This window comes from Burkholderia sp. MSMB1835 (assembly GCF_001526365.1).
Lineage (GTDB): Bacteria > Pseudomonadota > Gammaproteobacteria > Burkholderiales > Burkholderiaceae > Burkholderia.
Map to the genome: position 1 here is coordinate 285357 of NZ_LOYP01000004.1, position 45930 is coordinate 331286.

The window sequence follows — 45930 nt, forward strand, 5'->3', positions numbered from 1 at the left end:
GAGCGCGTGCTGATCGGGCAGGTGATCCTGAATCTCGCGTTCAATGCGATCGAGGCGTTCGCCAGTTGCGAGCGCGTGCCGCGCACGCTGACGCTCGGCACCGCGAACGTGGCCGGTCACGCGGAGTTGCGGGCGATCGACAATGGCCCGGGCATCGAAGCCGGCGCGCACGACCGGCTGTTCGACGGCTTCTCGTCGTCGAAGGTCGGCGGCAACGGCATCGGGTTGTCGCTGTGCAAGAGCATCGTCGCGCGCCACGGCGGGCGGATCGCCGCGAGCCGGGCCGCGGGCGGCGGGCTCGACTGCCGCGTGACGCTGCCGCTCGCCGACGCGCCCGCCTAGCGGCTGCGTCGCATCACGGCGGGGCAGCGATGCGCGGCGCATGGTCAGCGCCCCAGCGCCCGCGCGGTCTGGCCGCCGATGCCGAAGTCCGTGTTCGGAATGTCCTTGACGATCACGCGCGTCGCGTGCAGCGGCGCGCCGAGCACGGTCGCGCCCGCGTCGGACAGCGCGGCGATCAGCGCGCGTTTCTGTTCGTCGGTGCGGCCGGCGATCAGGATCGCGACGATCACCGGCAGCGATGGCGGCGCGCCGTCCGCGGCGCTGCGGCCGCCGAGGCCGATATGCGTCGCGGGCAGCTCGGTGAGCAGCACGCGCACCGATTCGATCGGTGCGCCGATCGCGTCGACGGTCGCGTTGCTGAGTCGGGCGATCAGTTCGGCCTTGCGCGCGTCATCATGGCCGGCCGGCAGGAAAACTTCGAGTGTGGGCATGGTCGTCCGGATAGGTGAAGGTGACGGGCTCACCGTTGCGCGAGCGATGGCGAAGCGCTCGCCGCTGAAAGGTGAAGGTGACCGGTTCACCTTTGTGCGGGCGACGGCGAACCGCCGGCCGCTCACAGGTGACGGTGACCGGCTCACCGTTGCGTCGGCGACGGCGAACCGGCCGCGGCTTACAGCAGGAAGCCGATCGCGCTGAGCGCTTCGGTCGAATCGATCAGGCGCACGACTTTCTCGGCGATGCGCATCTCGCCGTCGGCATCGACGTGCAGCTTGTGCGCGACGTCGGCCGCGAACAGCGTCGCGACGCCGCGCTTGTACGCGACGACGACCTGCGCCGATTTCAGCTCGACGGTGTCGGCGCCGCTGCTTTCCAGCGTGAAGCGCGACACGGTGCGCACCGTGCGCGCCGCATCGGCGGCCGATGCCGAATAGCCGGACATCATCCGCTGCACGCGCTTCTCGCGCATGTCGCGGTCGTCGAACACGTAGTTCAGCGTCGCCGCGAAATCGGTCGTGTCGGGATCGATCGGCACCACGTAGTGGCCGGCCGGATCCCACAGGTCGAGCCACGCGCGGTAGTCGCGGCGGTCGAGCATCTCCGCTTCGCGCCACACGAATTCGACTGCACGGGCGAAGGTCTGCTCGGAGAAAAGGGCGTTGCGGTCGTCCATCATTGCTGCTCCATCATGTTGCGCCATTGCCGGTAGGCCTCGCGCATGCCGGTCTCGTCGGTCGCATGCGCGGTCTTTTCGCCGTTCGCGGCGGTCGTCTCGCGGTTCAGCCCGCGATTCACGAGGATCGGCACGTCGGGGCCCGCGTGGGCGCCGCGCTGCACACGCTCCCACGCTTCCGCATCGTCGGGGCTGCCGAAGCCGAACGGGCCCTGGAAGTGCTCGTGAATGCGCAGCCGCTCGCGGTTCGCTTCGTCGGGGCCGCCGTCCATCGCGAGCGCGACGTGGCGGATCTCGGTCTCGTGCGCGGAGATCGGCCGCAGCACGCGGAAGAACGCCATCGACAGCGCGAGGTTCGGGAACAGGTTCAGGTTGAAGCCGACGCCCATCAGCGAGCGCACGATGCGACGCACTTCGTCCGGCGCATGGCGCTCGGCGAGCGTCGCGGCGAGCGATGCGAAGCGTTCGGGCAGCGGCGCGCCGTCGTCCTCGTCGAGATCGATCAGCTCGGGCATCAGCACCGCGAGGCTGTGGCCGTTGCCGAGCGCGCGGCAGAACGCGTCCTCGCTCGTCATGAAGCTCGTGATCGCGGCGGCCGTCTCGTCGTCGATCGACTTCATCCACGACTTGTGCACGACCGGGAAGTGGTAGAGGTCGGTGGTGTTCTCGAGCTGGATCTTCCAGTTACCCTTGAACTTGAACTTGTGCTCGCCGTTCGCCTTGATCGGGTAGCCGGCGCCCTGTTTCATGAACAGGTCGATCCACGGCTTCGCGCCGCCGAGGAAATCCTCGAGCGGCTCGATCGCGTCGTTGAAGCTCGCGAACACCAGCCCCTGGTACACGCCGACGCGCAGCTTCACGAGCGGCAGGTCGGCTTTCTCGCACACGCCTTCGTAGCCGTCGCCGTACGGCAGCGCGCGCAGCGTGCCGTCGAGCGCATACGACCAGCTGTGATACGGGCACGTGAAGCCCTTCGCGTTGCCCTTGTGCGCTTCGCACACGGTCGCGCCGCGATGGCGGCAGCGGTTCTGCAGCACGTTGATGTCGCCGGTCTTGTCGCGCACGACGATCACCGGCTGGCGGCCGATCGTCGTCGTGACGAAGTCGCCCGGATTCGGCAGCTCGCTCTCGTGCGCGACCCAGATCCAGGTGCGGTAGAAGATGCGGTCGAGTTCGGCCTCGAACAGCGCGGGGTCGTGATACATCGCGGGCGCGATGCGGTCGGGCTGCGCGAGACCATGCAACGCGCGGGTGTCGATCGTCTGGTAGGGAATGTCGCTCATCGTCGTCGTGGGGAAAGAGTCGCGAGGAAGTGCAAGGCCCGATCGGGCGGACCTCGTGCGGCTGGCAGAACCAGTTTCGTCGTCGCGATTTCATCCGTCAAATTGATCTAAAAAAGGCAATCAAATAAGCCTTATGGATAATTAGGCGGGCGCGTCACGATTCGGCGTGCGCATGCATGTCATTCATGGGCGCCATTTTTGGCGGGAATTTGACCGCATCCGGCCACGCTCTTATCGTGATTCGGACGCAGTGAACAGATTCGATCGCGGACCTGCCGCCGGATACCGGACAGGCAGGACAACTGAACTTATTACCGGCTCCCCATGAACTCACCAGCGCCCCTGTCAGCGGTTACGTTGCCCGTTTCTCGCAGCACCAGTTCGGTCCGACGTGCGGTCGCGACCGCCGTGCTCGGACAGGCACTCGAATGGTACGACTTCTTCCTGTACGGGACGGCCGCCGCGCTGCTGTTCGGCAAGCTGTTCTTTCCGGTCGGCAGCGATCCGCTGACCGGCACGATCGCCGCGTTCGGCGGCTTCACGGTGGGCTTCGTCGCGCGTCCGATCGGCGGCCTGCTGTGCGGGCACATCGGCGATCGATACGGCCGCAAGACCGTGATGATGCTAACCATGTTGACGATGGGTGCGGCGACCGTCGGGATGGGGCTGTTGCCGACCTATCGCGAGATCGGCATCGCCGCGCCCGTTGCGCTCGTGCTGCTGCGCGTGCTGCAGGGGCTCGCGGCCGGCGGCGAATGGAGCGGCAGCATCCTGCTGATTCACGAGAACGCGCCGGTCGGCCGGCGCGGTGCGCTGGCCGCGTGGAGTCCGTGCGGCGCGGCGTTCGGCTTCGTGCTGTCGACCGCGGCGTTCCTGCTCGTGCAGCAGTTGCCGGCGGCGGACCTCGAACGCTGGGGCTGGCGCATCCCGTTCCTCGCGAGCGTCGTGCTGGTGGGGTTCGGCCTGTGGATGCGCCGTTCGATCGGCGAAAGCGCGGCGTTCGCCGAAGCGCGCTCGACGCAGCAGGCCAGCGCGACGCCGCTCGTCGACGTGTTGCGCGAATGCCCGCGCGAAGTGCTGACCGTATTCGGGTTGCGCTTCGGCGAAGGCGCGGTGTCGTACCTGTTCTTCGCATTCTCGCTCGCGTACGGCAAGTTCATCGGCCTCGACGCATCGTGGCTGCTGAGCGGGCTCGTGATATCGATGCTGCTGATGATCCCGGTGACGCTGCTCGCGGGCCGCCTGACCGACCGGGTCGGCCGCAAGCCCGTCTATCTGCTCGGCGCCGTCGCCGTGGTGCTGATCGCGTATCCGTATTTCACGCTGCTGCAGTCGCACACGTTCTCGCACGTGATCGTCGCGCTGATCCTGGCCAACAGCGTCGCGATCGGCATCCTCGAAGGCGCGCAGCCGGCGTTCATCAGCGAGCTGCTGCCGGTGCACCTGCGCTTTTCCGGGCTCGGCATCGGCCGCGAGATCGCGTCGGTCCTCGGCGGCGGACTGTCGCCGATGATCGCGACCGCGCTGCTCGCGCATTACCGCAGCGCGACGCCGATCGTCATCTATCTCGTGATCCTCGGCGCGATCACGGTCGTCGCGACCTGCATCGCGCCCGAAACCCATCCGAAGGCGATGCGCGATGCGGCCCGATCGCGCTGACCGCCGCCCGTCTTTGCTCCAGACCCTTCGTCCTTTCAGGAAGTCACCATGCAAGCCAATTCCGCCATCCGCGCCGTCGTGTCCGACGACGCGCCCGTTCCGTCGCAACCTGCCGACGGTGCACCGCTGCCGCTCGATGCGGTGATCGCCGAGGTCGAGCGCCGGCGCGACGAATTCGACCGGCTGTCGCACGTGCCGCGCGACGTGATCGCGATGATGAAGCGCGCGGGCATCTTTCGCGCCGGTACGCCGGCGCGCTTCGGCGGCGACGCGCTTCCGCCGCACGTATTCCTCGCGATGCTCGAACGGATCGCGATCGCCGACGGATCGGCCGCGTGGGTCGCGGCGTTCGGCTCGGCCAATACCTATCTCGCCGCGCTGCCGCTCGACACGCAGCGCACGATCTACGCGGACGGCCCCGACCAGGTGTTCGCGGGCGGGCTTTATCCGCTGCAACCGGCGCGGCGCGCGCCGGGCGGTTACCGCGTGACGGGCCGCTGGCGCTTCGCGAGCGGCTGCAAGGGCGCGGACTGGATCGGCGTCGGCATCGGCGGTGCGCCGGCCGACGGCGGCGCGCCGGGCAAGCCGTTCACGGCGGTGTTTCGGGCCGCCGACGTCGAGATCGTCGAGAACTGGCGCGTGGTCGGCATGCAGGGCACCGGCAGCCACGATCTCGCGCTGGACGACCGGTTCGTCGCCGAAGCGTGGACCTTCGTGCGCGGCGGCGAGCCGACCGTCGACGAGCCGTTGTACCGCTATCCGGCCGTCGCATACCAGGCGCAGGTGCACGCGGCCGTGAACGTCGGCATCGCGCGGGCCGCGCTCGACCTGCTCACCGCGATGTCGGGCGCGACGAAGACGACCACCGGCGCGCCGCGCCTCGCCGATCGCCCGTACTACCGCGAAGGGCTCGCGAAGGCCGAGGCCGACTGGCGCAGCGCGCGCGCGTTTTTCTACGAGACGGCGGAGGCGGCGTGGGCGTCGCTGGCCGCCGGCCAGCCGGTTTCGACGCAGCAGACGAACCTGTTGCGGCTGAGCGCGACACATGCCGCGCAGGTCTGCGCGAAGGTCGTGATGCACGCGTACCAGTTGGCGGGGACGGCCGCGATCTATCGAGAGAACCGTCTGCAGCAACTGGTGCGCGATTCGATCGTGGTCACGCAGCACGCGTTTCTCGGCGAAGCGACCTACGACGGCTCCGGCGCCGTGTTCGCCGGCATCGCACCCGTCACGCCGTATCCGTGATCGGCCGCCACCCCGATTCCTTGCAGCAGGAGCATGAGATGAACGATGCAACGATTCACGACGACGTCCGCCGGGATTTTCGCGAGGCGATGTCGCGCCTGCCGGCCGGCGTCAACGTCATTACCACCGACGGCACGCATGGCCGCTGGGGCATCACCGCGAGCGCCGTCTGCTCCGTGACTGACACGCCGCCGACGATGCTGGTGTGCATCAATCGCGGCAGCCGCGCGCACGACATCATGCGCGGCAACGGGCGCGTCGCGATCAACCTGTTGCCGTCCGCGTGCCAGGAAGTCGCGACGACGTTCGCCGGCATGACGCCGGCGCCGGGCGACGCACGCTTCGACGACACGCGCTGGCGGGACGGCAAGACCGGCGTGCCGGTGCTGGCCGACGCGAACGTCAGCCTCGAAGGGCGCATCGTCGACAGCAAGTCGGTCGGCTCGCATTCGGTGATGTTCGTCGAGGTCGACCACATCGCGCTGCATGCGGCCGCCGACGGGCTGATCTATTTCGGTCGCGCGTTCCATCGGCTCGCGCATCCGCTGGCCGCGCAGGCGGGGTGACGGATGGAAGTCTGCCTGTTTCTGATCGTCGATCGTGGCGACGCCGACAATGCGGACGGACCGCTACCCCGTATCGACGAGGCGGTGGCGGTGCTGCGTCGGGCGCCCGGTCTGACGCGGCTGGTCGTGCATCGGCCGGTCGCGGCGGCGGCCGACCACGCCGATCCCGTCGCCCGCCCGCCATCTCCCGCATGCGTGCTGCAAGGCTATTTCCGCGAACTCGACACGCTCGAAGCGATGCTCGCGCCGACGGGCGCCGCGCCCGCATGCGTGAGGCGATGGCAGGCGGCGGGGTGGCGTGTCGCGCAGCAGGCGATGGCCGTGCGCCGGATTCCGCTGCCCGGTGCCGGCGCGGCCGCAGTTGCGCGAAGCTGCACCTACCTCGTCAGCTACGAAGGTAACGCCGAGGACCCGAACGCGTGGCTGTCGCATTACCTCGATCGTCATCCGCCGCTGATGGCGCAATTGCCGGGCGTCCGCGCGATCGAGATCTACACGCGCGTCGATTACCGGAGCGCGCTGCCGGCGCCGCGTGCGGACGCGATGCAGCGCAACAAGGTCGTGTTCGACGATGTCGATGCCCTGGCGCGCGCGCTGGCGTCGCCGGTCCGCTTGCGGATGCGCGCCGATTTCGACGCGCTGCCGCCGTTCACAGGCGCCACGCCGCATTTCCCGATGGCCAGCGAAAGTTTTGAGATAACATCGGCCGAGTAGTCTGCGCCGCGTCGCGCGACCGCTCGCCGGTCGGGTCGACGCGCCCCCGCCGCGGCTCACGAGCGCCATGACCAAATCCCATCCGGTCGTTACCGACCTCAACCTGTTGCGGGTGTTCCTCGCGATCTCGGAACTGCGCAGCCTGACCGCGGCCGGCGAGCGGCTCGGGCTCACGCAGCCGGCCGTCAGCCATGCATTGCGGCGCCTGCGCAACCTGTTCGACGATCCGCTGTTCGTGCGAACGCCCGCCGGCATGGCGCCGACCGATGCCGCCCGCCAGTTGCATGGTCCGCTGACGCGCGCGTTCGGCATCATCGATCTCGCGGTGCAGCAGGTCGCGCATTTCGATCCGGCTACCGCGAGCCGCACGTTTCGCCTGTCGATGTCCGACATGTCGGAGTTCTATTTCCTGCCGCCGTTGCTCGCGAAACTCGCGCAAGCCGCGCCGGGCATTCGCGTCGACATCGCAAGCGCGGCGGTCGATGCCGTCGGCGCCGCGATGCGCAGCGGCGAGATCGATCTCGCGCTCGGCTACGTACCCGACCCGGGCCCCGGCTGCGTGAGCGAAACGCTGTTCTCCGACGAGCACGTGTGCATGGTGCGGGCCGGCCATCCGCTGCGCAAACGCGCGCCGACGCAGGAAGACCTGACCGCGCTGCGCTACGTCTATGCGAGCAGCAACGCGACCGGCCACCGGATGGTCGAGAAGTGGCTCGACGAGCTGCACGTCGAGCGCACCGTCGTGCTGCGCCTGCCGCATTTCATCGTCGCGCCGGAGATCGTGCAGCGCACCGATCTGGCGATCATCTTTCCGCGCAGCGTCGCCGAGCGTTTCAATCGCGGCCGCGCGTTCCGGATCTTTCCGCTGCCGTTCGTGCTGCCGCCGATCGAAATCCAGATGCACACGCACGTGCAGTTCGCGGCGGACCCGGGCATCGCATGGCTGCGCGGCGTGATCCACGAGATGTTCCATCGGCCGGAAGCGTGACGGCAAGACGCCAGGTGCGTGCATAAGAATCCGCTTCACTGATTTAGAATGCGTTCACGCATCAATTCGACGAATAGTGGAGGCGGTGATGACGTCGGTCGATCATCTCGATCTGAACCTGTTGCGCGTGTTCCAGGCGATCGTCGAGGAACGCAGCCTGACGAAGGCCGGCGAGCGGCTCGCGCTGTCGCAGCCGGCCGTCAGCTATTCGCTCGGCCGGCTGCGCACGCTGTTCGACGATCCGCTGTTCGTGCGGACGCGTTCGGGCATGCAGCCGACGCCGGTCGCGCTCGAACTCGCGGGCATCGTCGGCAAGGCGCTCGACATGGTGCGCGTCGCGTTGCGCTACGCGGAGCGCTTCGATCCGGCCACCAGCACGCGCACGTTCCGGCTGTCGTTGTCGGATGCGGGCGAGATGGCGTATCTGCCGGCGATCTGCCAGGCGCTGCGCGACCGTGCGCCGCGCGTGACGCTGAGCGTGCAGCCGTTGCCGGTGGAGGAGATCGAGGAAGCGCTGCGCGCGAGCCGGCTCGATTTCGCGATCGGCAACCTGCCGGAGCTGATGCCGCGCACGCGCCACCAGGTGCTGTTCGAGGAAACCTACGTATGCATGACGGGGCGCCGGCGCGGGCTGCCGACGGCGGCCGCGCTGAGCCTCGAGCAGTTCGTGCGCGCCGCGCACGTCAACGTGAAATCGGTCGAGCACAGCCACCACGCGCTCGACGATGCGTTGCGCGCGCAGGGCGTGGGCCGCAACATCGCGCTCGAGGTGCCGCACTTCGTCGCGTTGCCGAGCGTGCTGTCGGTCACCGATCTGTATGCGACGCTGCCGAAGCGGCTCGCGCAGATCCTGAACCGCGACAACGCATTCCGCCTGTACGAGCTGCCGGTCACGCTGCCGCCCGCGCCGGTGACGATGCACTGGCACGAGCACTTCCACGAGGACGAGGGCAACGCGTGGATGCGCGCGCTGCTCGCCGAGATCGTCGAGCGCTTCGACGAATGACGCTCGGGCGGGGCGCGACGGGCGGCCGATGGAGGTCGCCGGCGCCGGCCTGCACCGGTCTCCGGCGCATGGGTCGATCGCCAGGTCGGCGCCGCCGCATGTCGACGCACTCGGCGTATCAGAGATCGAGCACCAGCACGGCGGAACGCGCGCGCGACACGCAGCAGCAGATCACCGCATTGCTCGCGCGCTCGGCCTTGCTCAGGCAGTGGTCGCGGTGATCGGGCTCGCCGTCGACGACGGGCACCATGCAGGTGCCGCACACGCCTTCGCCGCATGACGTATCGACTTCGACGCCGATGCGCGCGAGCGCGTCGACGATCGACGTGTCGGGCGTCACGCGCACCGATTGCCCGCTGCGCCGCAGGCGCACTTCGAAGCCGTCGGCAGCGCCGGTGTCGGCTGCGGCGTGGCCCGTCTCCGCGGCGACGGGGTCCGCCGCGAAGCGTTCGAGATGGATCGCGTCGTCGGGAACGCGCGTGGCGGCCGCGGCGACGACCGCATCCATGAACGGCCCCGGGCCGCACGTATAGACATGTGCGTGCGCATCGATCGACGCGACGCAGCCGCGGAGCTCGGCCGCGAGCGCATCGGGCTCGACGCCGTAATGGAACGTCACGTGCGATGCGAACGGTTCGACCGACAGTTCGTCGACGAAGGCGGCGTGCTCGCGGCTGCGCGCGAAGTAATGCAACCGGTAGCGCGCGCCGCGCCGGTTCAGCGCGTACGCCATCGACAGCAGCGGCGTGATGCCGATGCCGGCCGCGACGAGCACGTGCTCGCTCGCGTCATCCGTCAGACGAAACAGGTTGCGCGGCGTGCCGATCGACAATTCGGCGCCGACGCGCACGTCGTCGTGCAGCGAACGCGAGCCGCCGCGCGAGCGCGTTTCCTTTTTCACCGCGAACAGATAACTGCCGCGCTCGTCGGGGTCGCCGCACAGCGAATATTGCCGCGTGATGCCGGACGGCGCGGTGACGTCGATATGGGCGCCCGGCTCGTACGCGTCGAACGGCTGGCCGTCAACGCGCGAGACCCGGAAACAGCGGATGTCCTGCGCCGCGTCGATCAGCGCGTCGATCCGGACCTGGTGGCGGTTCGCTTGCATGGGAAATTCCGTGGGGTAGAGGAAAGCGGCGCGGCAGCGCGCCGCGCCGTCATGCGATCGAGAATAGGGACGGGCATCGTATAAATCAAATCGATTAAAAAGCGATGCCTGAATCAGTGGGATGGATGATTCGTGGGCGCGCTCAGGTGCCCGGCGTGTCAGCGCACGGCGATCGCGTCGCCTGCGCCGGCCGCCTGCGGCGCCGCGGCCGACGCGTGACCGCGTTCGCGATCGAGGCTGCGGCGATAGTGGCGGCAGCCGACGGCGAGCAGCAGCGCGGCCAGCGTGGCCGCCGCGACGTTGACGATCGACATCGAATGGCCGACCGCGGCCGGCGCCCCGAACACGCGATCGGTGAACAGCGCGACGACCGTCGTGCCGATCCCGAGCGCGATCAGGTTCGACACGAGCAGGAACAGCGCGGAGATCTGCGCGCGCATCTGGTTCGGCGCGAGCGTCTGCATCGCGGCGGTCGACGTCGGCATCGGGAACGACGCGAAGAACATCGCGACGACCAGCATCGCGAGCGACGCCGGCAGGCTGTCGAGCTGCGTGAACAGCGTCGCGGGGATCGCCATGCAGGCGGCGCCGATCGCGCCGGCGCGCATCGGCGCATCGCCGCGGCCGCGCCGCAACAGCCAGTCGTTGAGCCAGCCGCCGCAGAACACGCCGGCCGTGTTGGCGGCGAGCAGCACGATGCCGAGCGTGTAGCCGGCTTCGACGGCCGTCATCCCGAAGCGGCGGATATAGAACGCAGGCGTCCAGCTCAGCAGGCAGTACAGCGTCATCGCGTAGAACGAGAAGCCGAGGTAGTGGCACGAGAAGGTCGCGCGGTGGGTACCGACGAAGCGCAGCGAATCGCGCATCGACACGCGCCGCACGGCGCCCGAGCGATCCTGCGCGAGCCCCTTGCGCTGAGGGTCGCGCACGGTCGCGGCGAACAGCAGCGCAACGAGGATCCCCGGCAGCCCGACGATCAGGAACGTGACCTGCCACGCATGCACCTGCCCGACGACCGGCAGCGTGAAGGCGCTCGCATGCTTGAGCAGCGCGATCACGTAACCGCCGATCAGGAACGCGATGCCGCCGCCGATGAACGAGCCGAGCGAATACACGGCGATCGCGCGTCCGAGCTTCTCCTTCGGGAAGTAGTCGGCGAGCATCGAATACGCGCTGGGCGACAGCGCGGCCTCGCCGACGCCGACGCCCATCCGCGCGACGAACATCTGCACGAAATGCTGGCTGAGCCCGCACGCGGCGGTGGCGACGCTCCACAGCGCGATGCCGAGCGAGATGATGCGCGGGCGCGCATAGCGGTCGGCGAGATACGCGACGGGCAGGCCCATCACCGCGTAGAACAGCGAAAACGCGAAGCCGTTGAGCAGGCTGAACTGCGTATCGGACAGGTGCAGGTCGCGCTTGATCGGTTCGATCATCAGCACGAGGACCTGGCGGTCGACGAACGAAAAGACGTACGCGAGCATGCAGATGACGACGACATACCATTCGTACGTATAGCGCTTGCCGTCGGCAGCGCGGGCCGTGGATGCGGACATGCGGGTTCTCCAGGAGCGGGCGGTGGAAAAGCGCGGCATCGGCCCGGCGGGCCGGGCGCCGTCGCGGCGCGAAAGCGTGCGGGTGACACGATCGGAGACGCAGCGTAGTCGGCCAAATTCGGCCGCCATAGCCGGAGTGACAGCCGCGCCACACGGACATTTACCGACCCGGATAAAGAAAACACCGAGGCCGTGCGCGCGGGCCGCCGCGCCGCGCGCGTGCGGCGGGGCGCCCGCGCTTCATGCGGCGCATCTATAAGCGTTATAGAGCGCATTGCGTCGACGTCCGAAATTGTCGTTCCTAGACTCGGCCCGTTTTTTATCGGCAGCGTTGGCCGTTCGCGGCGAACGCGCTTCACACCACGCGGCGCGAGGCCGACCGGCGCCGGCACTTCCACGGGACGACGAACATGAACCAACCGAACGGGCGGGCCGACCGGCTTGCCGTACCGCTTGCCGCGCTGCTCGCGTGCACGGCGCTGCCTGCCGTCGCGCAATCGAGCGTGACGCTCTACGGCCGCATCGACACCGCGATCGAATACGCGAACGCCGGGCCGAACCACGTGACGCGCATGGGCAGCGGCAACCTGTGGGCGTCGCAGTGGGGGCTGAAGGGTGTCGAGGATCTCGGCGGCGGCTACGCGACGATCTTCAAGCTCGAGGACGGTTTCAACGCGGCGAGCGGCGCACTGGCGAACGGTAGCGCGCTGTTCGGCCGCGAAGCGTGGGTCGGCATCACGGGGCCGTTCGGCGGCGTGCAGTTCGGCGAGCTCTACACGATCCTGCATACGACGCTCGTCACGTACAGCCTGCCCGGGCTCGGCGCGGGGCTCGCATGGGGCAACGCGACCAACAACTTCGTCGGGCCCGCGTTCCTGCGCGTGCGCAATTCGATGCGCTACACGTCGCCGCGCTACGCGGGCTTCATGCTGCGCGCGATGGCCGCGCGCGGCACGAATGGCGCGGCCGGGCAACCGGCGACGCTGGGCGACACGTACGGCGCGGGGCTCAACTACGTGCACGGCGGCCTGTCGGTCGACGTCGACTACATGCAGCAGAAGTTCAGCCCGGTCGCGTCGTCCACGCTCGGCGCCACGAGCACGGCCGCGAACGGCAACTACACGCTTGGTGCGATTTCGTACGACTTCAACGTCGTGAAGGTGGCCGCGCTGTACCTGCGTCATCGCGGCGGTCCCGATGTGGCGACCGCGATCGACAGCCAGAGCGCTTATCCGCACAGCGACATCATGGAACTCAGCGCGACGGTGCCGATCGGGCGCGCGTCGCTGCTGCTGAGCGTCGGCCATTACCGGAAGGTGGCCGACAGCGACGGCAACGCCGATTCGTACGGCATCCGCTTCGACTATCCGCTGTCGAAGCGCACGGTGCTGTACACGGGCGCCGCGATGGTGCGCAACGGCGCGCACGCACGCTTCGTCGTCAATGGCGCGGCGGGCGGCGGCGTCGCGGTGGCGAAACCGGGCGCGACCGCGAGCTCGCTCGTCGCGGGCATCCTCACGTCGTTCTGACCGTGTCGGCGAGCCCGCTTGCGCCGCTATGCGCACGCGGGCGGCTGCGGTGCGAGCCATGCGTCGAACGGTGCCTGCTCGCCGATATTGAACAGTTCCAGCAGCAGCGCACGCAGCCAGCGATGACCGGGATCCGCATCGAAGCGGCGATGCCAGTACGCGTTGACGGCCCATTCGCCGGCGCCGGCGATTTCGTACAGCACGCACGGCTGGCGTGCCGCGAACGTGATCGCGATCGTCTCCGGCAGGATCAGCGCGTAATCGCCGTCCCGCAGCAATGCCGGCACCACCATGAAATCGGGCAGCGCCGCGCGCACGCGCGGCATCAGTTCGTGCCGTTCGAGCAACTGCATCGATTGCGGATGCGACGTGACCGCGACGAAGCGCAGCGTGTCGGGCGCCGTGCCGTCGAGCACGAAATCGTCGGGCAACCCGGCGCGCTGCGCGGTGCGGCGCGGCATCAGCAGCACGCAGCGCTCGTGCAGCAGCGCGGTGCGCTGGAAGTGGCTCGACGCATCGGCGAAATGCCCGAGCGCGAAGTCGATGCGGCCCGATTCGAGCGCGACGTTGAGCTGGCATTCGTCGACGTGCAGCGTCTCGATCACTGCGCCCGGCGCGCGCCGGTCGAACGCGGCGAGCAGCGTCGGCAGGAATGCACTCGCCGCGAAATCGCTCATGTGCAGGCGAAACACGCGCTGCGTGCTGTCGGGCGCGAAGCGCGAGCCTTCGTCGAGCACGTCCTGCAGGATCGCGAGCGCCTTGTCGACCGAGATCGCGAGCCGTTGCGCACGCGGGGTCGGCTCGACGCCGATGCCGGTGCGCACGAACAGCGCGTCGCGAAACATCAGCCGCAGCCGGCCGAGCGCGTAGCTGACGGACGGCTGCGTGACGCCGAGCCGCAGCGCCGCGCGGCCGACGTGCCGCTCTTCATACACCGCGCGAAACGTCTTCAACAGGTTGAGATCGAGATCCTGCACGCGCAGGCCGTCGGATGCGTCCGCGTCGTGCGGCGCGGGATCGGAGCGGGCCGGCGCCCGGCCGGGGGCGGAGTGCGTCATCGTGCTTGCCTCGCGGTGACCGAAGGCGCGTGGCCGTAACGTCGCGCATACGCCTTCGCGAAATGGCCGAAGCCATGGATGCCGTGCGCGATCAGCACGTCGGTCACGCTGCGCGCGTCGCCGCGTTGCAGCGCCGCGTGCACGGCGGCGAGCCGACGCTCGCGCACGTACGCGGCCGGCGTGGTGTGCAGGAATGCGCGGAACGCATGCTGCAGCGTGCGCGGCGCGACCCCGGCGACGGCCGCCAGCGCGGCGAGCGCGAGCGGTTCGCCGAGGTGCGCATCGACGTGCGCGCAGGCGCGCCGCACGTAGGCGGGCAGCGGCGGCGTGCCGCGCAGCAGCGCGTCGCTGTACGCGTGCGGCAGGTGCGTGAGCAGCAGCGACATCAGCCACGCGGTGAGGTCGGCACCGAACGCCGGCGACGCCGCGCCGATGCCCGGCTGCGCGCCGAGCCGGCACAGGTACTCGAAGGTCGGCAGCACGAGCGCCGCGCCCATGCCCTTGCCGGCACGGCCGGCCGCGAGGTCGAATTGCAGCGGCCGCGTGAGCGTGGCCTGCAGCATGTCCTGCAACTTGCGTTCGAGCGCGCCGCGTTCGAGCCGCAGCACGAGATTGCGGCAATCGCGGCTCGTGCGCAGACGGCTCGCGAGCGCGGGCGACGACACGGTCAGCTCGCCGGGGCCGGCGCGCACGACGACGCTGCCGGCCTGCAACTCGCACGCGCCGGCGAGCGTCAGCCGGAACAGGAAGTGATCGGCGTCGTCGCCGAAATCGATGCGCGTTTCGCGGCCGTAGCAGAGTTCGAGCAGCGCGCCGTGATGCAGCGGCACCTCGTACAGCTCCGCATGAAACGGATCGCGGCCGGACGCGGCCATCCGGTGCGGCCCGAGCCGGTGCGCGACCGCGCGTTCGACTTCGTCGGGCGCCTGCAGCAGGCCGAGCCGGTTCGGCGCATGGCGGGAAAGGGCGATGTGCATGCGTGGACCTCATGGCGGATGCGGGGGCGCGGCGGTATGCGCAGCCTCGCGAATGCGTTGCGCGAACGGGCGCGTCGTTGCGCGTTTCGAAGCGACGCGGCGCGGGCGGCCGCGTAGTCTCGGACAAACTTGATCACCGGGAGAAGACGATGAAGGTATGTGTTCTGGGCGGCGGCCACGGCTGCCATGCGGCGGCCATCGACCTGCTCGAAAAAGGCCACGACGTGACATGGTGGCGGCGCGATCGCGAGCCGCATGCGCGGCTGCGCGCGCTTGGCGTGCTGAACGTCACCGACTATCGCGGCAAGCGCGCGGTGCCGCTCGGCGATGCGCCGGGCGCGATCCGCCCGACCGACGATCTCGCCGCCGCGCTGCATGGCGCACGGCTCGTCGTGGTGCCGCTGCCGGCCACGTCGCACGACGCGCTCGCCGCGCAGGTCGCGCCGCTGCTGGAGGACGGCCAGGTCGTGTTCCTGCCGCCCGGCACGTTCGGCAGCGCGGTGTTCGCGCGTGCGGCGGCCGACGCCGGCAACCGTTCGCGCGTCGCGTTCGCCGAAACGGGCACGCTGCCGTACCTGGTGCGCAAGCATGGCGACAACGATGTCGTGATCAGCGCGTACGCGACGCGCCTGCCGACCGGCGTATGGCCGGCGAACGCGGCCGGCTGGGCGTTCGACGTGCTGCGGGCGGGCTATCCGTCGGTCGAGCCGGTGGAGGATGCGTTGTCCGGTGCGCTGATGAACGCGGGCCCGGTGATTCACCCGCCGCTGATCCTGATGAACGCCGGGCCGCTCGAACACTTCGATGCGTGGGACATCCACAACGAAGGCACGCAGCCGTCGATTCGCCGCGTGACGAACGCGCTCGACGCCGAACGCGTCGCGGTGCGCGAAGCGCTCGGCTACCGCGCGCCGCATTTCCCGCTCGCCGATCACTATGCGACCGACGGCGACGAGTGGATGTACGGGCGCGGCGCGCACGGCAAGCTGACCGATAGCGGCGACTGGCGCGAGAAGATCGATCTGCGCACGCATCGCTACATGCTCGAAGACACCCGGCTCGGGCTGTCGTTCATCGTGTCGTGCGGGCGCTGGGCCGGCGTGCCGACGCCCGTCGCGCAGGGGCTGCTGAGCATCGCGAGTGCGGTCGCGGTGCGCGACCTGTATGCGGAAGGCCGCACGCTGGAGCGGCTCGGGCTCGCGGCGCTGTCGAAGGACGCGCTGCGCGCGCTGCTCGACGCGGGGTACGCGGCATGAAGGCGGCCGCCGATGTGACGCGCATCCACGTGCTCGGCGCGGGACGCATGGGGCAGGGCATCGCGCTCGTGTTCGCGTTCGCGGGCCTCGACGTGACGCTGATCGACTTCAGGCCGCGCGATGCGGCCGGCTTGCGCGCGTTCGACGAACGCACGCGCGGCGAGCTCGCCCGGCCCGTGCAGGCGCAGGTCGCACTGGGCCGCATCGATGCCGCGCAGGCCGACGCCGTCGTCGCGCGCATCGCGCTCGTGGCGCGCGACGGCGCGGCGGACGCGGTGCGCGACGCCGATATCGTGTTCGAAGCGCTGCCCGAAGTGCTCGATGCCAAGGCCGACGCGCTGCACTGGCTCGGCGAGCACGTCGATGCGCACGCAACGATTGCGTCGACCACGTCGACGTTCGTCGTCACCGAATTGCAGCGCCATGTCGCGCACCCGGCGCGGATGCTGAACGCGCACTGGCTGAATCCCGCGCTGCTGATGCCGCTCGTCGAGGTCAGCCGCAGCGATGCGACCGACCGAGCCGTCGTCGACGCGCTCGCGGCGCTGCTCGAACGCGTGGGCAAGAAGCCGGTGATCTGCGGGCCGGCGCCCGGCTATATCGTGCCGCGCATCCAGGCGCTCGCGATGAACGAGGCCGCGCGGATGGTCGAGGAGGGCGTGGCGAGCGCCGAGGACATCGACACGGCGATTCGCACCGGCTTCGGCCCGCGCTTCGCGGTGCTCGGGCTGCTCGAATTCATCGACTGGGGCGGCTGCGACATCCTGTACTACGCGTCGACGTACCTGGCCGGCGAGATCGGCCCGCGCTTCGCCCCGGCCGCGAGCGTCGTGCGCAACATGGAAGCCGGACGCGACGGCGTACGCACGGGCGCCGGCTTCCACGACTATGCGGCGGTCGACGTGCCGGCGTACATGCGGCAGCGGCTCGGCGAATTCGCGCGGCTGCTCGATCATCTCGGGCTGGCGCCGGCGTTCGACGGGGCGCGGCGCGACGCCGGGCGCTGAGCGTCGCGCGTTCATGCCGAATGGTCGCGCGAACCGTCGACGGGCGTGATGCGCGTCTCGCGCATCGCGCACAGCGTCGCGACGGTCACGAGGCCGAGCGCAACGAGGAACAGCGACACCGGCCACGATGCGTGATAGCGCGCGAGCAGCGCGGTCGCGATCAACGGCGACATCCCGCCCGCGAAGATCGACGCGACTTCGTGGCCGAGCGCGACGCCCGAGTAACGCACCTCGGTGCTGAACAGCTCGCCGACGAGCGCGGGCAGCGTACCGATCATCGCGCCGTGGCTCACCGCCGTGCCGACCGTCAGCGCGAGCCACACGAGCGGCGTCGCGCGCGTGTCGAGCAGCCAGAAGAACGGAAACGCGCACGCGACGAGGCTCAGCGCGCCGATCAGGTACACGGGCTTGCGGCCGATCCGGTCGGACAGGCGGCCCCATGCGAGCATCGCGCCCATCTCGACGATCATCGCGATCATCACGCCGGTCAGCATCGTGCCGTTCGGGATGCCGACGTATTTGCCGTAGACGAGCGAGAACGCGAGGAAGATGTACGCGCCGCCGTTCTCGGCCACACGCAGCCCCATCGCGAGCAGGATTTCCTTCGGATGGCGGCGGATGCACTCGACGATCGGCAAATGCGTGTGCGCGCCGCGCTTGCCGGCCTGCTCGAAGTCGCGGCTTTCCGGCAGATGGCGACGAATATAGATGCCGATCGCGAAGATCGCGACGCTCGCGAGGAACGGCAGCCGCCAGCCCCACGTGCGGAACATGTCGTCCGGCAGCGCCTGCGCGGCGAGAAACGCGGCCGACGACAGCACGAAGCCGCCGCCCACGCCGAGCTGGCTCCACGCTGCGTAATAGCCGCGCTGCTCGGGCGGCGCGTTCTCGCTGATCATCAGTACGCCGCCGCCCCATTCGCCGCCGGACGCGATGCCCTGCAGCAGGCGCAGCACGACGAGCGCGGCCGGCGCCCACAGGCCGACCTGCGCATAGGTCGGCAGCAGGCCGATCGCGAAGGTCGATGCGCCCATGATCAGCAGCGTCCACACGAGCGACGCCTTGCGCCCGTAGCGGTCGCCGACGTGGCCGAACACGATCCCGCCGAGCGGGCGCGCGACGAAGCCGAGCGCGAATGCCGCGAACGCGGCGAGGCTGCCCGCGAGCGGCGATGCGCCGGGCGGAAAGAACACGTGGCCGAATACCAGCGCCGCGGCGGTGCCGTATACGAAGAAGTCGTACCACTCCATCGCGTTGCCGGCGACGGAGGCGATGACGATCCGGCGCAGTTGCCGGTCGGCGAGCGGCCGGGCGGCGCTCGGGGATTGCACGGTGTCGGTCGGGTACATGGCGGGCTCTGATGGGGGGCGGGTGCGTGCCGTCTCGTGCGGCACTGCGGGCTAGTGTTGTCGGCCCGGCTCTCCCGGTCAAATCCACAGAAAAAGGGGAGTGTCATCACTCCCGCAAATGATGGTCGCGGCGTGCGTGGCCGTGCCCGTGCGCGCTGGCGCCCGTCACCGCTCGATCCGCCGGTTTCGGCGCGTGTCCCCGTTCGCCGGCGCGGATCGAGGGCGGCTTGCGTCATCCGGTCGACGAACCGAAGACGCCGCGGGGCGAAGTCGCGACTTGCCGAGCGATCGCATTGCCGCCAGCGACGTACCGCGAACGATGTCGTCCGGTGTGTCGCGCCCGTTCGCACCGAATGGCGTTTTTTGAGGGTTATACGGCCTTTGCGCCATTGACCTCCCGTTCCATACTTCACGTGGGCGATCAAGCCGGAGCCCGCGCGCAAACGCCATCGCGCGTCGCGTATTCGGCCCGATCGATCACGGACATGAAAAGGAACGGAAGATGAGGCTCGAGAACAAGTCGGTGTTGATCACCGGTGGCACCAGCGGCATCGGTCTCGCCACCGCGAAGCTGTTCATTGCGGAAGGTGCGCGCGTCGCGGTGACGGGGCGCGACGAGACCGTATTCGAGCGCGTGAAGGCAGCGCTCGGCGAGCAGGCGGTCGTGCTCAAGGGCGACGTGCGGTCGCTCGACGACATGCGCGCGATTGCCGCCGCGGTCAACGAGTCGTCCGGCGGTCTCGATGTCGTGTTCGCCAATGCCGGCTGGGCTTTCCCGTCCGCCGTCGACGACATCGACGACACGCTCTATGACGACATCATGGACGTCAACGTCAAGGGCGTGGTGTATACGCTGCAAGCGGCGCTGCCGTACTTGCGCGAAGGTTCGTCGGTGATCCTCAATACCTCGTTCGTCGCGCAGACCGGCAAGCACGGCATCTCGTTGACCGCGGCGGCGAAGGCCGCCGTGCGATCGCTGGCTCGCAGCTGGTCGTACGAGTTTCTCGACCGGAAAATCCGTTTCAACGCAATCGCGCCCGGCCCGATCGATACGCCGCTGCTCTCGAAGTGGGGCAAGCCCGACGAATGGGTGCGCGACCGCAAGGCCGAATTCACCGCAGCGATTCCGGCGGGCCGCATGGGCAAGGCCGACGATATCGCATACGCGGCGCTCTATCTCGCCAGCGACGAATCGTCGTACGTCGTCGGCACCGAGCTGGTGGTCGATGGCGGCGCGTCGCAGCTTTGAGTTTGCGCTTCGCGCTTCCCGCTTCCCGGGCCCGGCACGCGATCCCGGCTCATCCCCATCCCGATTTCACGTTCGCCACGCCGTTGGCCGTGGCGGTTATTTCATCCGGCCCGGCGAGGTTGCGCTCGCCGATGGGCCGAAGTGCAAGGAGCAATCATCTTGACCGACAGTAGCGATAACCATGCCTCTGCCAGGCAACTCACGCGAGCAGGCCGTTCGCGCCGCGATGTCCTGAAGTTCGGCAGCGCCGCCACGCTCGGCGCCGTGCTGGGCGGCGGCGCGTTGCTCGGGCACGCCACGCCTGCGCTGGCACGGACGGGCAGCGCAGGGCTGCTCGCGCCGAACGAGCCGTTCGAGATCCTGATCGTCAACTACGACGGCGGCACGTTGCTCGACTTCGCAGGCCCCAGCGAGATCTTCCACCGGCTGCCGAATACGAACGTTCGCTATGCGAGCCTCGACGGCGGCGACGTGACGCTCGAATTCGGCGTCGTGTACGGCAAGACCGAACGGCTGGCCGATATCGACAAGACCGACATGATTCTCGTGCCCGGCGGGTCCGATTTGTCGGCGCCGATGCGGCCGGCGTATCAGGCGCAGATCCGGCGGCTGGCGGAAAGCGCCAGACACGTGACGTCGGTGTGCAACGGCTCGCTCGTGCTCGCCGCGACGGGCATGCTCGACGGCAAGCGCAGCGCGTGCCACTGGGCCTTTCTCAACAAGCTGTCCGAGTATGGCGCGATTCCCGTTCCCGATCGCTTCGTCGAAGACGACGACGGCCGCTTCATGAGCGGCGGCGGCGTGACGGCGGGCATCGATTTCGCGCTGCGCGTGGCGGCGAAGCTGCGCGGCCGGCAGGCGGCCGAATACACGCAACTCGTCGTCGAATACGATCCCGATCCGCCGTTCCACTCCGGTCATCCGAGAGATGCGCGGCCCGAACTCGTCGCGATGGTCGACAAGAAGCTGCCCGGCGCATCGAAGGGGCTCGCACGCGTTCCCGGCGTTCGCTGACACGCGTGCGGGCCACGCGTGCGGATCGCCGCCTCTTCACTTCAAACCCGATTCGGAACTCACTCGATGCGACAGATTCATCTTCGTACTGCTGCGTTTGCAGCGTGCATGTCCTTTTTTGCATTCACGGCGCCGGCTGTCGCCGGTGGTGCGCAACGCCTGCCCGAAGCGGCCATCAAGGCCGAGAACGCGCGTTGGGCGGATGCCTTCGCGCGAGGCGACTACGACGCGATAGGTCGCCTCTATACCGACGACGGTACGCTGTTGCCGCCGGGAGGCGACAAAGTCACGGGCCGCCGCGCGATCGCCGAATACTTCACCAACGGGTATGCCGGATCGAAACCCGGCACCGTATCGTTCAGTAACGACGAGTTCTACGGTGACGACCGGGTCGTGACGGAGGTATCGGATGTGGAGGTTCGCGACGGTGACGGAAAGCTGAAGATCCGCGCCAAGCAGACGCTCGTCTTCCTGAAGCAGGGCGGCGCGTGGAAGCTGCATCGCGACATGTGGAACGCTTACCCGCCGGTCAAGGATTGACCGCGATCGATGTCGGGCCAATCGGCGCGTTGCGTAGCCACGCTACTCGCGCGCCAATCCTTCGTTAGCGAGACCTCAACCACGCAGCGCGCCGATCGGCAGTCGGTCGATCAGCGTGCCGCGTTCGACCTGCTCTCGCGTCGAACCGCTTGCGGCGGGTGTCCAAGCAGCTTGACGAACGCTCGGCGCATCCGTTCCGGATCGGTGAATCCCACCGCCAGCGCAATCTGCTCGATCGGTTCGCTGCCGCCCTGAAGGCGCAGCCTTGCTGCTTCGACGCGCAAACGCTCGACGGCCCTCGCCGGCGTTTCGCCGGTTTCCCGGCGAAACGCGCGCCCGAACTGCCGCACACTCAAGCTGGCGGCATCGGCGAGCCGCTCGACCGGCAACGCTTCGGCCAGATGTTCCCGGGCGAAATTCAGCGCGATGCGGATGCGATCCGATTCCGGCTCCATCCGCGACATCGCGGAGAATTGCGACTGCCCGCCGGGGCGCCGATACGGAACGACCAGCAGCCGCGAGACTTCGCGCGCGATCTCCGCGCTCATGTCCCGTTCGATCATCCCGAGCGCGAGGTCGATGCCGGACGCGATACCCGCCGACGTCCAGACATGACCATCGACGACGTAGATACTGTCGCCGTCCACCCGCGTGCGCGGGAAGCGCGCCTGCAATTGCGCGGCGTAGCGCCAGTGCGTCGCCGCTCTCAAGCCGTCCAGCGAACCGGTTTCCGCCAGCAGAAATGCACCCGTGCACACGCTGGCCACCCGCGACGCCTTGGCGGCCAGCTTGCTGGCGGCGGCGATATTGTCCGATGTCTGCATCGGCGCGATATCGCCGCCGACGAACACGACGGTGTCGAACGCGCGCCTGCCGATCGGCTTCGTGTCGATCGACAGGCCGGTATTGCCGGGAATCGGGCCGCCGGAGGGCGAGATGACGTGAAGATCGTAGGGCGTGTGGCCGGCGGCCGTGGCGACCTGATTGAAGGCCGACAACGGGCCGCCAAGATCGAGCGCGTCGTAGCCGCGGCAAACGAAGAATCCAATCCGATGCATGACGAAGCAATTGATCGATAACCCCGGAATGGCGGATTTTACGCGGAACCCTCGAATGGTGTCGTTTGGCGCGAAACGAGGGAAAAACGTCGTTTACGCCGTCACTGGTTGCCTGTATTCGTTTGCGCCGCGCTTACGCGATGCCGACGGGAGCGGACGGTCAGCGGCGGTAGATGAACTCCAGATCGGTCGATTCGCCGACCTTGAAATCGTACGTGCCGACACGCTTGAAGCCTGCCTTCTCGTAGAACGCGATGGCCTTCGCGTTGCCGGACCACACGCCCAGCCATACCGGGCCGGGGCGCGTCGCGGCGAGATACTGGAGCGCGGCGTCGAACAACGCCCGTCCGGCGCCGGTTCCCTGCGTGCCGCGTCGAAGATAGATCTGATGGATCTCGCCCGCACCGTCCGTCACGTCCGGGTGCGGAAGCTTGCACGGCCCCGCATGCGCGTATCCGACCAGCGTGCCGTCGTCGCCTTCCGCGACCCACGTCCGGCACTGCGGGTCGCCGAGCTGCTCGGCGATCGCTGCAACCGAGTACGTCCGGGCTTCGTACTCGGCCAGATCGTCCGGCGGATAGTCGATGCCGAACCCGTCCTGCAGAAAGGTTTCGCGAAACGTATCGCGCTTCAATTCGGCAAGCGGGACGGCATCCGCCAGTGTCGCAACGCGGATCAACATTGAGCCTCTCCAGGTTCGGTGTCGGGCCGACAGTTTATCCCGGACGAGCTCGGGCAGACGCGTCGTCTGCTAGCCCGCGACCGTCGCGGTCGGACGCACGACGATCTCGTTCACGTCGACATCGGCCGGCTGCGCGATCGCATACGCGATGGCCGCCGCGATCGCGTCGGGTTCGAGCGCGATGCTCCGGTATCGCGTCATCGCTTCGGCGGCGACCGGATCGGTAATCGTGTCGGCCAGCTCGGACGTGACGACACCCGGGCAGATGCTCGTGACGCGCAGCTTGTCGTTCTCCTGCCGCAAGCCGTCGGAGATCGCGCGTACCGCGTATTTCGTCGCGCAATAGACGGCGGCCGTCGGCGATACGCGCAATCCGCCGATCGACGACACGTTGACGATCTGGCCGAAACCCTGCCGATTCATCACCGGCAGGGCGGCCGCGATGCCGTACAGCACGCCCTTGATGTTGACGTCGACCATGCGGTCCCACTCGTCGACCTTCAGCGACGCCATCGGTGACAGCGGCATGACGCCCGCGTTGTTGACGATGACGTCGATCTGCCCGTACTCGGCGAGCGCGGCGTCGACGAAGGCGACGCTGTCGTCGCGCCGCGTGACGTCGAGCGCGCGCCAGGCCGCGGTGCCGCCCTCGGCGCGAATGTCGTCGGCGAGCGCGGCGAGGCGTTCGGTACGGCGTGCGCCGAGCATCAGGCGCGCGCCGCGCGCGCCCAGATAGCGGGCGGTGGCCTCGCCGATGCCGCTGCTCGCGCCGGTGATCAGGATCACTTTCCGTTCGATGTTGTGGCCGGTCATGTCCGTTCCTCGGTGGGAGATGAAGAACCGACAGCATCGCGCGGAAGCATGCGTGACCGTTATTCCGCAAGTCCGCATTTCTTGCACGATTCTCCGAGAATGCGTGGGGCACGATCCGGCGCACGGTCGCGCCAGCGGCTTCCCGATCCGGGAAACGCGCCGATTTTGCAGCGCAGCGAAAGACGGCGACGCTCCCGCGGCCGGGTCTCCGTAACCCGCCGGAACCCCGGCACGGCAATCATGCGGATGCCGATGGTTGACCGCCCGCGGACATGCTAGGATTTCCGACAAACAACTCCGGAGACTGCGATGCCGTTCATCTGCGAAAACGTCGAATGTCGTGCCGTGCTGGCTCGCGGGCAGGTCAGGCACCATCAGGAGGACGCGGGCTGGTGCTTCTACTGCCCCGACTGCAACGCCAGAAACGAGTTGATGAATATCGGCACGGTCAGCGGCCCTGTCGAGCTGGTTCAGCCGGAGCGGGCCAGCCCGCCGCACAAGGTCGTCGCGACGGCCCGGCCGCTGGACGACGGCCGATACGCGGCGCAATTGAGCGTCCAGCGGGCGCTCGCCGTGAAAGGCACCTACGCGGCCGAAGAGCACTGGGATCAGCTCGGCGTATTCGGCGACGCGCAGGAAGCCGTCGCGCATGCGAAGTCTTTCGCCACGGACCTGCTGCAGCGCGCGGCATAGTCGGCACTTTTCCGTGAATGAACCAGGGGCGTCGCGCGTTCAGCGCGCGACGCCCCTTTGCGTTTTCCGCGTACGTTCGTCGGTGGTCGATATCGAACGGGGCACATACTGCTTCGCGATCCGTCGATCCGTCGATCCGTCGATCCGTCGATCCGTCGATCCGTCGATCCGTCGATCCGTCGATCCGTGTCGTGCGGAATCAAGCTCCCGGGAAAGCCGTGCGCGGTCACACGGCCGGCGCTTGTGCCGTGCTGCGTGCCTGTTCGCGGGCCGCGACGAGCGCCTGGATCCGCTCGCGGTCGGCCGGCGTCGCCGGCGTGAAGATCACGAGGCTCAGGTCCGGGCGGCCGGTGACCGTGAACGCCGAATATTCGAACGCGATCCGGCCGGCCTGCGGATGGCGGATCTCCTTCGTGCCTTCGTGCTGCGAATGGATTGCGTGGTCGCGCCACATCGCATCGAATTCGGCGCTCGTCGCGCGCATCTCGTCGACGAACGCCTGCACGGCCTGCGTCGCGCCGCTGCGCGCGACGTCCGCACGAAATGCCCCGACCGCGAACCGCGCGATGCGCTCCCAGTTCGGCTGCACGGCGCGCACGCGTGCGTCGACGAAGATCAGCCGCAGGATGTTGCGCGCGGCCGGCGGCAGGGTCGCGTAGTCGGTCAGCGTCGCGGCCGCCGCGTCGTTCCACGCGACGACGTCCCACGTCGCCGTGCGGATGATCGCCGGGCTCGCGTCGAGCGAATCGAGCACGTGCTGCAGGCGCGGCGTCACGCTGGCCGGCGCGTGATAGCGCACCTCGGGCGGGTGGCCGACGCCGAGCAGGAACAGGTGCTCGCGCTCGGCGTCGTTGAGCATCAGCGCGCGGGCGAGCCGGTCGAGCACGTCGGCCGACGGCGCGCCGCCGCGCCCCTGTTCGAGCCACGTGTACCACGCGGCGCTCACGTGTGCGCGCTGCGCGACTTCCTCGCGCCGCAGGCCCGGCGTGCGCCGGCGCGTGGCCGGCAGCCCGAGCGCGGCCGGGTCGAGTTTCTCGCGGCGGTCCCGCAGGTACGCGCCGAGCAGGTTGTCGGGGGCGTCAGCCATATCCTGTTAGTTCGTTTACCGGTAAACCGTCACGACTTCACCGCGAGCGGCCATCCGCACATAGTAAGCCTCCATTTCATCCGGAGGTGCTGAACATGCGTGTCTTTGTTACGGGAGCATCGGGATTCGTCGGCTCGGCCGTCGTGGCCGAACTCGTGGCGGCCGGGCACTCGGTGCTCGGGCTCGCGCGGTCCGATGCGGCCGCGGCGTCGGTCGCCGCGGCCGGCGCCGACGTCCATCGCGGGTCGCTGGAGGATCTCGACAGCCTGACGCGCGGCGCCGAGGCCGCCGATGCGGTGATCCACACGGGATTCAATCACGACTTCTCGCGCTTCGCGCAGAACTGCGAACTCGATCGCCGCGCGATCGAGACGATCGGCGCGGCGCTCGCCGGCTCGGCGCGGCCGCTGGTCGTCACGTCGGGCCTCGCGCTCGTCGCGCCCGGCCGCGCGGCGACGGAGGACGATCCGCACGTGCCGGTGTCGGCGCGCTATCCGCGTGCGTCCGAAGCGACCGCGGTCGCGCTGGAAGCGCGCGGCGTGCACGCGTCGGTCGTCCGCCTGCCGCCGTCCGTGCATGGCGACGGCGATCACGCGTTCGTGCCGCGCCTGATCGCGTTCGCGCGGGAGAAGGGCGTATCGGCGTTCGTCGGCGACGGCGCGAACCGCTGGCCGGCCGTGCACCGGCTCGACGCGGCGCGTGTGTACCGGCTCGCGATCGAACGCGGCGCGGCCGGCGCGCGCTATCACGCGGTCGACGATACGGGCGTGCCGTTCCGCGAGATCGCCGAGGTAATCGGCCGGCGGCTGAACGTGCCGGTCGTCGCGAAGTCGGCGGCGGAAGCCGGCGAGCACTTCGGCTGGTTCGCGATGTTTGCGGGGATGGATGCGCCCGCAACCAGCGAGCGCACGCGGGCATCGCTCGGCTGGGCGCCGACGCAGCCGCGGCTGCTGGCCGATATCGACCGGCCGCGGTATTTCGAAAGCTGACGAGCGGCGCGCGCCGCTCGCCATGGGCGCGGCTCAGACCGTGACGACGATCTTGCCGACCTGCGCGCCGGCTTCCATGTAGCGGTGCGCGTCCGCGATGTCGGCGAACGCGAACGTGCGATCGATTCGCGGCTTCAGCGTGCCGGCCGCGAGCCCGTCGACAATGAAGCGCTTCGCGCGTTCGAGCCGTTGCGCGCTGCCGGTGATCTCGAACAGCTCGTAGCCGCGCAGCGTCAGGTGGCGCGCGAGCAGGTCCATCACCGGCACCGGGATGTCGCGCGTGTCGAGCGCGCCGTACTGGAAGAACGTGCCGTCGGTGGCCAGCGCGCGCAGCAGGTTCGCCGCGTCGGGGCCGCCGACCGGGTCGAACACGAGACGCGCGCCGATGCCGCCCGTGATTTCGGCCACCTGTTGCGGCAGGTCGGCGGGGCTGCCGACGATCACGTGCTGCGCGCCCGCATCGAGCAGCGCCCGACGCTTCGATTCGCCGCGCGTCAGCGCGATCGGCACCGCGCCGATCTGGTTCGCGACCTGGATCGCGGCCTGCCCGACGCTGCTCGACGCGGCGCCGACCAGCACCGCATCGCCGCGCTGGAGCCCGCCGAGTTCGATCAGCGCGCCGTAGGCCGTCACGAACATCATCCACGTCGCGGCCGCTTCCTCGAACGACAGGCTGTCCGGATGCCTGACCACCGCATGCGCGGGCACGTTGACCACCTCGCCGTACATCCCGTAGTCGGCGAACGAGAATGCGGGCACGACGCTCACCGCGTCGCCTTCGGCGAACGCCGTCACGTTGCGGCCGACCGCCGCGACCACGCCCGACGCCTCGTAGCCGAGCGACGCCGGAAAACGCGGCATGAACGTGTATTCGCCGCGGCGGAACATGACTTCCGCGCGATTGACGCCGATCGCCTTCACGCGTAGCTGGATGTCGTCGGGGCCCGGCGCGGGCACGTCGACGGTGTCGATCTGCAGGACGTCGGGGCCGCCGACGCGGTGGAAACGAACGATGCGGGCCATGGAGTGCTCCTTCGGTGAACGGGTGTCGATGAAGCAGCATCGTAGGCGGGCGCCCGCGCCGGATAAACGCGCGGCCCGATCATTGATTGTTATTTGACGAATAACAATCGGCGCAGACGGGCGTGAGGGCCGGCCGATGTTCGATGCACTACGCTGGTTGGGCAACCGGCATCGCGATACTCGGCGCATCGCCGTCTGCTGCGTCGAGTGCATCAAATGTCGTCATCGTTTCGTCGCGCGTGATGAAACGATTCGCGCCTGACGACATTGCGTCGGCGGCGTTCACCAGTGAATTGCTTTTTATCCTCGCCGTTCTATATTGATATCTGCTTCTGTCGACACGGAGAATAAAAAGGATGGCTAATCAATTGAGCGTGCTCGAAAAGTTTCAGGCCCATGCGGCGCGCGACGGGGATGCGCCGGCTGTGGTGTCGGCACACGCATGCGTGAATTATCGCGAGCTGGATCGCCGCAGCGACGCAGTGGCCAGCGCGTTGCGGGCGCGGGGCATCGGAAGCGGCAGTCTGGTCCCGATCGAGGCATCGCGGAACGCGGAATTCATCGTCGGCATCCTCGGCATCCTGAAGGCCGGCGCAACCTACGTGCCGATCGACGATCGTTATCCGGAAGCCCGCAAACGCCACATCCTGCAGCAATGCGATGCCGCGCTGGTATTGACGACACGTGCGTCGCCGCGCGGTGCGCCCGTGCCGTTCGCGAGCGTGGAGGAGTTGTCCGCGCGAAGGCCGGAGCCCGGCGCAACGTGCGCGACGCCACCCGCCAATGCGCGCGACAGCGCGATTTACGTGATCTTCACGTCCGGTTCCACCGGCGCACCGAAAGGCGTGATCGTCGAACACGCCGCGGTGACGGCACTCGTCGACTGGCACAACGCGCGCTTCGGGATGAATGCCGGCAGCCGCGCGACGTTGATGGCCGGCCTCGGATTCGATGTCTCGCAGTGGGAGATCTGGTCGACGCTGTGCGCGGGTGCGACGCTGTTCCTGCCGGACGATGAAATGCGGCTCGACGCCGATGCGCTGGTGGCGTTCCTTGTCCGTCACGGGATTACGCACACGTACGTGCCGACTGTGATGGTGGCCGACGTGGTCGGTGTCGGCCAGCTGGCGGGCCTGACACTGAAGTACTTGTTCACGGCCGGTGAAAAGCTGGATCCGGTCGATACCGACAGGGTCGATTACGCGGTGATCGATTACTACGGGCCGACCGAAGCGACGATCTTCGCGACGTATCACGTCGTTCCGAGCGCGACGCTCGGCCGTCCTGACTCGATCGGGCGGCCGGTCGGCGATACGGAGATCGTGATCCTGAACGACGCTGGGGAACCGGTGGCGGACGGCGACGTGGGCGAGATCTGCATCGGCGGGCCCGGTCTGGCGCGCGGCTATCTGGGCAATCCTGCGTTGACCCGCGAGAAATTCCGTTCGCACCCGCGGCAACCGGATCGGCTCGTCTATCACACCGGCGACCTCGGGCGCTGGCTGGACGACGGCGCGATCCAGTTCCTCGGGCGGCTGGACGATCAGGTCAAGATTCGCGGCAACCTGGTTGAGCTGAGCGAAGTTCAGGCCGCGCTCGTCCGATCCGGCGAGGTACGCAAGGCAGTGGTACTGGTATTGCCGAACGCCGCCGGCGCGGGGAAGGAACTCGTCGCGTTCGTCGTGCCGCGCGATCCGGTTGCGCCGCCCGAACGGGTGATCGAGGCGCTCAAGGCAAGCGTCCGCCGAGCGTTGCCCGATTACATGTGGCCCGTCGGTCACGTGCTGCTGGACGACATGCCGGTGACGGTGAACGGCAAAACCGATCGCGCCGCGCTCGAGCGTCGGTACCGCGACGCGCCGTGTGAGCGGCCGGAGCAGGAGTCGTACACCGCCGTCGAGCGGATCGTCGCGGATGCATTTGCCGCGTTGATCGGCCATGCGTCGTTTCACAAGACCGACCGATTCTTCGACATCGGCGGAAATTCGCTGCTGACCGCGAAACTCGCGAGGGCGCTGTCGGATGCGGCGGGGACGAAGATGCTGATCCGGGACGTCTACGAGCACCAGTCGGTGGAAGCGCTGGCTGGCGAGATCGAGCGGCGTGTCGCCACGACGGCGCTCGCGATCGAGCGCGAGCCGGTGTATGCGTTGGCGGACGACATTCGCGTGCCGGAACAGGCGGATTTCAGCGGGCCCTTCGATGACGCGCTGCTGGCGGATCCGCGCACGATTCTGCTGACGGGCGCCACGGGATTCGTCGGCGTCCATCTGCTGGCCGAGCTGCTCGCGACGACGTCGGCGGTGGTGCATTGCCTGGTGCGCGCGCCGGACGCGGCGGCGGGGTGGGCGCGGATCGACGAGAAACTGCGCGCGTACGACGTGGGCCTCGGGCCGGACGCACGATCGCGCATCCGTGTGTGGGCGGGCGACGTCACGCTGGCGCGTCTCGGCATGGACGCGCACGACTACGCGACGCTGGCTGACGAAATCGACGTTGTTTACCATTCCGCCAGCGCGGTCAATTTCATCCAGCCGTATTCGTACATGAAGAAGATCAACGTGGACGGCCTGACCGGCATGCTTGCATTTGCCGGTTACCGGCGAACCAAGGCGCTGATCCTGCTGTCGACGATCTCGGTGTACAGCTGGGGGCACCGCTTCACCGGCAAGACCGTGATGACCGAAGCGGACGATATCGACCAGAACCTGCCGGCGGTGCTCGAGGATATCGGCTATACGCGCAGCAAATGGGTGATGGAGAAAATGGCCGACCTGGCTGCGCAGCGCGGCCTGCCCCTGATGACCTTTCGGCTCGGCTATGCGACGTTTCACGGCGAGACCGGCGTGAGCGCGGACTATCAATGGTGGGGGCGGCTGGTGAAGACGTGCATCGCGCTCGGCACCGTGCCCGACCTGCACGATCTCCGTGAAGGACTCACGAGCGTGGACTACATGACGAAAGCGATCGCGCGGATTTCGCGTCAGCCGGCTGCGCTCGGGCGCAAGTTCAACCTGATCAATTCGCCCGGCACCGACATGACGCTGAAGGCATTCTTCTCGCGACTGGAACGCTACTTCGGCATGCGGTTTCGAGTCGTTCCGTACCGCGAATGGCTCAATGCGTGGAAGACGGATATCGATGCACCGCTCTATCCGCTGCTGAGCCTGTTCGACGACAACATTCGCGACGGCATGAGCACGGCCGAGCTGTATCAGAACAATTACGTCTGGGACTGCCGCAACGTGATCGAATTTCTCGAAGGCAGCGGCATCGAGCAGCCGGCGTTTTCGCGCGAGCAACTGGCGCGGTACCTGGAGCGCTCGATCGGTTACCCGGTCGCCGCTACGCCGAATAACGCCGCGCGAACAGCTCGGTCAGCCAGTCGATGAACGCGCGCACCTTGTCGGGCAGATGCGCGCGGTTCGGGTACAGCACCGATACCGGCTTCGGCACGGCCGGCACGCCGGGCAGCAGCTCGATCAACCGGCCCGCGTCGATGCTCGGCTGCAGCGCGGGCCGCAACGCATGCACGATGCCGAGGCCGGCGAGCCCGCACGACAGCAGCGCTTCCGAGTTGTCGGTGAGCAGGCTGCTCGCGAGTTTCACCGCGACGGTTTCGCCGTGCGGGCGGAACGTCCATTCGAGCACGCGGCGATTGCGGCCGGTGAAGAAGTTGACCGCGCGATGCGTACGCAGCTCGTCGAGCGTGCGCGGCAAGCCATGGCGTGCGATATAGGCCGGCGACGCGCACGTGGCCATGTGCACCGCGCCGACGGTGCGCGCGACCATGCTCGAATCCTTCAGCGTCCCGACCCGCACCACACAGTCGATGCCTTCGCCGATCAGGTCGGCCGGCTGGTCGCTCGTGCCGAGCACGAGTTCGATCTGCGGATAGCGTTGCTGGAAATCGGGCAGCGCCGGAATCACGACCGTCTTCGCGAGCGCGAGCGCGATGTCGATCCGCAGCCGGCCTTTCGGCACCGCACGTTGCCTGGGGAACGACGCGAATGCCTCGTCGATGCTGCCGAGCAGCTGCACGCAGCGCGCATGGAACGCTTCGCCCTCGGCCGTCACGCTGACGCGGCGCGTGCTGCGGTTCAGCAGCCGGACGCCGAGCGCCTGTTCGAGCTGCTGCACGGCTTTCGTGACGGCCGGCCGATGCAGTTGCAGCGCATCGGCGGCCTGCGTGAAGTTGCCGCGTTCGACGATCTGTACGTAGATCTGCATCGCTTGCAGGCGGTCCATGGCGTTCCCGGATGGCGTGGCGAGCGGCCATCTTCGCATACCGCCGGCGCGCGGTGCGCGGCCGCCCGCCTGCCGTGCGTCAGTCGACCGGATGCAGGTCCTGCAGCAGCGTCGGCACGAGCTCCGACACGGTCGGGTGGATATGCATCGCCCGGCTGATCGTCGTGTACGGCGCGCCGGCGGTCATCACGTCGAGCATGCCGTGCACCACTTCGTCGCCGGTCACGCCGAGGATCGACGCGCCGAGGATCGCGTGGCTGTCCGCGTCGACGATCACCTTCATGAAGCCCTGGCTTTCGCCTTTCTCGACCGCCCGGCCGACGCGCGTCATCGGACGCGTGCCGACCAGCAGCCGGCGGCCCGTCTGCTTCGCTTGCGCGAGCGTCATGCCGACGCGGCCGAGCGGCGGATCGATGTACATCGCGTAGGCCGCGATGCGGTCGGACACCCTGCGCGGGTCGTCGTCGAGCAGGTTGGCCGCGACGATCTCGTAGTCGTTGTACGCGGTGTGCGTGAATGCGCCGCGCCCGTTGCAGTCGCCGAGCGCCCAGATGCCGGGCACGTTGGTGCGCAACTGGTCGTCGACGGTGATGTAGCCGCGCGCGTCGGTGTCGACGCCCGCGCGGTCGAGCCCCAGATCGTCGGTGTTCGGCACGCGCCCGACCGCGAGCAGCAGATGCGAGCCCGCGACCTCGCGGCCGCCGCCCGCGCAGTCGAGCCCGACCACGATACCGTCGCCGTCGCGGCGCGCGCTCAGGCAGTTCGCGTCGAGCTGCACGTCGATCCCTTCGTTTTCGAGGATCTCGCGCACGGCCTGCGACACGTCCTCGTCCTCGCGTTGGACGAGGCGCGCGCCTTTCTCGACGATCGTGACCCGCGAGCCGAAGCGGCGGTACATCTGGCCGAATTCGAGGCCGACGTAGCTGCCGCCGACGATCACGAGATGGTCGGGCAGGAAGTCGACGTCCATCATCGTCGAGTTGGTCAGGTACGGCACCGAGTCGAGGCCCGGCATCGCGGGCACCTGCGCGCGTCCGCCGACGTTGATGAAGATGCGTTCGGCCTCGAGCAGTTCATCGCCCACGCGCACCGCGTTCGCGCGCTCGAATCGGGCATGACCCTGAAAGACGGTCGTGTTGTCGAGGCCGCGCACCCATTGCTCGACGCCGTGGTTCGAGCGGCCGGAGATCTGGTCCTTGCGGGCCTTCACCGCTTTCATGTCGACGGTGACGGGGCCGCCGATCGACACGCCGTACTCGCCGGCGCGCCGGGCGAGCTGCGCGGCGTACGCACTGGCAATCAGCGTCTTGGTCGGGATGCAGCCGGTGTTCACGCAGGTGCCGCCGAAGCGGCCGCGCTCGACGATCGCGACTTTCATGCCGGCGCCGGCGAGCCGCGCGGCGAGCGGCGGCCCGGCCTGGCCGGTGCCGATGACGATCGCATCGAAGTGTTGCGTCATGACGTCCTCCTGTGCGGGGGCAACGAGGAAAGGGGCAGGCGCAAGCCGCATGCCGTGCCGGCGATCGCCCACGGGCAACGAGCGCCTATGGTAGACCCGTTGGCCGGGCGTCGCGAGCGGCGCGCGCTCGACGCGCCGGATTGAAAAACGGCGCCGCCGCGGCGCGGGTGCGTACCGGGAGGCTAGGGTCTGTTTACATATGGAACGCGCATGCGTTGCCACGAGAACGGCCGCTCGCGAGGCGCGCGACGCCGCGAATACTGACGTATTCGCAAGGAACGCAACACGGCGAGCGGCCGTTCTCGTGGCAACCCCAAATTAAAAAATCATGTCACGGGAATGCCCGAAATCGCCCGTATGGCGGCGTCGTTCGTCGCTTGTTTGGCGCGGCCAAACGGCGCTCCTCACTCCTTGCCCTACGAGCGATTTCGGGCATTCGCATGTGCGTTCCATATGTAAACAGACCCTAGTCCTTGCGTTTCCATTGCCCGAACGACACCGGACGGTGCGCGTCGGCGCGCGTGACGGTGACGTGGTCGGGTTTGTCGTCGAGCGGAAACGATTCGGTGACGATCTGGCTCGAAAACAGCCAGCCGTGCGTGCGCGGGTCGTAGCGGAACGTGACGTAGTCGGTCCAGTGCTGCCCGCACGCGACGACATTCTGCACGGTGAAATAGCGGCCCTTCACCGAAAGGCCGTTGTCGGCCGCATCTTCAGGATCGAACGGATCGCACTGGCCGCCTTCGTTCGCGCGCAGCACGACCTGGTCGTTGCGCGTGGCGAGCCGGTAGGCATGGTCGGCCTGTTCCTCGTAGATCAGCAGCGGGCGCGGCGACGGCTGGTCGCGCGTATCGTCCGCGCGATGCACGACGACGAGAAAGCTGTGCCGCCCATTGTCGAGGCCGGGGCCGGCTTGCGCGAGCAGCGGCTGGTAGCCGGGCGGCAGTTGCGCGGCGATCGACGTCGGCAGGCCGTCGGCGCGGGCGCCGGGCGGAAGTGCGGCGAGGAGCGGGAACAACAGGGCGGAAAGGCGAAGAGCGCGCATGGCGGGCGGTCCGATCGAAAGGAGAAAAGGGGCGGTCGCGCGGCGTTACGAATCGCGCCAGGGAAACGCGGTGCCGCGTGTCGGATCGCCGGGCGCGTCGTCGTCGAATGGGAGGCCGACCGTCGGCCGCGCGACGTCCGCGCGAAAGATCGCCTCGACGGCGGCGGCATCGTGGGGATGGCGGGCGACGCGGATCTCGATCATGGGGCGGCGCGGAATGACGGGAAAGGGGCCAGCATAGCAGCGCACAGCCGCTTTCGGTCACGCGCGAAGCGTGCCAGAATCGACGGCCCCACCCGTCGGAAACGACACGCAGGCGCCGGCGCAGCGGCGTCGCTGACCAAGGAGACGTCGATGACCGCATCGGCTGCCGTACTCGCCATCCTGGCTGCGCTGTTTCTCGGCGCGATGATTCCGGGCCCGAGCTTCGTGCTGGTGGCCCGCAATTCGATCGGGCTGTCGCGTCGCGACGGGCTCGCCACCGCGCTCGGCATGGGCATCGGCGGCATCGTGTTCGGCGGCGTTGCGCTGGCCGGGCTCTACACGCTGCTGCAGGCCGTCGAATGGCTGTACGTGGGCCTCAAGCTGGCGGGCGGCGTTTACCTGATCTACATGGCGTCGAAGATCTGGCGCGGCGCCGATCGGCCGATCGCGATGGACGATCCGCGGGCGATGACGGGCGGCAGCGCGCGCAAGTCGTTCTGGACCGGCCTCACGACCCAGCTCAGCAACCCGAAGACGGCGATCTGGTACGGCAGCATCTTCGCGGCGCTGCTTCCGCAGCATCCGCCGCTGTGGTGTTACCTCGTGCTGCCGCCGCTCGTGTTCGCGGTCGAATTCGGCTGGTACACGCTCGTCGCGCTGTGCTTCTCGACGCGCCGGCCGCGCGAACTCTACCTGCGCGCGAAGAAATGGGTCGACCGCATCGCGGCCGGCGCGATCGCGCTGCTCGGGCTGCGGCTGATCCTGAATGCACCGAAAGCGGGGATCTGAGCGCTGCTTCATCGGCGCGTGGCAGCGGCCGGCCATGGCCGTCGCCGGGTAGCGGCGGGAACCGCCCGGGCCGCGCAGGTCGCTCGTCCGAACGCGCGCCGGCGTGTCGCGGACGCATCACGTCCCGATGGCGCGGCCGCCCACCATCCGCCGCCGAGCCCGTCTCCCGCCCGTTGTTGCCGCCCGCCGAGCCTTGCGCGACGGGCGTTCGCGCGGGGCGCACGGCGCGCCGAACCGGGCCACTTCCCCGATTCTGGCGGTCGACGGCCCGACGACGTGTAAACTGCTGCCTTTTTTGACGGTTTGCAGCATGGTGCAAGCATCTCCGCGCCCGGCGTTGAGCGGTCCGACGCTCGTCCGGCTGCTCGCGCGCCTGGCCGATGCCGACGTCGCGGAATCCCGGCAGACGCTGTCCGACCGGCTGAGCCAGTGGCTCGGCTGGACCGACGCGATCACGCTGTCGTCCGCGCTGAACGCGAGCCCGCCGGGCGTCGCGGCCGGCGTGCGCGGCTACGACGCCGAGCGCGACTGCGCGCGCGTGCGCCACGACCTCGCGCAGGCGATCACGGCCAGCGCCCGGCCGCGCGCGCGTCGGCGGCCGGGCGACCCGCCGCCGCCGGCCGCCGACACGGCCGATTTCGCGGACTTCCGCCAGCGTTATCTGACCCTGCAGCAGGACATGGAAACGGCGATCGGCCAGTTGCGCGGCCGCCTGCGGGTCGCGCTCGCCGCGCGCTCGTCCGGGATGGCGCGGCTCGCGACGCTCGACACGATCATGGAGCGCGTGCTCGGCGCGCGCGAGCGCAGCCTGCTGTCGGCCGTGCCCGCGCTGCTCGGCACGCGCTTCGCGCGGCTGCGCGAAGCGGAGCGGCAGGCGCTGGCCGACGCCGAATCCGCGGCCGCGACGGCCGCCGGTTCCGATACGCCCGACGCATCCGCGCCTGCCGCCGAAGGCACGGCGGCCGACACCGCGGCGGTCGCGGCGATCGTGCCCGGCGCATGGCTCGATACGTTTCGCGACGAGATGCAAAGCATCCTGCTTGCCGAACTCGAAGTCCGGTTTCAAACGGTAGACGGGCTGCTCGCGGCCCTTCGCACCTGCTAATCAACACGCTATGTCCAGAATTCGCCTTGATCTCGTTGTCTTCGTCGCCGGTCTGCTCGCAGTGGGCTGGATCGGCGCCGGCTATGTCGCGTCGAACCCGCTGGCGTCGGCCGTCACGCTGCTGATCGGCGCGTGCTACGTCGCCGGCGCATGGGAGTTGCTGCGCTACCGGCAGGCGACCGCCACGCTGTCGCACGCGGTCGCCGGCCTGACCGAGCCGCCCGCGAAACTCGACACGTGGCTCGATGCGTTGCATCCGGGCCTGCGCGGCGCGGTGCGCGCACGGGTCGAAGGCGCGCGCGTCGCGCTGCCGGGCCCGGCGCTCACGCCTTATCTCGTCGGCCTGCTGGTGCTGCTCGGCATGCTCGGCACCCTGCTCGGGATGGTCGTGACGCTGAAGGGCACGGGCGCCGCGCTCGAGAGCGCGACCGATCTCGACGCGATCCGCGCGTCGCTGATCGCGCCGGTGAAGGGGCTCGGGTTCGCGTTCGGCACGTCGATCGCCGGCGTGGCCACGTCCGCGATGCTCGGGCTGTTGTCCGCGCTCGTGCGCCGCGAGCGGATCGATGCGGCCCAGCAGCTCGATGCGAAGATCGCGACGACGTTGCGCGTGCATTCGTCCGCGCATCGGCGCGACGAATCGTTCCGGCTGCTGCAGCGCCAGGCCGACGTGATGCCGGTGCTGGTCGACCGGCTGCAGACGATGATGACGACGCTCGAGGCGCGCAGCGTCGCGCTGCACGATCGCCAGCTCGACAGTCAGCAGGCGTTTTTCGAGCGGACCGAGCGCGCGTACGCGGGCCTGGCGTCGAACGTCGGCGACGCGCTGAAGGAAAGCGCCGCCGAAAGCGCGCGCGTGGCCGGTGCGGCGCTGCAGCCGGTCGTCGCCGCGACGATGACGGGGCTCGCGCAGGAGATGGCCGCGCTGCGCGACACCGTGACGGGCGCGGTGCAGCGGCAGCTCGACGGGCTGACGGACGGCTTCGAGAAGACCGCCGGCAACGTGACGGCCGTGTGGAACCGCGCGATCGACGAACAGCGCCGCGCGAGCGATGCCGTCGCGCAGCAGTTGGAGACGACGCTCGGCCAGTTCGCCGACACGTTCGCGCAGCGTTCGTCGGATCTGCTCGACGGCGTCGCGACGCGCCTCGAATCGACCGAAGGCCGCCTGTCGGACGCATGGCGCGACGCGCTGTCGCGCCAGGAGCAGGCCGGCGAGACGCTGGCCGGCCAGCATGCGCGCGCGCTGGGCGAAGCCGCCGCGACGTTCGAACGCCATTCGGCCGCGACGCTCGCCGCGATGCGCGAGTCGCACGCGGGTTTGCAGACGCAACTGGCGGCGCGTGACGAAGAGCGCCTCGCTGCCTGGAACGATTCGCTCGCGGCGATGGCCGCGAAGCTCGGCGACGAATGGCAGCGTGCGGGCGCGCACAGCGCGGGCCGTCAGCAGGAAATTTGCGACGCTCTCGCGCAAACGACGCGCGACCTCGCCGCGCAGGCGTCGACGTTCGAGCAACGCTCGAACGATCTGCTGTCGACGATTCGCGAATCGCATACCGGCCTGCAATCGCAACTGGCTGCGCGCGACGAAGAACGCCTGTCGGCATGGAACGATTCGCTCGCGGCGATGGCCGCGAAGCTCGGCGAAGAATGGCAGCGCGCAGGCGTGCACAGCGCGGGCCGTCAGCAGGAAATCTGCGACGCCCTTGCACAAACGACGCGTGACCTCGCCGCACAGGCGTCGACGTTCGAACAACGCTCGAACGATCTGCTGTCGACGGTCCGCGAGTCGCATACCGGTCTGCAATCGCAACTGGCGGCGCGCGATGAGGAGCGTCTGTCGGCGTGGAACGATTCGCTGGCCGCGATGGCCGCGAAGCTTGGCGAAGAGTGGCAGCGCGCAGGCGTGCACAGTGCCGGCCGTCAGCAGGAAATCTGTGACGCCCTCGCGCAAACGACGCGCGACCTCGCCGCACAGGCGTCGACGTTCGAGCAACGCTCGAACGATCTGCTGTCGACGATCCGCGAGTCGCATACCGGTCTGCAATCGCAATTGGCCGCACGCGACGAAGAGCGCCTCACTGCCTGGAACGATTCGCTCGCCGCGATGGCTGCGAAGCTCGGCGAAGAATGGCAGCGTGCGGGCGTGCACAGCGCCGGCCGTCAGCAGGAAATCTGCGACGCCCTCGCGCAAACGACGCGCGATCTCGCCGCACAGGCGTCGACGTTCGAACAACGCTCGAACGATCTGCTGTCGACGATCCGCGAATCGCACACCGGCCTGCAATCGCAACTGGCCGCGCGCGACGAAGAGCGCCTCGCTGCCTGGAGCGATTCGCTCGCGACGATGGCGGCCGCGCTGCGCGACGAATGGGCGCAGACGAGCGCGCAGGCCGCGGCGCGCCAGCAGGACATTTGCGACACGCTGGCCCGCACCGCGAACGACATCACCGCGCAGGCGCAGGTTCACGCGAGCGACACGATCAACGAAATCTCGCGCCTCGTGCAGGCCGCGTCGGAGGCGCCGAAGGCCGCGGCCGACGTCGTCGCCGAGCTGCGCCAGCGCCTGTCCGACAGCATGGTGCGCGACACCGCGACGCTCGAGGAGCGCAGCCGCCTGCTCGCGACGCTGGAGACGCTGCTCGGCGCGGTCAACCACGCGTCGACCGAGCAGCGCGCCGCGATCGACGCGCTCGTCAGCACGTCGGCCGACCTGCTCGATCGCGTCGGCGCGCGCTTCAACGACACCGTCGACGCCGAGACGCGCAAGCTCGATTCGGTGGCCGCGCAGGTCACGGCCGGCGCCGTCGAGGTGGCGAGCCTCGGCGACGCGTTCGGGATGGCCGTGCAGGTGTTCGGCGAATCGAACGACAAGTTGCTGGCCCATCTGCAGCGCATCGAGGCCGCGCTCGAGAAATCGCTCGCGCGCAGCGACGAACAGCTCGAGTACTACGTCGCGCAGGCGCGCGAGGTGATCGACCTGAGCGTGATGTCGCAGAAGCAGATCGTCGAAGACCTGCAGCAGCTCGCCGGCCGGCGGGCACCCGTCGGAGCGTAACGCATGCACGACGAAATCGACGGCGGCGCGCAATCGGCGCCGGTGTGGCCCGCGTTCGCCGACCTGATGTCGGTGCTGCTCGGCGCGTTCGTGCTGATCCTCGTCGGCGTGATCGGCATGCAGCTTCAGCTCACGTCGAAGCTCGAGGAAGCGGTGCGTGCGCGCCAGCTCGAGGCGCAGCAGCGCAAGTCGCTCGAACAGGCCCTCGCCGGGCCGCTCGCGGCCGGCCGCGTGACGCTCGTGAACGGACGCATCGGCATCAGCGGCAACGTGCTGTTCGCGCTGAACTCCGACCAGTTGCAGCCCGCGGGCCGCGATCTGCTGAAGACGCTGGCCAGCCCGCTGGCCACCTACCTGAAGACGCGCGACGAGATCCTGATGGTCAGCGGCTTCGCCGACGACCAGCAGGTGCACGCCGGCAACCGCCTGTTCGCGGACAACTGGGAACTGTCGGCCAAACGCGCGTTGACGGTCACGCGCGCGCTGATCGATGCCGGCGTGCCGGCCTCGTCGGTGTTCGCGGCCGCGTTCGGTTCCGAACAGCCGGTCAGCTCGAATGCGGACGACGAAGGCCGCGCGAAGAACCGCCGCGTGGAAATCGCGCCGGTGCCGCGCAAGTCGGCGTCGAACGGAGGACAGGCGAAGTGACGGGCGATGCGACGCACGTGCGCGCGACGCTCGACGCATGGCGCGAGCAGGGTGCCGATCGGCTCGATCCCGTGCGCTTTCACCGGATCGACGCGCTCGAACGGCGCGCGGCCGTGCTCGACGGCGCCGCACGCGCGCTGGTCGATGCGCGGCTGGCGACGCTGATCGAAGGGTTCGCGGCGCTCGTCGCGCGCGGCAATGACGCCGACACCCCGCGCGAGACGGGGGAAGCCGCTGCGGATGCGCCCGCGCGCGGTGCGCTCGCTGCGCTCGTCGAAGGGCTCGCGCGCAATGCGCAGGCCGACCGGCGCGGGCTCGATCCCGAACTCGTCGACTACTTCCGCGCGACGTGGTCGAAAGTCCGCACGGAACAGCAATACCGGCAGTCGCTCGACCAGGTGCCGCGCAACGCGGGGCCGCTCAATTCGAACAGCCTCGTGCACCGCTCGCTCGCGACGATGCGCGAGCTGTCGCCAGACTACCTGCAGCAGTTCCTGTCGTACGTCGATGCGCTCGCATGGCTCGAGGATCTCGTCGGCGGCGGCGCGCAGCCCGAGAAGGAAGCGCCGCGCGCGAAAGCGGCCAAACCGGCGAGAAAGACGACGCGCGCGAAGGCGCGATAACGCCACGCCGCACGCGTTCGGCGTGTGGATCGCCTACCGGCCGGCGCTCGTGTCGTCGATCGCCGCGCGCAGCGCGTGCAATGCGTCGACGAGCGCCGACGCGAACGGCGGATGCGCGGCGATGCCCGCCGCATCGAGCCGGCTCCCGAGGATCGGCAGCGCGATCGATGCAGACTCGACGATGCGCGCCGACATCACCGACAGCGTTTCGCGCAGCGCCGCATCCGCATGCGTCGCGCGCGGCGACGCGTTCAACACGGCCACGGGCTTGTACACGACGGCCTCGCATCCCACGACCCAGTCCAGCGCGTTCTTCATCACGCCGGTGACGCCGTGCGCGTATTCCGGGCTGGCGATCAGCACGCCGTCGGCCGCGTTCAGGCGGTCGATCAGATCGCGCACCGCGGCGGGCGTCGGGTATTCGGTATCGGGATTGAACAGCGGGAATTCGCCGAGACGATCGAAGCGCGCGATGCGCATGCCGTGCGGGGCGACGCGCGCGGCTGCGTCGAGCAGCGCCGCGTTGTACGACTGCGCGCGCAGGCTGCCGCACAGCGCGACGATGTCGAGCGGGCGGGTGACGTCGGGTCGGGGGGCGATGGTCATCGAGGGGCGTTTCGATTGGCGGGTTGAGCCGGCGCATCGCGCGGGTTCGACGGATTATCGCATCGGCGGTCGAGCTGTATCGCTCATCCCGGCCGCCTGCGCGAATTCCCCGATGCCCCACCCGCGCCCGAGCAACAGCCGCCGCGTATGCAGCGCACCGTGCACGTCGTCGGCAACGGTTTCGCCGAGATAGCGCAGCGCGCGGCCTTCGACATCGACGAAGCCATGCCGGTAATCCTGCGCGAGCGCCGTCCACAACTGCGCGGCACCGACCGACTGGCGCGCGCCGCTGATCAGGCACAGGCCCGCGTCGAGCCCCCAGCGATACAGCGTCGTCGCGAGGCCCTTGCGTTGCGCCGAGCCGCGCAGCCGCGTATGCGGCGCGCGCAGGTAGCGGTCGGCGCGGCGCGGCAGTTCGGGCAGGCGGTTGAACACCGTATAGCCGGCGAGCTGGCGCGCGGCCGGATCCTCGACATACAGGAAGTATTCGCCGTCCGCTTCGCGGTGGCGGACGATCAGGCCCGAGCGGCCGAGCGCGACGGCCGGCAGCCCGTACAGGCGATGGCCCGGCTGGTGCAGGCGTTCATGAAGGGTGTCGAGTTCGTCGTCGATGTCGTGCTGGGAATGCTGTACGTCGATACGCATGGCAAAAGCCGCCCGTCCCGGGCGGTTCGGGAAAGAGGTTCATCGCAAAAGGGAACGGAAGCGGGTGCGGCCCCCGGGCTCGGCGAAGCGAGCCGGGGCCGCGAATCAGCTGGGGATGTGCTGGAAACCGGCGGCGATCGCGGCGAGGCCCGCGATGCAGAGTGCGAACAGGATCAGGACTTTGTGGATCACGCCTCTTTCCTCATGAATGCGCGGCGCCGGCAGGCGGCGTCGCGGAGACGGTGAGCGGCGGGCACGGCCCGCACGGCCGTCGCGCGGGGCGACGGTCGGGTGTCCGGCGACGGATCGTGCGCGGACGGCCAGCACCATACGTCACGCGCCGGAGCCGGGCAATCGGACCGACGGAGAAAGGCGACGAAAAGCGGAGAATCGCGGCGTTTCGCGACAATTGGCCGCATGGGGCGCGCGGAAGCGTTCGGCAGATGCACGCGAAAGCGCATCGCCGGGCGCTGGAGGCATGCGTGGAACGCGTCGTGGCGGGCGGGAAGTCCGCGACAGTAGGTCGACACCCGCGCGGGCGACGGGAGCCGCGCGGAGGCCGCCCCAGTCGCCCCGTCACACCGCCTGCCGCGCGCCGAACGCCTGCCTGATCCGCGCGAACAGCCCGTGCTGCGCGATCCATTCGGCATACGCGCGATAGTCGGGATCGCGCATCAGGTGACGCTCTTCCGTCTTCGCGCGCGTGTAGTAGATCAGGTTGACCGCGACGAGCCCCGCGCAGTGCATGAGCCCGACCTGCCAGCCGAGCGGCTCGACGAACGGCACCGACACCATCCAGTACGACAGGTTCTTCGTGATGTACGCCGGATGCTTCGTGAAGCGGTACGGGCCCGACGTGATGATCCCGCGGTTGGTGAGGTTCGAGAACCGCAGCCCGAACGAGATCGTGCACAGCGCGTAGGTCAGCAGCAGCAGGATGATCGTCGCGCCCCAGATCACGCGCAGCGTCGGCGCCGACAGCAGCCAGTTGTCCCAGAACACCGAGCCTTCGTAGCGGATGTAGTTGTTCGAGATCAGCGACCAGAACGGCTGATAGCAGATCAGCGCGGCCACCCAGCCGAGCGTCGTCGGCTCGACGGTGCGCACGTGGCTGTCGAGGATACGGAACGTGCACAGGTAGCCGACGGTGCCGAACATCAGGTCCATCGTGAACGACAGGTCGTACATGAACACGAAGGTCGCGATCGTCATCGGCGCATGCATCGCGTTCGCGAGCGACGCGCTCAGGTGATCGGCGTCCTTCGACAGGTAGACGGTCATCAGCGGCAGGAAGAACGCCTTCACGCCCCAGCCGGCCAGCATCTCGCGCACCGGCTTCCAGCTTGCGGGCTGCTCGCGGCGGAACAGGAAGCGGCCCCACAGCAGATACGCGTCGTCGGTCTCGCGCTGGTGGCGGTCCATCCACGCGAAGTAGAACGGCGCGGCGACGATCACGTACGGCGCGAGCGAGCGCAGCAGCGACCAGAACGGCAGGTAGAACGCGCCGTGGTATTCGGGCAGCAGCCAGTAGATCGCGCCGATACCCGCATAGACCGACGCGAGCGCGCCGAGCCGCGTCGCCACGCGCGCGATGCCGAGCGGCCGGACGGCCTGCCGCGACAGCCCCGCGCTCGGACGCAGATAGACGCGCGAGACGAAGAGTTCGTGCAGCGCGATCGTGCCGATGATCGCGAGGCTCGCGATGACCGCGCGGGTGGCCGCGTCGAGGGCCGGGTGGTCGCGCGTCACCCACAGCGCGAAGAGTCCGGCCGTGATGCCGAGCAGGCCGGCACGCAACGGCGTGGCGGAGCGGGGTGGGTGGTCCGGAGCAGCGACGACGCCGTCGAGCGTGGAGTTCATGGTCGGATCCTCGTTGAGGTGAGGGCCGGCGCCCCCGCTGGGCGGGTGACGCCGGCCGTCGGCCGGGCTGTTTATGGATGCGCGCCCGGCCATTGGCCTGTCGTTCTGATACGTGATGCGTTGCCGCTTACTTCTTGGTGCCGCCGCCCAGCAGACCGCCGAGCAGGTTGGTCACCGGCGACAGCAGGTTGCCGGTGCCGCCCGCGGCGGCGCCGCCCGTGCTGCCGGTCAGGCCGGTCACCACAGAGCCGCTGCCGCCCGGCGTCGTCACGGTGCCGGCTGCGCCGCCGGAGCCGACCGTGCCGGTGGCGCCGGCCGAGCCGGCCGGCGTTCCCAGCGCACCCGTGAGCGTGCCGACCGGGCCGCTCGTCAGCACCCCGCCGAGCGTGCCGGACAGGTTGCCGCCCGGCGTCGTGACGGTGCCGGTGAGGCTCGCGCCGAGCGGCGTCAGCGCGTTGACGAGATTGGTGACCGGCGCCAGCAGGCCGCCGAGGCCTGCGCCACCGGTGCCGCTGGTGCCGCCGGTCCCGCTCGTTCCGCCCGTGCCGCTGGTGCCGCCCGAACCGATGCCGCCGAGTGCGCCCGTCACCGTCCCGAGCAGGCCGGTGATCGGCGCGAGCGGGCCGCCGCTGGTGCCGCTCGTTCCGCTGGTGCCGCCCGAACCGCTCGAACTGCCGCCGCCGAGGCCACCCGTCAACGTGCCGAGCAGGCCCGTGATCGGGGCGAGCGGATTGCTGCCGCCCGTGCCGCTGCTGGAACTGCCCGCGTTGCCGGCGTTGACGAGGCCGCCCGTCGACGTCACCGTGTTGCCGAGTTGTCCCAGGACGCCGCCGAGGCTGGTGCCGACCGGGTTGTCGGTCGCGCCGCCGACCTTCGTGCCCGCGAGCGCGACGCCGTTGCCGAGCGTGCTCAGCAGGCCGCTGAGCGGCGCGCCGAGCAGCGTGACGCCACCGAGCGTCTGCGTGGCGCCCGGTGTCGTGACGCCGCCGGTCAGCGTATTCGTGATCGGGTTGATGACCTTGCCGAGCTGCGTTTCGAGCTGCTGGACCGGCGAGCTGTTCAGCGCCGTGTTCAGTGCCGATGCGGTCGAATTGACCGCGGTGCCGACCGTGTTGACGAGACTGCCGACCAGGGTCGTCGCCGGCGCGAGCGGCGACAGCGGGCCGGTGCCGAGGCTCGTCACCGCATTGCCGAGGTTGTTGACCGCACCGCCGGCGCCGGTCAGCAGGCCGGTGGTCGACGTCAGCGTCGGCCCGAGCGGGTTCGCCGACACGCCGATCGAACCGAGGCCGGCCGCGACGCCGTTGCCGAGCGATTGCACGCCGTTGCCGAGGCTGCCGACCGCGTTGCCGATGCTGGTGGCCGTGGTCGGGTTCGTGCCGGGAATCTGCACGCCGCCGATCTGACCGCCGCCGTTTACGACCGTCGTGCCGAGCGCCGTCACGAGGTTGCCGGATTTCTGCAGGACGTTGCCGAGGGGGGTGACGCCGGTGCCGGAGGTGCCCGAGGTGCCGGAAGTGCCCGACGTGCCTGAGGTACCGGAAGTGCCTGAGGTACCGGAAGTGCCCGACGTACCGGAGGTGCCCGAGGTACCGGAAGTGCCCGACGTACCGGAAGTGCCCGACGTGCCGGAGGTACCGGAGGTGCCTGAGGTACCGGAGGTGCCTGAGGTACCGGAGGTGCCTGAGGTACCGGAGGTGCCTGAGGTACCGGAGGTGCCTGAGGTACCGGAGGTGCC

The 45930-nt window shown here is 69.0% G+C and carries 44 protein-coding genes and 1 pseudogene (1 of these 45 cut by a window edge); 23 read left to right on the forward strand and 22 right to left on the reverse strand.

Translation table 11 applies throughout. The features are described 5' to 3' along the window. Nucleotides 1-342, forward strand: partial view of a sensor histidine kinase gene (locus tag WS96_RS03005; protein ID WP_059830535.1) — the 3' portion only. It extends 1212 nt beyond the left edge of the window; only the last 342 of its 1554 coding nucleotides appear in the window; its start codon lies beyond the left edge, outside the window; it ends in the stop codon at nucleotides 340-342. Nucleotides 343-386: 44 nt separating this feature from the next. On the opposite strand, the gene WS96_RS03010 is transcribed toward WS96_RS03005, so the two are convergent. The 3 genes from WS96_RS03010 to WS96_RS03020 all read right to left on the reverse strand — a co-directional run bounded on the left by WS96_RS03010 (nucleotide 387) and on the right by WS96_RS03020 (nucleotide 2736). Next, nucleotides 387-773, reverse strand: coding sequence for a tautomerase family protein (locus WS96_RS03010; RefSeq protein ID WP_059830537.1), 387 nt, complete (start codon nucleotides 771-773; stop codon nucleotides 387-389). Between the two features lie 179 nt (nucleotides 774-952). After that, nucleotides 953-1456 carry an aromatic-ring-hydroxylating dioxygenase subunit beta gene (locus tag WS96_RS03015; RefSeq protein WP_059830539.1) on the reverse strand — a complete coding sequence of 168 codons (504 nt, stop codon included), beginning with the start codon at nucleotides 1454-1456 and terminating at the stop codon, nucleotides 953-955. Then, entirely contained in the window at nucleotides 1453-2736 is a 1284-nt protein-coding gene (locus WS96_RS03020) for an aromatic ring-hydroxylating oxygenase subunit alpha (protein ID WP_059830541.1), read from the reverse strand. Before WS96_RS03020 ends, WS96_RS03015 begins: the two co-directional genes overlap by 4 nt. 324 nt (nucleotides 2737-3060) lie before the next feature. Here WS96_RS03020 and WS96_RS03025 point away from each other — a divergent pair, with 324 nt between their 5' ends. The 6 genes from WS96_RS03025 to WS96_RS03050 all read left to right on the forward strand — a co-directional run bounded on the left by WS96_RS03025 (nucleotide 3061) and on the right by WS96_RS03050 (nucleotide 8914). Further along, nucleotides 3061-4395: an MFS transporter gene (locus WS96_RS03025; RefSeq protein WP_059830544.1), complete on the forward strand. Its 1335-nt coding sequence runs from the start codon at nucleotides 3061-3063 to the stop codon at nucleotides 4393-4395. Nucleotides 4396-4443: 48 nt separating this feature from the next. Then, the gene (locus tag WS96_RS03030; protein WP_082720168.1) at nucleotides 4444-5640 is read left to right on the forward strand and encodes an acyl-CoA dehydrogenase family protein; all 1197 of its coding nucleotides are present in this window, start codon (nucleotides 4444-4446) and stop codon (nucleotides 5638-5640) included. Between the two features lie 38 nt (nucleotides 5641-5678). Next, nucleotides 5679-6206 carry a flavin reductase gene (locus WS96_RS03035; RefSeq protein ID WP_059830546.1) on the forward strand — a complete coding sequence of 176 codons (528 nt, stop codon included), beginning with the start codon at nucleotides 5679-5681 and terminating at the stop codon, nucleotides 6204-6206. Between the two features lie 3 nt (nucleotides 6207-6209). Beyond that, nucleotides 6210-6920 (forward strand): EthD family reductase, encoded by a 711-nt coding sequence (locus tag WS96_RS03040; protein ID WP_059830548.1) that lies wholly within the window; start codon nucleotides 6210-6212, stop codon nucleotides 6918-6920. Nucleotides 6921-6987: 67 nt separating this feature from the next. Continuing rightward, nucleotides 6988-7908, forward strand: coding sequence for a LysR family transcriptional regulator (locus WS96_RS03045; protein ID WP_059830550.1), 921 nt, complete (start codon nucleotides 6988-6990; stop codon nucleotides 7906-7908). Between the two features lie 88 nt (nucleotides 7909-7996). Next, complete coding sequence (locus WS96_RS03050; RefSeq protein ID WP_059795065.1) at nucleotides 7997-8914, forward strand: LysR family transcriptional regulator; 918 nt, start codon at nucleotides 7997-7999, stop codon at nucleotides 8912-8914. Nucleotides 8915-9032: 118 nt separating this feature from the next. Here the strand turns inward: WS96_RS03050 and WS96_RS03055 are convergent, their stop codons facing one another. After that, nucleotides 9033-10022, reverse strand: a complete 990-nt coding sequence (locus WS96_RS03055) for a PDR/VanB family oxidoreductase (protein ID WP_059830552.1) — start codon at nucleotides 10020-10022, stop codon at nucleotides 9033-9035. A 158-nt stretch (nucleotides 10023-10180) separates the two neighbouring features. Then, entirely contained in the window at nucleotides 10181-11578 is a 1398-nt protein-coding gene (locus WS96_RS03060) for a spinster family MFS transporter (protein ID WP_059830554.1), read from the reverse strand. Between the two features lie 410 nt (nucleotides 11579-11988). Here WS96_RS03060 and WS96_RS03065 point away from each other — a divergent pair, with 410 nt between their 5' ends. Continuing rightward, nucleotides 11989-13107, forward strand: coding sequence for a porin (locus tag WS96_RS03065; protein WP_059830556.1), 1119 nt, complete (start codon nucleotides 11989-11991; stop codon nucleotides 13105-13107). Nucleotides 13108-13133: 26 nt separating this feature from the next. On the opposite strand, the gene WS96_RS03070 is transcribed toward WS96_RS03065, so the two are convergent. Then, a complete protein-coding gene (locus WS96_RS03070; RefSeq protein ID WP_059830558.1) occupies nucleotides 13134-14165 on the reverse strand; it encodes a LysR family transcriptional regulator in 1032 nt (343 codons plus the stop codon). Beyond that, entirely contained in the window at nucleotides 14162-15142 is a 981-nt protein-coding gene (locus tag WS96_RS03075; protein WP_059830560.1) for an AraC family transcriptional regulator, read from the reverse strand. The genes WS96_RS03070 and WS96_RS03075 overlap by 4 nt, the downstream gene beginning before the upstream one ends. Nucleotides 15143-15291: 149 nt before the next feature. On the opposite strand from WS96_RS03075, the gene WS96_RS03080 reads away from it, so the two are divergent. Beyond that, nucleotides 15292-16398, forward strand: coding sequence for an NAD/NADP-dependent octopine/nopaline dehydrogenase family protein (locus tag WS96_RS03080; RefSeq protein WP_059830562.1), 1107 nt, complete (start codon nucleotides 15292-15294; stop codon nucleotides 16396-16398). Continuing rightward, a complete protein-coding gene (locus tag WS96_RS03085) occupies nucleotides 16395-17405 on the forward strand; it encodes a 3-hydroxybutyryl-CoA dehydrogenase (protein ID WP_059830564.1) in 1011 nt (336 codons plus the stop codon). Before WS96_RS03080 ends, WS96_RS03085 begins: the two co-directional genes overlap by 4 nt. Nucleotides 17406-17416: 11 nt before the next feature. On the opposite strand, the gene WS96_RS03090 is transcribed toward WS96_RS03085, so the two are convergent. Beyond that, entirely contained in the window at nucleotides 17417-18754 is a 1338-nt protein-coding gene (locus tag WS96_RS03090) for an MFS transporter (protein WP_059830565.1), read from the reverse strand. Between the two features lie 502 nt (nucleotides 18755-19256). On the opposite strand from WS96_RS03090, the gene WS96_RS03095 reads away from it, so the two are divergent. The 3 genes from WS96_RS03095 (at nucleotide 19257) to WS96_RS03105 (ending at nucleotide 21557) form a co-directional block, all read left to right on the forward strand. After that, entirely contained in the window at nucleotides 19257-20003 is a 747-nt protein-coding gene (locus WS96_RS03095) for an SDR family oxidoreductase (RefSeq protein WP_059830567.1), read from the forward strand. A 159-nt stretch (nucleotides 20004-20162) separates the two neighbouring features. After that, nucleotides 20163-21017: a DJ-1/PfpI family protein gene (locus WS96_RS03100; RefSeq protein ID WP_059830570.1), complete on the forward strand. Its 855-nt coding sequence runs from the start codon at nucleotides 20163-20165 to the stop codon at nucleotides 21015-21017. 66 nt (nucleotides 21018-21083) lie between these two features. After that, complete coding sequence (locus tag WS96_RS03105; protein WP_059830572.1) at nucleotides 21084-21557, forward strand: YybH family protein; 474 nt, start codon at nucleotides 21084-21086, stop codon at nucleotides 21555-21557. A gap of 110 nt (nucleotides 21558-21667) precedes the next feature. Here the strand turns inward: WS96_RS03105 and WS96_RS03110 are convergent, their stop codons facing one another. From WS96_RS03110 to WS96_RS03120, 3 genes are all read right to left on the reverse strand, one after another. After that, the gene (locus tag WS96_RS03110) at nucleotides 21668-22615 is read right to left on the reverse strand and encodes a GlxA family transcriptional regulator (protein ID WP_059830574.1); all 948 of its coding nucleotides are present in this window, start codon (nucleotides 22613-22615) and stop codon (nucleotides 21668-21670) included. A gap of 160 nt (nucleotides 22616-22775) precedes the next feature. Further along, nucleotides 22776-23297, reverse strand: coding sequence for a GNAT family N-acetyltransferase (locus tag WS96_RS03115; protein WP_034205426.1), 522 nt, complete (start codon nucleotides 23295-23297; stop codon nucleotides 22776-22778). A 69-nt stretch (nucleotides 23298-23366) separates the two neighbouring features. After that, on the reverse strand, nucleotides 23367-24110 hold the full coding sequence (locus WS96_RS03120; protein ID WP_059827907.1) for an SDR family oxidoreductase: 744 nt from the start codon (nucleotides 24108-24110) through the stop codon (nucleotides 23367-23369). 309 nt (nucleotides 24111-24419) lie between these two features. On the opposite strand from WS96_RS03120, the gene WS96_RS03125 reads away from it, so the two are divergent. Next, a complete protein-coding gene (locus WS96_RS03125; RefSeq protein ID WP_059784449.1) occupies nucleotides 24420-24803 on the forward strand; it encodes a hypothetical protein in 384 nt (127 codons plus the stop codon). A 226-nt stretch (nucleotides 24804-25029) separates the two neighbouring features. On the opposite strand, the gene WS96_RS03130 is transcribed toward WS96_RS03125, so the two are convergent. Next, nucleotides 25030-25890, reverse strand: a complete 861-nt coding sequence (locus WS96_RS03130; protein ID WP_059830576.1) for a helix-turn-helix transcriptional regulator — start codon at nucleotides 25888-25890, stop codon at nucleotides 25030-25032. A gap of 95 nt (nucleotides 25891-25985) precedes the next feature. Here WS96_RS03130 and WS96_RS03135 point away from each other — a divergent pair, with 95 nt between their 5' ends. Then, a complete protein-coding gene (locus WS96_RS03135; protein ID WP_059830633.1) occupies nucleotides 25986-26879 on the forward strand; it encodes an SDR family oxidoreductase in 894 nt (297 codons plus the stop codon). Nucleotides 26880-26912: 33 nt separating this feature from the next. Here WS96_RS03135 and WS96_RS03140 read toward each other — a convergent pair whose 3' ends face one another. Next, the gene (locus WS96_RS03140; protein WP_059830578.1) at nucleotides 26913-27902 is read right to left on the reverse strand and encodes a zinc-dependent alcohol dehydrogenase family protein; all 990 of its coding nucleotides are present in this window, start codon (nucleotides 27900-27902) and stop codon (nucleotides 26913-26915) included. A 143-nt stretch (nucleotides 27903-28045) separates the two neighbouring features. Between WS96_RS03140 and WS96_RS33505 the strand changes: the two genes are divergently transcribed. Next, entirely contained in the window at nucleotides 28046-28225 is a 180-nt protein-coding gene (locus WS96_RS33505; protein WP_156443560.1) for a hypothetical protein, read from the forward strand. A 33-nt stretch (nucleotides 28226-28258) separates the two neighbouring features. Then, nucleotides 28259-31294, forward strand: a complete 3036-nt coding sequence (locus WS96_RS03145; protein ID WP_059830580.1) for a non-ribosomal peptide synthetase — start codon at nucleotides 28259-28261, stop codon at nucleotides 31292-31294. Here the strand turns inward: WS96_RS03145 and WS96_RS03150 are convergent. The 4 genes from WS96_RS03150 to WS96_RS31735 form a co-directional block, all read right to left on the reverse strand. Next, the gene (locus WS96_RS03150; RefSeq protein ID WP_059830582.1) at nucleotides 31248-32150 is read right to left on the reverse strand and encodes a LysR family transcriptional regulator; all 903 of its coding nucleotides are present in this window, start codon (nucleotides 32148-32150) and stop codon (nucleotides 31248-31250) included. The two genes, WS96_RS03145 and WS96_RS03150, sit on opposite strands and share 47 nt — an antisense overlap. A gap of 79 nt (nucleotides 32151-32229) precedes the next feature. After that, the gene (locus tag WS96_RS03155) at nucleotides 32230-33609 is read right to left on the reverse strand and encodes an FAD-containing oxidoreductase (protein WP_059830584.1); all 1380 of its coding nucleotides are present in this window, start codon (nucleotides 33607-33609) and stop codon (nucleotides 32230-32232) included. A 466-nt stretch (nucleotides 33610-34075) separates the two neighbouring features. Further along, entirely contained in the window at nucleotides 34076-34654 is a 579-nt protein-coding gene (locus WS96_RS03160) for a hypothetical protein (protein ID WP_059830586.1), read from the reverse strand. 45 nt (nucleotides 34655-34699) lie between these two features. Next, nucleotides 34700-34858 carry a hypothetical protein gene (locus WS96_RS31735; protein WP_257127923.1) on the reverse strand — a complete coding sequence of 53 codons (159 nt, stop codon included), beginning with the start codon at nucleotides 34856-34858 and terminating at the stop codon, nucleotides 34700-34702. A gap of 150 nt (nucleotides 34859-35008) precedes the next feature. On the opposite strand from WS96_RS31735, the gene WS96_RS03165 reads away from it, so the two are divergent. From WS96_RS03165 to WS96_RS03185, 5 genes are all read left to right on the forward strand, one after another. Beyond that, complete coding sequence (locus WS96_RS03165) at nucleotides 35009-35647, forward strand: LysE family translocator (RefSeq protein WP_034205416.1); 639 nt, start codon at nucleotides 35009-35011, stop codon at nucleotides 35645-35647. Between the two features lie 310 nt (nucleotides 35648-35957). Continuing rightward, on the forward strand, nucleotides 35958-36752 hold the full coding sequence (locus WS96_RS03170) for a DUF3348 domain-containing protein (protein ID WP_059830588.1): 795 nt from the start codon (nucleotides 35958-35960) through the stop codon (nucleotides 36750-36752). 10 nt (nucleotides 36753-36762) lie between these two features. Further along, on the forward strand, nucleotides 36763-39810 hold the full coding sequence (locus WS96_RS03175) for a DUF802 domain-containing protein (RefSeq protein ID WP_059830590.1): 3048 nt from the start codon (nucleotides 36763-36765) through the stop codon (nucleotides 39808-39810). A gap of 3 nt (nucleotides 39811-39813) precedes the next feature. Continuing rightward, nucleotides 39814-40458 (forward strand): OmpA family protein, encoded by a 645-nt coding sequence (locus tag WS96_RS03180; RefSeq protein WP_059830592.1) that lies wholly within the window; start codon nucleotides 39814-39816, stop codon nucleotides 40456-40458. Further along, the gene (locus WS96_RS03185; RefSeq protein WP_059830594.1) at nucleotides 40455-41081 is read left to right on the forward strand and encodes a DUF2894 domain-containing protein; all 627 of its coding nucleotides are present in this window, start codon (nucleotides 40455-40457) and stop codon (nucleotides 41079-41081) included. Before WS96_RS03180 ends, WS96_RS03185 begins: the two co-directional genes overlap by 4 nt. A gap of 33 nt (nucleotides 41082-41114) precedes the next feature. Here WS96_RS03185 and WS96_RS03190 read toward each other — a convergent pair whose 3' ends face one another. The 5 genes from WS96_RS03190 to WS96_RS03205 all read right to left on the reverse strand — a co-directional run bounded on the left by WS96_RS03190 (nucleotide 41115) and on the right by WS96_RS03205 (nucleotide 45636). Continuing rightward, a complete protein-coding gene (locus tag WS96_RS03190; RefSeq protein ID WP_059830596.1) occupies nucleotides 41115-41687 on the reverse strand; it encodes an NADPH-dependent FMN reductase in 573 nt (190 codons plus the stop codon). A gap of 54 nt (nucleotides 41688-41741) precedes the next feature. Beyond that, complete coding sequence (locus WS96_RS03195) at nucleotides 41742-42332, reverse strand: hypothetical protein (protein ID WP_059830598.1); 591 nt, start codon at nucleotides 42330-42332, stop codon at nucleotides 41742-41744. A gap of 105 nt (nucleotides 42333-42437) precedes the next feature. Next, nucleotides 42438-42662 (reverse strand): hypothetical protein, encoded by a 225-nt coding sequence (locus tag WS96_RS33510; protein ID WP_156443561.1) that lies wholly within the window; start codon nucleotides 42660-42662, stop codon nucleotides 42438-42440. Nucleotides 42663-42908: 246 nt separating this feature from the next. After that, complete coding sequence (locus WS96_RS03200) at nucleotides 42909-44192, reverse strand: isoprenylcysteine carboxylmethyltransferase family protein (RefSeq protein ID WP_059830599.1); 1284 nt, start codon at nucleotides 44190-44192, stop codon at nucleotides 42909-42911. A gap of 127 nt (nucleotides 44193-44319) precedes the next feature. Beyond that, a complete protein-coding gene (locus WS96_RS03205) occupies nucleotides 44320-45636 on the reverse strand; it encodes a collagen-like triple helix repeat-containing protein (protein WP_059830601.1) in 1317 nt (438 codons plus the stop codon). Between WS96_RS03205 and WS96_RS34715 the strand changes: the two are divergent. Then, a pseudogene (locus WS96_RS34715) lies at nucleotides 45620-45930 on the forward strand (highly repetitive protein); the annotation flags it as partial. The gene WS96_RS03205 and the pseudogene WS96_RS34715 overlap by 17 nt on opposite strands.

Coding starts and splice junctions, on each gene's coding strand:
- WS96_RS03025 (WP_059830544.1), top strand. CDS start 3,061: ATGAACTCACCAGCGCCCCTGTCAGCGGTTACGTTGCCCGTTTCTCGC.
- WS96_RS03085 (WP_059830564.1), top strand. CDS start 16,395: ATGAAGGCGGCCGCCGATGTGACGCGCATCCACGTGCTCGGCGCGGGA.
- WS96_RS03090 (WP_059830565.1), bottom strand. CDS start 18,754: ATGTACCCGACCGACACCGTGCAATCCCCGAGCGCCGCCCGGCCGCTC.
- WS96_RS03200 (WP_059830599.1), bottom strand. CDS start 44,192: ATGAACTCCACGCTCGACGGCGTCGTCGCTGCTCCGGACCACCCACCC.
- WS96_RS33505 (WP_156443560.1), top strand. CDS start 28,046: ATGCACTACGCTGGTTGGGCAACCGGCATCGCGATACTCGGCGCATCG.
- WS96_RS03180 (WP_059830592.1), top strand. CDS start 39,814: ATGCACGACGAAATCGACGGCGGCGCGCAATCGGCGCCGGTGTGGCCC.
- WS96_RS03150 (WP_059830582.1), bottom strand. CDS start 32,150: ATGGACCGCCTGCAAGCGATGCAGATCTACGTACAGATCGTCGAACGC.
- WS96_RS03030 (WP_082720168.1), top strand. CDS start 4,444: ATGCAAGCCAATTCCGCCATCCGCGCCGTCGTGTCCGACGACGCGCCC.
- WS96_RS03145 (WP_059830580.1), top strand. CDS start 28,259: ATGGCTAATCAATTGAGCGTGCTCGAAAAGTTTCAGGCCCATGCGGCG.
- WS96_RS03155 (WP_059830584.1), bottom strand. CDS start 33,609: ATGACGCAACACTTCGATGCGATCGTCATCGGCACCGGCCAGGCCGGG.
- WS96_RS03055 (WP_059830552.1), bottom strand. CDS start 10,022: ATGCAAGCGAACCGCCACCAGGTCCGGATCGACGCGCTGATCGACGCG.
- WS96_RS03110 (WP_059830574.1), bottom strand. CDS start 22,615: ATGCATCGGATTGGATTCTTCGTTTGCCGCGGCTACGACGCGCTCGAT.
- WS96_RS03050 (WP_059795065.1), top strand. CDS start 7,997: ATGACGTCGGTCGATCATCTCGATCTGAACCTGTTGCGCGTGTTCCAG.
- WS96_RS03080 (WP_059830562.1), top strand. CDS start 15,292: ATGAAGGTATGTGTTCTGGGCGGCGGCCACGGCTGCCATGCGGCGGCC.
- WS96_RS03040 (WP_059830548.1), top strand. CDS start 6,210: ATGGAAGTCTGCCTGTTTCTGATCGTCGATCGTGGCGACGCCGACAAT.
- WS96_RS03060 (WP_059830554.1), bottom strand. CDS start 11,578: ATGTCCGCATCCACGGCCCGCGCTGCCGACGGCAAGCGCTATACGTAC.
- WS96_RS03070 (WP_059830558.1), bottom strand. CDS start 14,165: ATGACGCACTCCGCCCCCGGCCGGGCGCCGGCCCGCTCCGATCCCGCG.
- WS96_RS03095 (WP_059830567.1), top strand. CDS start 19,257: ATGAGGCTCGAGAACAAGTCGGTGTTGATCACCGGTGGCACCAGCGGC.
- WS96_RS03195 (WP_059830598.1), bottom strand. CDS start 42,332: ATGCGTATCGACGTACAGCATTCCCAGCACGACATCGACGACGAACTC.
- WS96_RS03190 (WP_059830596.1), bottom strand. CDS start 41,687: ATGACCATCGCCCCCCGACCCGACGTCACCCGCCCGCTCGACATCGTC.
- WS96_RS03045 (WP_059830550.1), top strand. CDS start 6,988: ATGACCAAATCCCATCCGGTCGTTACCGACCTCAACCTGTTGCGGGTG.
- WS96_RS03165 (WP_034205416.1), top strand. CDS start 35,009: ATGACCGCATCGGCTGCCGTACTCGCCATCCTGGCTGCGCTGTTTCTC.
- WS96_RS03175 (WP_059830590.1), top strand. CDS start 36,763: ATGTCCAGAATTCGCCTTGATCTCGTTGTCTTCGTCGCCGGTCTGCTC.
- WS96_RS03035 (WP_059830546.1), top strand. CDS start 5,679: ATGAACGATGCAACGATTCACGACGACGTCCGCCGGGATTTTCGCGAG.
- WS96_RS03065 (WP_059830556.1), top strand. CDS start 11,989: ATGAACCAACCGAACGGGCGGGCCGACCGGCTTGCCGTACCGCTTGCC.
- WS96_RS03105 (WP_059830572.1), top strand. CDS start 21,084: ATGCGACAGATTCATCTTCGTACTGCTGCGTTTGCAGCGTGCATGTCC.
- WS96_RS03125 (WP_059784449.1), top strand. CDS start 24,420: ATGCCGTTCATCTGCGAAAACGTCGAATGTCGTGCCGTGCTGGCTCGC.
- WS96_RS03075 (WP_059830560.1), bottom strand. CDS start 15,142: ATGCACATCGCCCTTTCCCGCCATGCGCCGAACCGGCTCGGCCTGCTG.
- WS96_RS03140 (WP_059830578.1), bottom strand. CDS start 27,902: ATGGCCCGCATCGTTCGTTTCCACCGCGTCGGCGGCCCCGACGTCCTG.
- WS96_RS03170 (WP_059830588.1), top strand. CDS start 35,958: ATGGTGCAAGCATCTCCGCGCCCGGCGTTGAGCGGTCCGACGCTCGTC.
- WS96_RS03010 (WP_059830537.1), bottom strand. CDS start 773: ATGCCCACACTCGAAGTTTTCCTGCCGGCCGGCCATGATGACGCGCGC.
- WS96_RS03015 (WP_059830539.1), bottom strand. CDS start 1,456: ATGATGGACGACCGCAACGCCCTTTTCTCCGAGCAGACCTTCGCCCGT.
- WS96_RS03115 (WP_034205426.1), bottom strand. CDS start 23,297: ATGTTGATCCGCGTTGCGACACTGGCGGATGCCGTCCCGCTTGCCGAA.
- WS96_RS03130 (WP_059830576.1), bottom strand. CDS start 25,890: ATGGCTGACGCCCCCGACAACCTGCTCGGCGCGTACCTGCGGGACCGC.
- WS96_RS03135 (WP_059830633.1), top strand. CDS start 25,986: ATGCGTGTCTTTGTTACGGGAGCATCGGGATTCGTCGGCTCGGCCGTC.
- WS96_RS33510 (WP_156443561.1), bottom strand. CDS start 42,662: ATGGTGCTGGCCGTCCGCGCACGATCCGTCGCCGGACACCCGACCGTC.
- WS96_RS03020 (WP_059830541.1), bottom strand. CDS start 2,736: ATGAGCGACATTCCCTACCAGACGATCGACACCCGCGCGTTGCATGGT.
- WS96_RS03120 (WP_059827907.1), bottom strand. CDS start 24,110: ATGACCGGCCACAACATCGAACGGAAAGTGATCCTGATCACCGGCGCG.
- WS96_RS31735 (WP_257127923.1), bottom strand. CDS start 34,858: ATGATCGAGATCCGCGTCGCCCGCCATCCCCACGATGCCGCCGCCGTC.
- WS96_RS03160 (WP_059830586.1), bottom strand. CDS start 34,654: ATGCGCGCTCTTCGCCTTTCCGCCCTGTTGTTCCCGCTCCTCGCCGCA.